Source organism: Wenzhouxiangella sp. YN9 (genome assembly GCF_056324165.1).
In genome coordinates this window covers 1-57,419 of record NZ_JBJNIP010000078.1, presented here as the reverse complement: position 1 = coordinate 57,419, position 57,419 = coordinate 1, and the positions used below count along the sequence as shown (strand labels likewise).

Below are 57,419 nucleotides of genomic sequence, written 5' to 3'. Positions count from 1 at the left end.
ACGTCCTGGTAGGTCTCGGACATCTCGGTTGCCGTTGGAAATATGAGTGAGTGCGAATGTTAGCGACGCCGCAACGGTAGCTTCTTGACCATAATCAAAATCAAGACCCACGGGCGGAAACGATAATCCTCCATGGCGTCATTCCACTGGCGCCGCCACCCGAAAAGACCCCGGCTCGGGAGCTGTGAAGAGGATGCCTCCGCGGCATGCGGCTCTACCTGCGCCGGGCTTCGATCAGGGCAAATGCTTCTTTCCGGGGCAGGCCGGTCAAACGCGCCAGCACCTTCGCCGCGCGCGACGGCGGAAGCTCGCGCGCCAACTCTGCGGCCAGCGCGTCGGGATCGATGGCCGGGGCCGCGCTGTCGCTGCCGGCAACTACCAGCACCGCTTCGCCGCGCTGCTGATTGGCATCGGCTGTCACCCAGTCAGACAGCGCCTCAAGCGCATCGCGCCGCACGGTTTCATGCAGCTTGGTCAGCTCCCGCGCCAGCGTGGCGCGGCGCTCGGCACCGAAGGCAACGGCCATGTCTGCGAGCACGGCCGGCAGATCGCGCGCCGGTGCATAGAACACCAGCGTGGCCGTCTGCCCGGCGAGCTCGCCCAGGCGCTTTCTGCGAGCCGCCGTGCGCGCCGGAAGAAAACCCTCGAACCAGAAGCGATCGGTGGCCAGGCCGGCGATCGACAGCGCCGCGGTGGCGGCACAGGGGCCCGGCACGCTGCGTACCGCAACGCCGGCATCATGGGCAGCGGCCACCAGGCGATAGCCGGGGTCGGAAATCAGCGGCGTGCCAGCGTCGCTGACCAGAGCCAGATCGGCACCGGCCTGCAGCTTCTCGATCAAACGCTCGACCACCCGCGCCTCGTTGTGCTCGTGCAGGCTGACCATCTCCGCATGCGCCTCGCGCTCCAGCGGCAGCCGCGCGGTCACCCGCGTATCTTCGGCGGCAATGATCGGAACCGACGCCAGCAGCCGCCTCGCGCGCGGCGAGAGATCGTCAAGATTCCCGATCGGCGTGGCGACCACCCAGAGGGTGCCGCGGTCACCGGGAGGCCGGTTTTCGACGCTGCCTTGTTTCGTGTTCATGGGCTGAATTTCCCCGTGGTCCCGAGTGTAAATAAATGCGGCGGCCTCACGCGCATCGGTTAACCTACCATCTCGCTCTCGACGCATGACAACAAGATCCATGGCGAACTCGGCCAAACCGTCCGCGCTTCCCGGTTTTCTGATCGCATTGGGCATCGCAGTGGGCGCCTGGGTGGTCGTTCGGCTGGTGGCAATGCTGCCGCCGCCGGTGGGCACTCTGCCGCTGAACATGATGCTGGTGGCCATCCTGACCGGGCTGGCGCTGGCCGGGCCCACACAACGACGACCGGCATGGCAGCCGGGGCTCGACCTCGCCCGCGGGCCGCTGCTCAAGATCGCCACGGCCCTGATCGGCCTGCGGCTGAGCCTGGCCGCCCTGGGCGAGCTGGGTGCACAGGCCCTGCCGCTGGTGGCGCTGGTGGTGCTGGTCGGCCTGGGCGCAAGCCTGCTGCTGGCCCGGTTCGCCGGCGCCAGTCCGCGGCTGGCCATCCTGCTGGCTGCAGGCACATCGATCTGCGGCGCTTCGGCCATCGCCGCCACCGCACCGGGGGTAAAAGCGAAAAGCGACGAAATCTGCTATGGCATCGCCTGCGTGGCCCTGATCGGCCTGACCGCCACCCTGGTCTATCCCTGGGCGCTGAGCCACCTGCTGGAAACGCCACAACAGATCGGCCTTGTCATGGGCGTGGCCATCCACGACACCGCCCAGGTCACCGCCGCCGCGGCACTGCACGAGCAGTCGTGGGAGGCGGAAGGGACACTGGTGGCGGCCACCGTGGCCAAACTGATGCGCAACGCCGGAATGGTGGTGGTAGTTCCGGGGCTGGTCTGGGCTTATTCCCGTCGCCACGAAGCCGGATCCGCGCGGGTCAAGCTGCCGCTGTTCATCATCGCCTTCATCCTGCTCTCGGGCGTGCGCAGCGGCGTCGATGCCCTGCTCGGCCCCGACAACGCGCTCTGGAACGGATTTCTGGCCGTGGTCTCGCAAATATCGGTATTTGCCTTCGCCATGGCCATGGCCGCGCTGGCCACCACCGTCCAGCCCTCCGAGCTGAAAGCCCACGGCTGGAAACCCGCCGCCGCCGCCATCGGCGCCCTGGCCCTGATGTTCGGCATCGGCGTGTGGTGGGTCGGGTAGAAGCCTGGTTAACTGGTTAGGCCGCCGAGAGGATTGGTGGGCGGCAGTACCCCGAAAGCTCGGGTGGCACACTGACGGTTAATAAGCACTACAGGTCTCGCGAGGTAGCCGCTCCGCAAATCCATAGAGAACCGAACCAGCCAACCGGCTAACCAGCGAACAAGCCTCCCCTCCCACCGCGGCGGCAGCGCGAGTACACTTGAATGCTGTCCTTAGCGAAGCTCCCGGGGCTGAAACGAATGCACTGGATTGCCCACAAGTTCGGCGGCTCTTCTCTGGCGGACGCCGAGCGCATCGACCGGGTCGCCAGCCTGCCCGAGAGCCGCGCTGACGAAGCACAGCTCGTCGTCTCAGCCATGGCGGGCGTCACTGACAAGCTGATTGCGCTGACCGACAACGTGGTCGCCTTCACCACCGAGCGCTACCGCGACAACCCGCTGATCGTGCAGGGCCCCGGCGCCGGTCCGGAAGTGACCGCCGCCGGGGTGTTCGCCGACCTGTTGCGGGTAGCCAGCGGCCTGGGAGCAAAGCTTTGAACGGCTCTCACAGCGCCAGCGCCTTCGCCCCGGCCAGCGTCGGCAACGTGGCTTCCGGCTTCGATCTGCTCGGCCATGCCGTCAACGGCCCCGGCGACACGGTCACGGCCACGCGCACCGAACAGCCTGGCGTCACCATCGAGGCGATCACCGGGCTGGCCAACGATCTGCCGCTGGATCCGGCCGCCAACACCGCCGCTGTGGCCGCACAGGCGCTGCTCGAGGCCACCGATCCCGGTTTCGGGCTCAGCCTGCGCATCCACAAGGGCATTGCGCTGTGCTCGGGCCTGGGCGGCTCGGCCGCCTCGGCGGTGGCCGGCGCGGTGGCCGCCAATGCGCTGCTGGACAATCCGCTGCCGACAAAGGCGCTCTATCCCTTCACCCTGGCCGGCGAAGCGGTGGCCAGCGGCGACCCGCACGGCGACAACCTGGGCTCGCAGCTGCTCGGCGGGCTGGTGCTGGCCACCCGCGACGGGCTGCTCAGGCTGCCGGTGCCGGCTTCGCTGCGCGCCGTGGTTGTCCATCCCGACTATCGCGTGGCTACCCGCAAGGCGCGCGAAGCCCTGCGCGAGCCTTTCGACCTGGCCACCGTGGTCGCCCAGCAAACCCATCTGGCCGAGCTGATCTGCGGCTGCTATGAAAACGACGTCCGGCGGCTCGCCCGCGGCCTGGTCGACGTGATGATCGAGCCGCGCCGGAGCGCGCTGATCCCCGGCCTGTCTCAGGTCAAGGCAGCCGCCCTGGAAGCGGGTGCGCTGGGCTCGGCGATCTCCGGCGCCGGGCCAACGGTGGTCGCCTGGTTCGACGGCGCCGAAGGCACGACGCAGGCAGCCGGTGCCATGCACGCGGCCTTCCGGCGCGCCGGTTTCGAATCACAGTCCTGGATCACGCCGGTGAACGCGCCCGGCGCGCGATTGATCAACGCGCCGCCGGCGGAGGCCGCGTGAAGTTCGTCAGCACCGCAGGCGATGCCCGGGCCGGCCTGGCCGAGGCGCTGACCAGCGGGCTTGCGCCCGACGGCGGCCTGTTTGTGCCCGAGCGCCTGCCGGCGCTTGATGCCAACGCGCTGGCCGGCTGCCAGACCCTGCCCGAGACCGCGGCACACATTCTGGCGCCGTTTTTTGCGCACAGCGCGCTGGCCGAAGCGCTGCCCGGGATCTGCCGCGAGGCGCTCGACCTGCCGCTGCCGATCACCGTCATTCCCAGGCGCGAAAAGAGCGAAGCGCCGGCCTGGCTGCTCGAACTCTTCCACGGCCCCACCGCCGCCTTCAAGGACTTCGCCGCCCGCTTCCTGGCCGCCAGCCTGTCGCGGCTGCGCGCCGATGGCGCGCCCGAGCGCACGGTGCTGGTCGCCACCTCCGGCGACACCGGCAGCGCGGTCGCCGCGGCGTTTCATCGCCGCGCGGGCTTTCGCGTGGTCGTGCTCTATCCCGACGGCAAGGTCTCGGCGCGCCAGGCGCATCAGCTCGGCGCCTTCGGCGACAACGTGCGCGCTTTTCGCGTGCAAGGCAACTTCGACGACTGCCAGCGCCTGGTCAAGCGCGCGCTGGGCGACCGCGAGCTGCTCGAGCAGGTACCGATGACCTCGGCCAACAGCATCTCCATCGGCCGCCTGCTGCCGCAGATCAGCTACTACGCTCATGCCGTAGGCCGGCTGTCGGCCCAAACGCGCGCGCCGATCGACCTCATCGTGCCCACCGGAAATCTCGGCAATGCCCTGGCCGCCATCATGGCCCGCGAAATGGGCCTGCCCATCGGCCAGGTCACCCTGGCCACCAACGCCAACCGCAGCCTGCCCGACTACTTCGCCGGCGGCAACTTCGACCCGCAAAAGGCCGTCGCCACCCTGGCCAACGCCATGGACGTGGGCGCGCCCAGCAACTTCGAGCGCCTGGCCTGGCTGTTTCGCGACCGCGACCTCCGGGATGCCGGCATCGACGCAGTCAGCATCGACGACGAGCGCATCCGCGAGACGATCGTCAAAACCGACCGCGAACGCGGCCTGGCCGTGTGCCCCCACACCGCCTGCGCCATGGCCGCGCTGGACGACCGCCGCCAGGCCGGCAACAACCGCCCCGCCCTGATCGCCGCCACCGCCCATCCCGCCAAATTCGAACAGGTCGTCGAGCCACTGCTCGGCCGCCAGATCCCACCACCCGAGGCACTCGCCGCATTGCTGCAGCAGCCGAGCCACGCCGAGAAGCTGACATCCGATTACAGCGCCTTGCAGGCCGCGCTACGTCGCCCGTCGCGGATGTAACCGCGACCAACTTCGGCGGTCAACGTCAAACCGCCAGCGAGCGACGTAGGTCGGCGTTACATCGCCGACGGACAACGCGGCGGACCGGAGCATGCGTGAGCAACGGGCGAACCGATCGGAAAGGTCATCTTCGGCGGTCAACGTCAAGCCGCCGTCGAACGAACGACGTAGGTCGGCGTTACATCGCCGACGGACAACGTAACGGACCGGATCATGCGTGAGCAACGGGCGAACCGATCGGAAAGGTCGTCTTCGGCGGTCAACGTCAAGCCGCCGTCGAACGAACGACGTAGGTCGGCGTTACATCGCCGACGGACAACGCGGCGAACCGGAGCACGCGTGAGCAACGGGCGAACCGATCGGAAAGGTCGTCTTCGGCGGTCAACGTCAAGCCGCCGTCGAACGAACGACGTAGGTCGGCGTTACATCGCCGACAGACAACGCGGCGAACCGGATCATGCGTGAGCAACGGGCGAACCGATCGGAAAGGTCGTCTTCGGCGGTCAACGTCAAGCCGCCGTCGAACGAACGACGTAGGTCGGCGTTACACCGCCGACAGACGATTTCGGTTACATGTTGGCGCGAACATTGACGCCGCTTTCCTCGGCCAGCTCTTCGTAGAGCTGACGTTCACGGGCGCTTTGCGGTCTGGGCACGGTGATTCTGAGGTTGACGATCTGGTCGCCGGCGGGTTTGCCGGGCAGGCCGCGGCCTTTCAGGCGCAGGCGCTGACCACCAGATGATCCGGCCGGGATGTTCATGGTGACCTTGCCGCCAAGCGTGGGCACGCGTACCTCTGCACCCAGCGCAGCCTCCCAGGGCGCAATCGGCAGGTCGATCAGTACGTTGCGCCCGTCAAGCTCAAACAGCCGGTGCGGCGCGATCTTGACCTCCATAAGCAGATCGCCGGCCGCGCCGCCGCCAATGCCCGGCTCACCCTGGCCGGCCAGCCGAATCCTGCGCCCGGGCGTGACGCCGGCGGGAATGTTGACCTCCAGGCTCTGGCGTTCGCCGCCGCGATCGAGGGTGATGCGGCGCTTGCCGCCCTCGTAGGCGGCCTGCAGATCGATCTCGATGGTGGCGCTGATATCCCGCCCCCGGCCACGCGCCGAACGCCGCCCGCGGCCGGCCCGGGCACCGCCCATTCCGCCGCCGAACAAGGTCTCGAAGAAATCGCTGAAGTCGCCAAAGCCACCGAAGCCCTGGCCGGCCTGCTGTGCTCCGCCGCCACCGCTCCACCCCGGCGGTGGCCTGAAGTCCTGACCACCGCGCCAGCCGCCGGCACGCAGCTGGTCATACTGCTTGCGCTTTTCGGGGTCCTTGAGCGCTTCGTAGGCCTCACCAATTTCCTTGAAGCGTTCTTCCGATCCGGTTTCCTGGTTGCGGTCGGGATGGTACTGGCGCGCAAGCTTGCGATACGCCCGCCGAATGTCATCGGCGGACGCCTCTGGCTTGACGCCCAGCGTCTTGTAATAGTCCTTGAATTGCATGTGTTGAGGGCCTTGAGTTCTCTTTCCATTGAATGAGGGTGGTGCGCGGAAACTCAAGTTGACGCCGACGGGCAAGCGCCACACTTCGCAGAAACGATCTCCGGATCCCGATGGCGCCGGGCTTGGAAAAAACCGCGGTCTGGAAACTGCTCCTGCGGGAGAGAGTCCGGGCAGCTTGTCCTGTAGGAGCGATCTCCAGATCGCGAAAGCGCCGGGCTTGGAAACAATCGCGGTCCGGAAACCGCTCCTGCGGTCAGGGTGCGGGGCCGTCGGGGTGCTTCAGCGTTCGAACCAGGTCACGGCGGGGTGTTCGGGGTTCATCTCGCGGGTCAGGCGGGTGATCAGGCGGCGGGTGGTCTCGCTTTCATGAGCACCCCCGGATTCAGCGGCGGCGATCAGGGCGCGGGCCTCGGTGATGCGCCAGCCGCCAAGGCCCAGCGCCACGCGCAGCTGCAGACACTGCTGCGCATGGCCAAGCGCGTCGGGTTGACGATTCTCCTCCAGCGCCCGCCGCGCGCGCTCGCAGGCAATCTCTGAAAGCACCGAGCGGGCAGCGTTGCCCACGGCTTCGGCATCATCGGCCAGCGCTTCCAGGGCGCCCGGCTCAAAACCCTCGCCGAGGCGCCGCTGCACCTGCACCACCGCCAGCCGCAGGCGCAGGCTGTAGGGGTGGCTCTCGCCGAGCAGGCGCAGCATGATCTCGCGCGAGCGCTGATAATGCGCCAGCGCCGTCGTCAAGTCGCCGCGGGCCTCGGCCAGCTCACCCTGCCCCAGCAGCGCGGCGGCAAAGTCGGGCGTGTCGCTGCCGATGTAGCGCGCAAACACCTCGGTGGCGCGCTCGAGCTGGGTTTCAGCCTCGTCGAGCGCGCCGCGCACGACCAGCAGGCGACCCAGGTTCAGGCGCGCGGCGGCCATGGCCCCCGACGGCCCGTACTGTTCTTCGCGCACAGCCACCACCCGCCGCAGCCGCTGCTCGGCTTCGTCGTTGCGGCCCAGGCGCTTGAAAACGGTTGCCAGATTGGCCGTTACCGACAGGGCGTCGCTGGACTCCCCGCGATCGAGCGCCAGCCACAGCGCTTCGGCCGCTTCCAGATGGCGAACGGCTGCTTTCAGCTCACCGCCAATCAGCAGCGTGGTCGCCAGGTTGTTTTCAGCACGGGCCATCAGCGGACGCGGGCCGGCGGAGACTTCCAGCGCCAGTTCGCGCGCGCGCTCGAGATCGGCCAGAGCCCCATCCCACTGCCCCAGATCGCGCCGGATACGCCCGCGAACCTGCAGCGCGTCGGACATGCGGGCCGGATGCGTTCCCGGAATCGATTCAAGAATCGCCAGGCCATGGTCGGCGTCCACCAGCGCTTCCTGCATCCGCCCGCGACGGTGATGCACCTGCGCCATGTCAAGCAGCGCGATGGAGCGCAGCAGGGGATTTTCAGCGCCCTCGTCGCTTTCGGCAAAGTCGGCCAGCAGCGGCTCGGCGGCGGCATAGTCGTTGAGCGCGATCATGATCTCGCCGAGCACGGCGTTGACCTGCTGGCGCAAGTCGGGATCCCCGGCCAGCCACTCGCCGGCGACCCCGGCGGTGCGGTCGAGCAGCTCGCGCGCAGTCATGCTTTCGGTGTCGGTGGACAGGCTGCCCACCTCGCGAAAAAGCAGCGTGAGATGCTCGCGCAGCGCGTTGGAACGGCGCGCCTCGGCCTGGGCCAGGTCGCGCTCCACCTGGGCCACGCGCGCCTGCCAGACTACTGCCGACACGCCCCCCACCAGCGAGACCAGCACCAGCAGGCCGAGCGTGGCGCCCACGGCATGGCGGCGCGTCCACAACGCCGCGCGCTCTAACATGCGCGGCCGGCGCGCATGAATGGGCAGCTCGTCTTCCAGCCGGCGAACATCCAGCGCCAGCGCGTTGACGGTAGCATAGCGAAGCGCCGGGTCAGCGTGCGTGGCGCGCGCGATGATGGCGTCCAGATCGCGTCGACGGCGGAACGTGCGCCAGCGCTGTCTGGGCTGTGGGCCGGCATCCGATCGCGACGATTGTGACGCTGGCGACGCATCTCCATAGACCAGCCAGCGCAGCAGTGCACCCAGGCCATGGATATCGGCCGCCGTCGACACCGGCTGGCCTTCAAGCACTTCCGGCGCGGCAAAGCCGGGCGTCATCGCCGCCGGCAGGTTGTAGTGCATGTCGCGGTCCAGCAGGCGGGCAACACCGAAGTCGAGCAGGCAAACGCGGCCGGGCGCGGTCAACATCAGGTTGGCCGGCTTGATGTCACCGTGCACGATCAGCTCGCGATGCGCTGCGGTCACCGCATCGCAGGCTTCGCGGAAAATGCGCAGTACCGTGGTCGGGTCCGGCCCGACCTTTGCGTACCAGGCATCAAGCGTGTCGCCGTCGACCCAGTCCATCACCAGATAGGGCCGGCCATCGTCGGTCACGCCGCCGTCAAGCAACCGGGCAATGCCGGGGTGATTGAGCCGCGCCAGCGTCTGGCGCTCGAAGGTGAGCAGGCGCGCCAGGTCGTCGCTGTGGCTGCGAATCAGTTTGACGGCCACCTGCATGTCGAAAGCCCCATCGGCGCGCTCGGCCCGATAGACATCCCCCATGCCGCCGGCACCCACCGGCTCGATCAACCGCCAGGGGCCCAGGCGCGTACCCGGCTCGAACTCCGGCTTTCCGGGACCGTCCAGGCGCGCGTCCAGGGCATCGCCAACCAGAGAATAAGCGGACTGATCGAGCAGCCCGCCGGGCTCGGTGCTGGCGGCCAGCAGGCGCTCCAGCCAGGCGCCCACGCGCGGGGCGCGCTGAACAATGCGGGCCAGTTCGGCGGCGCGCTGCTGGCGGGGACAGTCAAGCAGCTCGTCGAGCAGAGTATCCACCAGGCGGCGGCGCGCCGGGGTCAAGCGGCCAAACGGCTTGCGATCGGGCCTTGTGGTCACTGATTGTTCATTTCCACCAGCAGCCAGGCGCGGGCGCGCTCCCAGTCGCGCTGTACCGTGCGCACGGAAATATCGAGCATTTCGGCGATCTCATCGGCGGTATGCCCACCGAAAAACCGCGCAATGACCACCTCGGCCAGGCGCGGATTGGCCTCTTCAAGACGCGCCAGCGCCTCGTCGATCATGAGCACGGTTTCCTCACTGCCGGTCACGCCGCCGGCGAGCTCTTCGTTCAGGCTCAGCGGCGCTTGCCCGGCCCCGCGTTTGGCCGCCAGCTTGCTGCGGGCGTGGTCGACAATCAGCTGGCGAATGGCCAGCGACGACAGGCGCTTGAGATGCACCCGGTTGCGAATGTTCTGGCTGGCGCTGTTGCGCAGCTTCAGAAAGGCTTCATGAATCAGCTCGGTGGTCTGCAGCGTGGGCGTGGACCCGAAACGCGCCTGCTGACAGCGGGCCACCTCGCGCAGATCGTCGTAAATGAGCGGCAGAATGCGGTCGAGCGTCTCGGGCTGCTCACGCAGCTCGGAGAGCAGCCGGGTCACCTCCCCTTCAGAAATGACGTCCTGTGAAGTTGGCACAAAAGCCACCGGAATTCCGTTTAATCAGGGATGTCGAGTTTGCCACAGTCTGACTGAATGCAGGCTTAAAGAAAAATCAAACGGCGCTGCCGGCGTGTTTCATGGGAGCGATCTCCAGGTCGCGAAGACGCCGTCTCGGGCCAGAACATCGCGATCTGGAGATCGCTCCCACACCGAACGATGCGCATGAGCCTGTAGGCGCGATCTCCAGATCGCGATAAGCACAGGGCGATGCCGCGTGAGCCTGTAGGAGCGATCTCCAGATCGCGATAAGCACAGGGCGATGGCGCATGAGTCTGTAGGAGCGATCTCCAGATCGCGATAAGCACAGGGCGGTGTCGCATGAGCCTGTAGGAGCGATCTCCAGATCGCGAGAAGCGCGGGATGGTGGCGCATGAGTCTGTAGGAGCGACCTCCAGGTCGCGATAAGCCCGCCAACCGGCAGTGCAATTTACGACAAAGCACCACCAATTACATCAGCTGCCAGACCGGCCAACCCGGCTACAGCTTCTTCAACGCCTGTTCATCCAGCCGAAACATCGTCCAGCCTGTCATCGGCCTGGCACCCAGGCTGCGATAGAAATCAATCGCCGGCTGATTCCAGTCGAGCACTCTCCACTCCATGCGCCCGTAATTACGCTGGCGCGCAATGCCGGCCAGGTGCAGCAGCAAGGCCTTGCCAATACCCTTGCCGCGTTCGGACTCGCGCACGTAGATGTCTTCAAGATAAAGCCCGGGGCGCCCGACAAAAGTGGAAAAGTTGCGGAAGAAAAGCGCAAAGCCGGCAGCCTGACCATTCCACTCCGCAATGACCGCCTCGGCTACCGCGCCGTCGCCGAACAGTGATTCAGCCAGATCTTCGGCAGTTGCCTCGACCTCATGGGCCAGCTGTTCGTATTCGGCCAGCTCGCGAATAAGATCGAGCAGCAATGGCCCATCACCCGGACGAGCGGCGCGCAGTTCGAGAGGTTCGCACATGATCAGCGGTTTCCTGCATTTCCCGGCAAAGGATATTACGCGAAAAGAATCGCGATCTGGAGATCGCTCCCACACCGAACGATGGCGCATGAATCTGTAGGAGCGATCTCCAGATCGCGAGAAGCACGGGGCGGTGGCGCATGAGTCTGTAGGAGCGATCTCCAGATCGCGATAAGCACGGGGCGGTGGCGCATGAATTTGTAGGAGCGATCTCCAGATCGCGATGCGGGCCTCTCTCGAAACCCACGCGGCCTATCAGCCTTGCCTGATGGCGCCGCCTGTAGCCTCTTCACCAGCAGGCCAACCGCAGCCTCCGGCTCGGGAGTCGGGGCAACGAGACCGACGCGCTGCCCGGAAGCCGTCACTCAACCAGATCCGGCTTGCCGTAGTACCAGCCCTGCGCATAATCGCAGCCCACGGCGCGCACGAACTCTGCCTCGCCGGCAGTCTCGACGCCTTCGGCGGTGACTTCCATGCCCAGATCATGGGCCAGGTTGGTCACCGCGCGCACGATGGCGGCGCTGGCCTTGTCGTCTTCGACATGACGCACGAAAGTGCGGTCGATCTTGAGATGCTGTACCGGCAAACGACGCAGGTAGCCCAGCGATGAAAACCCGGTGCCGAAATCATCAATGGTCACGCTGATACCCGCCTCGCGCAGCCGGCTGATCTGCTTGAACGCCTCGGTGCTGTCGCGCATGAAGGCACGCTCGGTGATCTCGACTTCGATGCGCTCGGGCCCCAGGCCGGCATCCTGGCCCATGGCCAGCAAGCGCGCGCAGAAGTCGGGGTCCTGCAGCTGATCAGGGGCGACATTGAGCGCGACATTGATCCCCGCCCTGGCGGCAACCGCCTGCATGGCACGCCGGTACACCTGCTCGCCCAGGGCCGCTACCAGCCCGCGCTTTTCGGCCAGGGCCACAAAGCGGTCGGGCGCAAGCCAGCCGTCCTCCCAGTGATACCAGCGCGCCAGCGCCTCCACCGCCACGGGCCGGCCGTCGGCCAGGGCAACAATCGGCTGCAAAGACACCTGAATCTGCTCGCGCTCGATGGCGCTGCGCAGCTCGGTCTCCAGATAACGCCGGGCGCGGGCGGCTTCGGTCAGCTCGCGGGTGTAGCGTGCCCAGCGCCCCGGCCCCTGCGATTTGGCCTTGTACACAGCCGCGTCGGCGTGGCGCGTCATGTCCTCGGCAGAATCGGCATCGTCGGGATACAGGCTGATGCCGATGGAAATGGTCATCCGCACCTGGCGCTGGTCCAGCCGCATCGGTGCGGCCATCGTGCGGCAGATTTCCTCACTCAGGGCCTCGGCACGGCGGGCGGCGTCGCGCCCGCGCAGCACCACCATGAACTCATCGCCGCCAACGCGCCCGAGCAGGCCTTCGCCGGTCACCAGCGAATCGAGCCGCTGGGCCACCTCTTTCAACAGCCGGTCGCCGGCGGTGTGGCTCCAGGCGTCGTTGATGTCGTTGAAACTGTCCAGATCCAGATACAGCACCGCCAGACCCTCACGCGCCGAGCCGGCCAGCCTCAGCTCGTCACGCAGGGTCGACTGCAGATGGGCGCGGTTGGCCAGCCCGGTCAGATCGTCATAGTAGGCCAGCCGAGTCAGTTTGCGCTCGAGCTGACGACGATGCGTCACCAGGCGGGCAAAGCCGTGCCACATGACGCTGCCGTCGGCCAGCCGCTCGGGGCCGGAGTCCACCTCTACCCACTCCAGATTCTGATCATTGCGGGGTCGACCAATCGGATACATGCGGAAATGCTCGAAAAACGGCTCCAGCATCTCGGCGCTGTGCATGATCGACTGCATTACCCGATCGGCGTCGTCGTCATGAATGCGCTGAAACAGCGGCGCCGCGTCTTCCGCTACGGCGTCATAGTCAGTGCCGAACACCTGCTGGAACTTGCTGCTGGCATACGGCAGCCACAGCCGGCCGGTATCGGCGTCGAGCTGCAGCTGATAAACCGCGCCGGGCACGTGGCTGGCCAGCCGCTCCAACTGAATGCGCTGGCGCGCATGATCCGCCTCCACCGCCTTCAGCCGCGAGACATCCACCGCAACGCCGGCAATCATCTGCTCGCCCTCAAGCTCTATCCGACGGCTCTGGAAATGATGCGGCGGGCTGGCGCCGCGCGCGGTCAGCACCGACACATCGGTTGCGGAATAACCCTCGACCAGACACTTTTCCAGCGCCAGCTCCACCGTTTCCTGATCGGCTTGCGCAAAAAAGTCCAGCGCCGACATGCGCCGGATTCGCGCGGCGCTGTAGCCGGTCAGACTCTGCAGCCGAGGATTCCACAGCCGCAGGCGTCTGCAGGTGTCAACCAGATAAAAAATGCCCGGAATGACATCCAGCAGCAATGCCGACAGCTCGCGTTCATCCACAACCTCCCCGGCGGCCCGGTCCGGGCCGAACGGCTCCATGCCTGTTGTCATCCCCTGCTGGTTCCTGTGTTCCCTGTGCCGCTCGCCCCACGCGCAGCAGCCACAAAGCCACCTTGCGCCCTCGAATGCCACCCGGTCAACGCCGCCGACAATAGCAGATCGTGACAAGCATCACAAAACAAGCCATGCGCAGAGCCGGGACCTTGCACTCGAAGGTGCCGGTAGCGGGAAGACCCCGGATCGAGTCCGGGGATACGGGTGCTGGCAGCACAGCGCCAAGCCACCCCCGAAATCCCGGCCACAGAGCCGGGACCTCCCATCCGAAGGCGCCAGCAGCGAGAAGACCCCGGATCGAGTCCGGGGATGCGGGTGCTGGCGGCAAGGCCCTCACACACCCTCCGAAATCCCGGCCACAGCGCCGGGACCTCCCATCCGAAGGCGCCAGCATCGGGAAGACCCCGGATCGGAGTCCGGGGGTACGTGCGCTGGTGGCGACGCATTCAGCCCAACTCGTAATCCCGGCCAAGCGAAGCGCAGAGCCGGGATCTCCCAACTCAGACCGATCTTCGGACTGCAAAGGCCCCGGGTTATGTTCCGGGGAGCAATTTCGGATAAAATCCGGCTACAGGAGATGGCCATGAACACATCGACATTACTTGACCTGTCAGTGGAAGAGCGCCTCCAACTGGTTGAACAGCTCTGGGACAGTATCGCGGCTGACCAGAGCGCGCTGGCCCTTTCGGACGCCCAGCGGCAAGAGCTGGATCGTCGCCTGGACATTTACGAACTGGACCATGATCCGGGCCGCCGGGCAGAAGACGTTGTAGCAGGCATTCGCAAGCGTTTATGAGCCCCGGGCTTCATGTCCGCTTCGAAGCAGAGCAGGATCTTGAAGCTGCAGCAGCCTGGTACGCAGAGCAGAGGCTTGGGTTGGGGCAGGATTTCCTTGATGAAATCCTTCGGTCCTTTCAGAGCATCGCCGAGCAGCCAAAACGGTATCCAATCGTGCACCGCAAAACGCGCCGCGCACTAGTTCGACGCTTTCCCTTCGGCGTGTTCTACCGTATCGAACCAGATTGTATTGTTGTAGTGGCAGTCATGCACGGCAGCCGTGACCCCCATCACTGGAAACGTCGAACCTAGCAAAGGGCAAGAGACCGCGCCGAGATCTTACTGGCGACGGTGCCAACGACAGGAAGACCCCGGATCGAGTCCGGGGATGCGGGTGCTGGCGGCAAGGCCCTCACACACCCTCCGAAATCCCGGCCAAGCGAAGCGCAGAGCCGGGACCTCCCATCCGAAGGCGCCACCGCCGGGAAGACCCCGGATCAAGTCCGGGGATGCGGGCGGCAAGGCCCTCACACACCCTCCGAAATCCCGGCCAAGCGAAGCGCAGAGCCGGGATCTCCCATCCGAAGGCGCCACCGCCGGGAAGACCCCGGATCGAGTCCGGGGATGCGGGTGCTGGCGGCAAGGCCCTCACACACCCTCCGAAATCCCGGCCAAGCGAAGCGCAGAGCCGGGACCTCCCGTCCGAAGGCGCCACCGCCGGGAAGACCCCGGATCGAGTCCGGGGATGCGGGTGCTGGCGGCAAGGCCCTCACACACCCTCCGAAATCCCGGCCAAGCGAAGCGCAGAGCCGGGATCTCCCATCCGAAGGCGCCAGCAGCGAGAAGGCCCCGGATCGAGTCCGGGGATACAGGTGCCAGCGGCGAAGCGCTCACACCATCCCGAAATCCCGGCCGCAGAGCCGGGACCTCCCATCCGAAGGCGCCAGCAGCGAGAAGGCCCCGGATCGAGTCCGGGGATACCTCTGGCGCTCTCGGGGATACCTCTGGCGCTCTCGGGAATACCTCTGGCGCCTTCGGGAATACTTATGCCGCTTTCGGAGATATTTGTGGCGCGTCGAGGAGTGCGTGTGCCGATGCCGACAGCTACTCGGAAAACAGCCGCTCCACTCGATCAAGAAACATCTCGCGGCCCCACAATGGCAGGCTTTGCCTTTGCTGAACCGAAAGAAACGGCTCAACGTCTGCGGCAGCGGCGCCCCAATCGACATTCTCGATATGACGGTTCAACGCCGTCGTGAGCCAGCCTTCGTCCGCGTCCACACCGCAACCCGCCCAAGGGCCGTACTGATCCAGCGCGTGGCCCAGATGCGCCAGATTCGGCGCGACGCCGCGACGTACGTACCAGAGAAAATCGAACCAGTCGCGACCCTTCAGGTAGGGGCGGCAAAGAAGCGCATGAAGCTTCAAGGCAAAATTACTCGGCAAGTCCTGGCTGACAACCATGAAATCGGTCGGAAAATCCGGAAAATGCCGCTCCCACCCTGAACCTGCCGGTGGATTTGTATCGATCTCGAGCTTGACTCTCAGCTTGCGGCGCGGCGCGCCATCCCGAAACCCCAGCTGCAGCAATCCGGCAAGAGAGTCATCCTTGACCATGGTTCGGCGAACCGCGTCCTGCGTCTGCCGGGAATCGGCCAGCGCTCGATCCCGGCGGTCACTGCGCGCCAGGAAAAGCGCTCATCGGGTTCCATGAGAATAAAATCCATTTCCTCGGAAAAGCGCGGCAGCCCATAGAGAATCCTCAAACTGGTGCCGCCCTGAAATGCCGCCCTTTCAAAAAAATCATTGCGCCACAGCGCGTAGAGCACAAGCTCCTGCAGAATCTCCTTGAGCGCCTGCTCTTCGGCCAGCGCGTCCCCGGCCTGGTAAGCCGCCAGTCTTTGCTGCAACAACTCAATCATCCACCCACCTCTTCAGCCAGCTTCTCGACAACATCCCGCATCTTTTGAAACCGGTAAACCTCCTTGAAGCGATCAACATCGCGGGCGGTCACGCTCGCCCACCACTCCTGCTCCAGACGCAGGCCTTCGAGGAAGCCGGTCAGTCCCTCGATATCGACCTTCAGGTGGCAGCACAGATCAAGCAAGGCCCGCAGCGGCGTGGCGATCAACCCGATACCCGCGGCCAGCTCGTGCCGCTCGACGCCGGCCAGCAGATAACCTGGATTGACCGCGAGCGGAAAAAACCGGAACTGGCCGTAGCCCGGCACATTGAATTCGGCCTTGCGCCGCCCCGGCACCACGCTGCGCACCTGACGAACGGCCTCCGGAATGCAGCCGTGCCACGCCAGCGCGGATTCGAACGAAATGTACGAGCCCGAGCGCAAGGCCTGAGCCAGCACGAACGAATGCGGCTGCACGCCGGATACAGACGGCGCAAGCATATACACACCACGGCTCAATCGCTCCAATTCGCCGGCCTTGAGCGCCCGATTGACCAGGTTGTAACGCCGCTGTGCAGACCCCTCAACAACCCCGTCGAGCTGCCGATCCGAAAAGATCCGGCACCGTAAATCAGAGTCCGCAATCAACCTGGTCAACGTCTGCACAAATGCACGATACTTTCACTTAATGAAAGTTTCAAGTATTTTATTGTCTGAATGGAGCCGGGATCTCCCACCCGAAGGCGCCACCGCCGAAAAGACCCCGGATCAAGTCCGGGGATACGTGTGCTGGCGGCGAAGCGCTCACACCACCCCGAAATCCCGGCCAAGCGAAGCGCAGAGCCGGGATCTCCCGTCCGAAGGCGCCAAAAGCAAGAAGACCCCGGATCGAGTCCGGGGATACGGGTGCTACCAGCACAGCAACCTCCGAATTCCCGGCCGCAGAGCCGGGATCGCCCAGCCGAAGGCACCACCGCCGAAAAGACCCCGGATCAAGTCCGGGGTTACAGAGTGCACTCGCAGCGCCGCATACCGCGCATTCGGGGCTACATCACCCGCGCCCGTTTCTGTCATACTCCCCCATCATCTCGCTGACACCCATGCCCACTCCGCTGAATTCATGACCGAACGCAGTCTTTCGATCATCATCCCGGCCAAAAACGAGGAAGGTGCCATCGGCAAGGTGGTCAGCGGCATTGTCTCGCGCTATCCGCAAGCCGAAATGATCGTCGTTGACGACGGCTCGACCGACGATACCGCTGCGGTCGCCGAGCGCGCTGGCGCAAAGGTGGTGAGCCATCCGCACAGCCTGGGCAACGGCGCGGCCGTCAAGGCCGGGGCGCGCGCGGCCGGCGGCGACATCCTGGTCTTTCTCGACGGCGACGGCCAGCACGACCCGGCCGACATTCCGCGCCTGCTCGAGCGCCTGGATCAAGGCCACGACATGGTCATCGGCGCGCGCACCGCGCCCGGCTCGCACGCCAACGTCGGCCGGCTGATGGCCAACGGCGTCTACAACCTGATCGCCTCGATCGTCACCGGCCACCGCATTCCTGACCTCACCTCGGGCTTTCGAGCCGTTTGCGCGCAGAAATTCAGGCAGTTTCTCTACCTGCTGCCCAACGGCTTTTCCTACCCGACGACAATCACCATGGCGTTCATGCGCTCGGGCTTCCCGGTCGATTTCATCGACATCGAAGCCGCAAAACGCACCGGCAAGAGCCACATCCGGCCCGTTCGCGACGGGCTGAGATTTTTCGTAATCATCTTCAAGATCGCGACGCTGTATGCGCCGTTGAAGCTGTTCATTCCCACCAGCGCGGGCTTCTTCGTTCTCGGCTTGTTGTGGTATGTGTACACGTTCGTCACTCGGGGCCAGTTCACCAATATGAGTCTGCTGCTTTTCAGTGCGGCCGTCATCGTGTTCTTGATCGGGTTGATTTCCGAGCAGATCACGTCGTTGATGTATAGCAGCCGGGGAACTTGACGTGCATTGCCGCCGACTGCAAAAGGTAATCGACATAGTCAGACGCACGATTTTTTACCTGCAATGGCGGCTCGCTTCGACTTCACCCTGCAGGCAGACCATCTACTGCCTCACCACGGACTGAAAGCGCCCAGTGATGGTTCCCGATGCAATACGACTGGGGTTTCCAGTGAATTCAAGCTCAGTCGGAGAGCTGATCAGACTGTTTCGTGACAGGTTGGTGGGTGCTTCTGCAGGCAACATGACAACAGCCTGCATTGAGCAAGCAATTTATAAAGCTCTGAAACAGGTTCCTATATGCTCTCGCGAGAGCCAGACCGAGTTGGAAGAAGCACCTTCAATGGCCGACACTATCCCGCCAGAACTGGTAGCGCTCGCAAATACACGAGGAAGCACGTGAGCTCATCAGCCGGCAAACATTTGACGACCAAACGCGGAACGAGGAGCCACCGCTTTCTAGGGCTGCTTCCAGTGTTCGTCGTAGCGGTCACAGCGCTCGTCATTGCCTATCTGATCGCGACCACCTGGGAAGATATAAAGGAGGGATTGGCCAATGCATCAATTCCTTTGGTTCTCTCGGGATGGGTTATTGCAACTTTTTCGACCCTGATTGCGTTTCTTGCATTTGTGGAGGTCTTCAAAGGGATTTATAAGGAGACTCTTCCCCGTTCATCACTTGGGCATCTATTCTTTACTGCTCAGATGATGAAGCACCTACCAGGTCGGGTTTGGGGGGTGGCGTACCAAGGCCTGATGACCCGAGATAGAATTTCGTTAACTGACTGGGTTGCTATTAATCTTGGGCATATGCTGCTTTCAATATATTTCGCAGTGTTGGTGGCAGCAGCAGCACTCGCCTTCCGGGAAAGTTTTATCTTGGCACTGGGCTGTCTGACCGGTGGAGTGATACTGCTGACCATTGCATGGCGTCCAGCAGCAGGTAGGGTTTCGCTAGCGCTTCTGGGCTATTTTTCAAAATCAATCCGCGACTCACTTGCCAGTGTCGTTGATCCCTTTTCTTCCTTGCCACCCCGAACGAAGCTGAGTGTTGCGACGCTTTTTTTGCTTGGATGGCTAATCTATTTTCTCGCCTGGGCGCTGTACGGCCAGGCATATCCCGGCTTGGGCGCGTCGGAGGGTGTTTACCTGTCGGCGAGCTATACATTGGCATGGTTCGTTGGATATATCACTTTCATTACTCCATCAGGCATTGGTGTACGGGAGTTGGCTTTTGCAGGCTTAGCAGCCGGACATCCTCCGGATATCATCCTTTACGGGATGTTGATCGGCCGGACTGGGCTATTGGCCACTGACTTTGTGCTCGGGATTGCATTTTGGCCTTATCAGAATGAAGCTAGACGATAAACACTTGCAACTACCTGCGTATGATGATCAAGGCAGGAATCTTGTCGATCCCGCCGATCGCCTGGGGCGTAAGACAGCTTACATAACATTGCTCCAATCCATGGCGATCGAAAGGTACGTCGGGCAGGGGTTCGGGCGGGCACTGGATCTTGGATGTGGCTATGGGCGCATGAGTGGAGCCTTGCGCAAACTGGGGTGGGACGTTGTTGGTTTGGATCCTTCACTTCGTGTCATATCGACTGCCGCAGCGCTGGCGCCCGAGGGAAAGTGGTGCATCGGGGAGTTACCGGAACTTCCGTTCCCTGATGCAACGTTTGACCTTGTTCTAGCGCAGAACCTATTGCGTGTGCTTCATTTGAACGGGGCGCTACCCGTCGCTGAGGGTATCCCGCGCGTAGTCAAGGAAGGCGGGCGCTTAGTGATCGTCGACAACATGCGTGATGGCCATCAAGATTACGTGTCAGAGCAATGGATAGTCCGGAACTTTTCTAGACGCGGTTTTCGTCTACTCGAGCGCGTTGCGATTCGCGCAGCAAAGTGGTGGGGAATTTACCTTGTACGCTACGGCATGATTCCGCTTAATGCTCTTGATCGCTTGGCTTCTTACGAGCTAAACCGTATGGATTCAAAAGCACGCGCACCGCGTACTCAATACCACAACGTCCTCTTCATTTTTGAGAAATATCGTTGACCAGCCACACAAATACATCATCGGCTGTCATCCTGAGTGGCGGGCAGGAGATCGTCAGTCTGGCTATTGCCGAAGCATTGGCTAAGGCTGGCATTCGCTATCGCGTTGCATCTCTGGTCAGAAAAAGCCTACTTCGGGGCGCACCTGGCTGCATTGGTTTTGCCAATCTTTCAACAGCATACCGTAATCCAGACCGGCTAAGAGAAGCGCTTTTGAATTGCTTTGCTGACTGGAGGGACACTACGGGGACTAGACTTGTGGTCTTTGCGACCGAAGATGCTGGGCTAAGATGCTTGAACGAGTTTGCTGGCGATGTTGCCAAGTTCGCTGCGTTTCCGCGTGCGCGCGCGCTAAGATACGGTGGCCTCGACAAGGCTGAGCTTTTTACATTCCTCGCAAATAGTGGGGCGGCAGCGCACATCCCCAACACGAACGTCGTGCGGGATCTGGCTGAGATCGACGACGTGCTAGATCGTCTGGGCTGGGATGCCATTTTCAAGCCGGCACTCAAACCGTGGGACATGGATTTACAGAGTATGGGAGCGAAACTTATAACAGCTCAGAGCCATGATGAGTCGCGAGCGAGCTTGACCAAGCGGCTCAAAAAGGCATGGACGCTCTCAGACCGCTGGGTTGCGCAAGAAAGGCTCCGCCCCTACGAGGCTGGCGAAAAGGGAGTGTGGGCGGTCCGCAGCGGCGCTGAATTTCAATCGGTCGAGTTTGTCGAGCGATGGAAACACCCTGCCCAAGGAGGTACGGGATGTCTAGTCGAAACCATCGAAACGCGGGAACTAGTACCTGCGGCATCCAAAATCATGGAGGTTATTGACTACGTGGGACTCGCCGAAATTCCGTTTCTTAAGCAGAAGGATGGTTCGGGTAGAGCGCTCGAAGTAAATGCACGCGCCTGGTTGCAGGTGGGGCTCGCTGAGCGTAGCGGATTGCAGGTGGTTGCAAACACGTTTCATGCACTATCAACCAGCGGCATGCGCGAGAACGTTGATTTCTCCCCTTCTGTGTGGATCAACGTAGAACGCGCAGTGGTAGCCGCTGCACGCGGCAGCGCGGGTCCACGCACCCCCGCTGTCAGAGCGCTGGCTTCGGCGCTCTCCAGAAAACCGGTGCTCGCGGTCTATTCGTCGACTTTTCCAGGGGTGCGTTTGCGTTGGATAAAGCGGATGCTCTGCAGGGGGTTGCTATTTCTAGCGAACAGGTTTCTACGGTGAATAGGAGGCCTCTAATCGGGGTGTTCGACTCTGGCGTCGGGGGATTGACCGTCCTCAGGCGATTGATAGAGAGATTGCCGAACGCCGATTATCGCTATTTTGGCGACACAGCCAGGGTTCCTTACGGAATCAGGTCACCCGAGACAATCGAGGAGTATTCTAGGGCTGGGCTGCAATACCTTGCGGACCTTGGCTGCGATTTGCTGGTTGTGGCGTGCAACACATCTTCAACTATCGCACTGCCTCGTCTGCTTGGGGAGTTTCGCGTTCCTGTTCTTGGAGTTGTTGACGACGGGGTCGAGACCGCCGTAGATATGGCCAAGCAGGGGGTTCTTATACTAGGCACAAGGGCCACAATTCTTTCAGGCATCTACCAAACCAAGATAGCTGAACGCCGTGCCGATTTGGCAGTCCGTGGATTAGCGTGCCCCCTCCTGGTGCCGATTATCGAAGAGGGTTGGGCGGGAACGACAGTTGCAGCACTAATCGCCAAGGCCTATCTGGATGAGTGCCAAGATTTTGATTACGACTGCATCGTGCTCGGATGCACTCACTTTCCTATTGTTCACGAAACGCTTGAAAGCGTTGTTCCGACATCCGTTCGAGTGGAGGACCCCGGCTTCAGAGTTGCGCAACGGATCGCGCGCATGTTGCCATCGAGTGTCCGCTATGGAACGCCCGACGTGCACTTCCATGTGACCGATTCACCACACGGCTTTACCCGGGTTGCTCAGGCAATGGGGATCCGTATGACTAATCATGTTACGCATGTCAATGTTGGTGATCTTATTCTCCGCAAGAGCCTTGGTTAGCATGCTTCCGTTCAAACCATGAAGAAGAGAATCAAGTTTGGGGCGGTCTAAAACCGACAAACGCCAATCCTTTGGCAAAAACCGCCTTCAGTCAAACGTTTTCCATTTCTATCCCAGGGCCGTTCCCAACGATGCGCGCGAAACACGACTCTAGTTCGAAGTCAATGAGAGCTTGTCTTCGCCAACCTTCATCAAGATAGTTGCGACCTTCCTCTCAGGGTTAGAGCTGTGATTACTTGTCATGACTCATGTGGTTAAGGCGAACACTGAAAGCGCATCGATTACCCGGGATATGTCATTGTCTGAGAGACTGGCCGACAGTGGCAAGCTCACCGTCTGCCTCCCGATTTTCATCGCGTTAGGGTACTGATGCGGCCGCCAGCCGAATTCCTCCTGATAATAGGGATGCTCGGGGATAGACAGGTAGTGCACACCGGTACCGATGCCTGCTTCATTCATTTTCTGCAGAAACCCATCTCTGGTGACGCCGCTAGACGTTTCGTCAATCATCACGGTATATAAGTGGTAGGCGTGTCGGTCTCCTTCGCTCGGCTCAACGGGAAGCCCGATCGACAGGGGGGCAAGTTCTTGCTGATAATGATTCCAGATCTGCTGGCGCCGCTTCCAATTTGCCTCCACCCGCGCCAACTGATGGATGCCCAATGCGGCCTGGATGTCCATCATGTTGAACTTGAAGCCGCATTCGACCACTTGGTAGTGCTTGTATCCCTTGTCGCCAAAACGGTGCCACGCATCCTTGCTCATGCCATGCAGGGCAAGCGTCTTTGCCCTGGCAATGAGGTCAGGGCTCCGGCCAAGAATCATTCCCCCTTCCCCGGTGGCAACGTTTTTCGTGACGTAAAAGCTGAAGCAACCAAAATCCCCGAACGTGCCGACAGGCCTGCCCTGGTACTCTGTTTCGATCGCGTGTGCGCAATCCTCGATCACCAGCAGGTCGTGTTTTTCCGCTATTGCCATGATTCGATCCATGTCGCAGGGTCGCCCTGCGAAGTGAACAGGGAGGATTGCGCGGGTCCGTGATGTGACAGCATCCTCTATGGCCTCCGGCGAAATGCACTGCGTCAGCGGATCCACATCGGCTAGAACTGGCTTCAGGCCTGCGTGGATGATGGCATTCACGGTGGCGCAGAAGGTCAGCGGTGTAGTGATAACCTCGGCGCCTTTCTCAATATTGGCCGCGATCATGCTGACTTGAAGCGCCGCCGTACAGGAGTTGACCGCAGCAACCCTGGCAGCTTCCGCACTTTTGTAGTGAGCAAAATCCTGCTCGAATTGCGCAACCCTTGGCCCCGTCCCTAACCATCCTGACCTAAGGCAGGATTCGACTTCCGCAATCTCTTCCTCACCGATAAATGGGCTTCCAAAGACCAGGAACTCATTACTAGAAGTCGTCATCCTCAACCTCTCTCTGCTGTAAATGCTGCCAATTCGCTTCTATTCTCGCAAACAAAGGAGTTGGATCAAGATCGGCTTGCCTGGTCGTCAACTTCAGTGTAGAAGCAACGCAAAGGCGGTCCGGCAAACCCTGTAGGAGCGCCCAGGGTTCTCAGAACCGGGCTCCATTCCGGTGCGGAGGACGACTCGGGACTGTCGGGCGCGCGAGACTAGCCAGTCACCAGCCATCAGCACCCTCCTGCATACTCGTCAACCGCGCTACTATGCGACTGAGATCGAATCGCCTGGCGGCATTGGAAAGCGCATCCTGATAATTGCACGGAGAGCGCGACAACGCGTCACGAATCAAGGAGGAAATGGCATCCGCCGATACGGAATCGGCAAGCTGCCCCGTCGCGTCCTGCCGGATCAACCATTCCAGATCACCAACCGGCGTGGCGAGTACCGGCACTGAAAGCTTGAGTGCATCCGAGTAGATCAGCGGAATACTCTCGACTCTTGAGGGGATCAGCAGCCAATCCGTTTCTCCAATGACTCTTTCAGCCTGACGCTTGCTGAGGTAACCGCCGACCATAACCGGTCGGCCTGAGTCTGCGAGGCGCCGAGCCTTGGCAGTGACCTCGTGCTCCATCGCGCCCCCACCGTATATCGAGACGCTTTCGATCCGCGCCCAGTCGTTTTCGGCCAAAAGCTCCAGTGCGGCCATCAGCAGGTCAATGCCCTTGTTGGGATGCCAGCGCCCGATGAATGTCATTCGGTATGGCGGCTTGCCTCGTAGCTTACTTGCATAGTCGGCGTCTATCCTGCGGGTGCTCGGCAAAAACTCCACTTTCCGGCCACAGATCGCCCTGGTGTCTTCGGCGAGCCGGATACCGTCAGAATACACGGTTGTAGCGCCTCTGAGAACACGCCTTATCGTACCGCGCACCAGCGGAATTCGGCCCAGTGACCAGATATCGCTGCCTAGGGTCCAGACAGCGTAGGGCAATCGCTTGAGTCTTGCCGCTCGACGGGCCCAATAGCCACCGGGCAGCGCCCAGAGGGCCAACATCAGTCGGGTGGGGCCTGCCTCGACGGCAGCCAGAGTTGCCGTGTGCCCGGCGCGCATGACTTTGGCGACCTGAATCAGGTCACGCGGCGACTGCAGCTTGAGCGTGGATAGCGCTTGCCTTGGGGCCTTGTACCTGAAGATGTTTAGATTCTCGCTCCACTCCTCCACTCCACTGGCGGCACCCGGCGCAACAACACGGCAGGGGCCATGCCGAGCCAACTCGTGTGCCAGATCGAGCACAAAAGAGCCGGCAGCCTCGCTGCCGTCTCCCGAGGTCGGGAAAGAGCTGGTTACAAGGACTATCGCAGCGTCTTGTTGATGGGAAAGATCGTATCCTCGAGTTGGCATGTTCCCTTCCGGTGAGCCGTTCCATGGTTGGCGGTAAAGCTTGAACTGTCGCGCAATTTGGCGTACGCCTTGAAGCCTGGCTGCTCTACCAGTGCCCGACACCTTACAGCCGCAGTCGCCCATTGGCCCACGCCGATTCATCTGTGTGACGCCTACCCGCCCGGCCGGCGTGCGGCGGGACAGACCACCGTCACCTCGAAATCCCCGGCAAGCCGCCGGCTGAGCTCGTGCACGAAGCTCGGCTCGGCGTCGTCGGCCCAGCGGGGGTAGGTGGAGGAGATTACCAGCAGGCGCGTTTTCTTGTTCAAATCTTGTTGATCTCCGGGCTGAAGGACCGCCGCCCAGGCTTATTCCTGCCGTGCTGTCGACAGATCCCAGCTCGGCAAACCGTCTCGACGAATGGCAGTCTAGCGCAATAATTCAGCCATGCGGCAGCATCTCGTGGGTGTTTCGGTAGTGTATGTGCAGTCTCAAGCCGTGATTGCAATCACAAGTCTGCGCTTGTCAGACGCATGCCATTGAAGGACAATTTCGTCCTTTCACCCAGGCATCGGCCAGCAAATGACCACTTCGGTTCAATCGCGTCGCACGGAAGGTCTATTGGGCTACCCGGCAACACCGATCACCATTTTCCTGATCGTGCTTCTTTTCACGTTCTGGGCCTACAGCCTGGCATTTTCAGGCACCTGGTATTTTGACGATCAGTGGAATCTCGGCGGACTCGCCACGGTCGGGGATCTGCAATCGGGGCTGGCATTCATTCTCAGCGGCCGTGCGGGTCCAAGCGGTCGTCCGCTGGCCCTGCTGACCTTTCTGCCCCAGGCAGCCAGCTGGCCGGGCGACATCGAGGCATTCCTTCTGGTCAATACGCTGATTCACCTGCTCAACGGCATTCTGGTTTTTGTCGTTGCCCACCAGCTTGGTAAAATGCTCGGCCACGGCGGCAGCTGCAATCTGTGGTTTTCTGTGGCGGTTGCTTCCGCGTGGGTTATCAGCCCTTTCCTGGCCAGCACCAACCTGATGGTCGTTCAGCGCATGACCTCGCTGTCGGCCACCTTTCTTTTCGGCGGCATGGCCGTTTATCTTTTTGGCCGCGGGCAAGTCAATCGGTATCCGGGCAAAGGTGCAGCAGTCATGACGCTCGGAGCGGGTCTCGGCACCGTGCTGGCCACGCTTGCCAAGGAAAATGGCGCCCTGCTCCCGATTTTACTGCTGGTGACTGAACTGACCCTGCTGGCCAGATATGCCCCGATAGAGAATCGCCGCGCGCGCCGCTGGGTTTGGCTGATGCTGGGCCTGCCCACGCTGGCCATCGTGGCCTATCTGGGCTTGCGTGCACTGAATCCAGCCGGATTCCTGAGCCGCGATTTCACCATGGGCGAACGGCTTCTGACCCAGTGTCGAATTCTTTGGGACTATATTTCCAATCTGTTCGCCCCGCGCCAGTCAGCAGTTTCTCCGTTTGCCGATGACTATGCCGCTTCGCGCGGGTTGTTCTCACCACTGAGCACCGCGCTGGGTTTGCTCGGGCTGGTTGCGGTCACGGCTCTTGCCTGGCTGGCGAGAAACCGCTGGCCGGTGCTGCTGTTTGGCTGGGTTTTCTTTCTGGCCGGGCATTTGCTGGAATCCACCGTGATTCCGCTCGAACTCTACTTTGCCCATCGCAATTACGTACCGGCCTTCGGGCTGTTTTTTGCCGCAGTGGGTCTTCTGGTCCTGGGCCCGGCCAGCGGTGGCACCCGCAAGCTGGCCGGCACCGCGCTGGGCGGTTGGGTTCTGCTTGCAGCGGTAATTCTTGCAGACACGACAAGCGTATGGGGCCGGCCGCATCTGGCGGCTGAACTGTGGTATCGCGACCATCCCGGCTCGGCCCGTGCCGCGCAGTTCATCGGCGCGCAGTATCTCTCGGAAGGGGACCGCCCCGGCGCGGCCAAGGTCTTCGACCAGGCGCTCGAGCTCAACCCCGACTCGTCCTGGCTGGAGCTTCAGAGTTTGCAGGTTTGCATGGGCAGTCCCGAACAATTGGCCGCACGCTGGCAACGAGCGCGCACAAAGGTGATGGCCGAGCCGTTGCTGGACTTTTCCACAGCGAACATTCTGGGCGAATTGGCAAGCGCCAACATCAGAGGCGATTGCCGATTTGCCCGCCAGGAAGAGCTGTTGGAATTTCTCGACCAGCTTTACCACCAGCGTGGTCGCTTGCTCAACGACTACGTCCGCCACCATCTGGCCTACACCCTGGCCGAACTCGCCCACGCGCTTGGCCGGCATGAATACGCGATCAACCGGCTGGAAGAGGCCTTTGCCATCAACCCCAGCGCAGAAAATGCCATCATGATCGCTTGGCAGCAGCTTGAAAAAGGCGATCGCGAGGCCGCGCTGGAGCGGCTGGACAAGGCTCTGGCCAACCCGCCGGAAAAGCTGGAGCTGCGGCTGGGTTACCAGGACAAGCTGTGGCGCTATCGCCAGCAGATTGTTGACGGCAGCACGCCGACTGGCCCTTTCCGTGATGAAGACAAGCCTTTTCAGGAAGCGGCCAATGAATAAATGCCAGCCAAACCCGCCGAATGCATGCCAGGACTGAAAAACCACGGTTTGCGTGGCAGGCCGGTCTGGCGCACGTGGCGGCACTGGCCATGGTGCTGGCCCTGGCTTGGTGGGCCTACAGCCCGGGCTTTTCCGGAGGCTGGCACTTTGATGACTACGCCAGCCTCAACGGGCTGGAGCAGGTAGACAACCTGACGACCGGGCTGGTCTTTTCCACCAGCGGAATTGCCGGGCCGCTCAAGCGACCGGTGGCGCTGGCCACCTTTGCGCTTCAGGCGGAAGACTGGCCGGACAACCCTCCCGCTTTTCTCAAGGCCAACACCTGTATTCACGTGCTGAACGGCGCGCTCGTTTATTGGCTGGCGCTCAGCCTGGCCGGCTTTCTTGCCCCCGAACCTGGCTCAGGCAAGTCCGGTTTCAGCAGGCGTCACTGGTTTGCGCTGTCGGTTGCATCGGCCTGGGTCTTTTCGCCGTTTCTCGCCAGCGCCAGCCTGATGGCCGTGCAGCGCATGACCACGCTTGCCGCGTGTTTCATGTTTGTCGGCCTGATCGGCTACCTGGCCGGGCGCCGTTGGATGCTCACGCGTCGTGATGCTGGCCTGCTGCTTGCGCTTTTCAGCCTGGGTGCCGGCACCCTGCTGGCAGCGCTGGCCAAGGAAAACGGCTTGCTCTTGCCGCTGCTGGCGCTGCTGTGCGAGGTGTTGATCATCCGTCGCGCAATCACGCCGCCGCGCCGCCTGCCCAGGGCCTGGTTTCACCTGGCGCTGAGCCTGCCGAGCGGCCTGGTGATTGGTTATCTGGCCTGGCGCGGCATCAAAGGGGCCATGGGTGCGGGCTACGGCGGCCGCAGTTTTGATCTGTTCGAGCGCCTGCTGACCCAGGCACGGGCGCTGTGGGATTACATGTTCAATCTGGCATTTCCACAGGCCGGCTCGGTCACCCCCTACAGCGATGCTTATCCGCTATCGCATTCGCTGCTGGATCCGGCAACCACTCTGCTCTCGGTCGCCGGCCTGGTCGCGCTGTTGGTACTGGCGCTGATTCTCAAGCGCCGCTGGCCGGCGGTTGTTTTTGGCCTGGCCTGGTTTTTTGGCGCACACCTGATCGAATCAACCACCGTTGCGCTGGAGCTGTATTTTGCCCATCGAAATTACGCGCCGGCCTTCGGGCTGTTTTTTGCGCTGGCCTGGCCACTGTTTTTTGCCCGGCCGCTGCGAAACGCCGCCTGGATCGGCCCGATTGTTGCTGCCGCCTTTGTTGCCGCTTCTGCCGCGGTGCTGGTTTACGCAACGTGGATCTGGGGCCGGCCCGAGATCGCCGCGCAGAGCTGGCATGAGCGCAGCCCGACGTCCGTGCGCGCCAGCCTCACCCTGTCTTCGGTTTACGCAAGCCGCGGCAGCAATGCCCTTGCCGACAGGATTCTTGCCCGCGGGATCAAACATCACCCGGAAAATCAAATCATCCGGCTTCAGCGGCTGCAGTACTGCCCGACAGGTGAGATTGACCTCCAACGTCGGCTGGTGCAGGCCAAGGCTGCCTTGGCCGCGCCCAACACCTTCAGGCTGGGCAGCGCCATCGGCCTGCACCGCTTTGTACTCGCTGCCGACGACCTGCCCTGCCCACTGCTGACGCGCAAACAGCTTTCTGAACTGGCCCGGATTGCCCTGGCGGACACGAGTCGCCACCAGAGCAAAAGGACAACCGAATACATTCACTACTCGCTGGCTCATCTGGCGCAAGACCGTGGCGCATGGCCAGCCATGCGCAATCACTTGGAGCAGGCCTTGAAGCTCGAGCCCGACCCACAAACGGCAATCTTGATTGCCTGGTCGTGGACACTGCAGGGTGATCTGGGTGCCGCCCGGGAATACCTGCGCCGCCAGCTAGCCTCACCGCCGGAAATGAGCCGACTTGAACGCCTGGCCTGGAACCAGAAGCTGCGCGAATATCTTGACAATCTGGCGAACTGAGCCACAAACGCACCGTGAAGCACGCCTCACTGGCTGGCCTCTGGCACGATATCTGAAAGGCTTTAGGGCGCGAGCAAACTCAGCGCACCAAAACGCAAATTCGCATCAAGGGAGGCCCTACATGCTTTCGCCGATACCAGACTCCAGCTTCCAGCGGAGTGCAGCCGCCGGCCAGCGCGGCTTTACGCTTATCGAACTGATGATCGTGGTGGCCATTCTGGCCATTATCATGGCCATAGCCATTCCCGCTTATCAGGACTACACCATCAGATCCCAGGTGACCGAAGGCATGAACCTGGCCGGTGGCGCCAAGGCCGCGGTCTGGGACTACTGGTCCAGCCATGGTGCCTTCCCCAACAATAATGAGGACGCCGGGCTGGCCGACCCGGCCAGCATCGGCGGCGAATACGTCAGCGCGGTGGCAATAGACAGCAACGGCGAAATTACGGTTACCTTTGGCGCTGCCGGCGCAAACAGCGCCATTGCCGGCAAAACCCTCGTTCTGAAGGCCCTGGGAGCGGCAGAAGACGCCTCCATGACATGGGGTTGTGATCAGGGCGATGTGCCGCATAGGTACAGACCGGCACGCTGCCGCAACTGACAGAGCGTGACAAAACTTGTCAAAACTGACAAAAATTGTCACCCACGCCGATTTCAGGCAAACCTGCACTGGAAGAACAAAGCATGATCAGCGGCCTGCCGCACTGCAAAAGCGAGGCATTCGCTCCAGGGGCCATCAATGGCATGATTACTGCATTAACTTCTACGCAAGGGGAAATGACGTCATGCCCTCGAGGGCAAGTTGAAGCAAATCAAACAAGGAGCAACTCATGAACACCATGCGCAAGCAATCCGGCTTTACCCTGATCGAACTGATGATCGTGGTCGCCATTCTAGCCATTCTGATGGCCATAGCCATTCCGGCCTACCAGGACTACACCATCCGCGCCCAGGTATCTGAAGGGATGAACCTGTCGGGCGGTGCGCGGACCGCAGTCGCCGAGTACTGGACCGACAAGGGTGACTGGCCCGGCAGCAACGCCTCAGCAGGCCTTGCCGACGCAGCATCAATTACGGGTGAGTACGTGTCGGAAGTGGAAGTCTCAGACGGTGTGATCACTGCCACGTTCGACACCGGCAACGAAAACGCAGCGATTTCAGGCGAGACTCTGGTGCTGTCGCCGAGCAGCCAGGGCGGAAGCGTCGCATGGTCGTGTAATGGTAGCGGCGTTGATAGCAAGTACCTGCCGGCGCGCTGCCGCTAGTTTTTTCAGGTCTTGAGTGACCGTAAGAACACACGCAGCAAAAATGCCCCGCTCATACTGCGGGGCATTTTTTTGCCTGGCGCAAATGCCGGCCGCCCGCCGCCTGTGAAATAGCCGGGCACTCCCGGCTCAAGCCGCGCCTGCGGGCGCTGCGACACCAGCATGCGCATCCCCGGATTCCGCATCACACGCCCCCGGGGCCCCTACACGCATTTCCCCCGAACTCCCTACACGCATTCCCCCCGGACACCCTGCACGCATCCCTGGACCTGAGCCCGGGCCTTTTTACGCCCGCGCATCCCCGGACTTGATCCGGGGTCTTGCTGCTATTGGTGCCTGCGGATGGGAGATCCCGGCTCTGCGCTGCGCTTGGCCGGGAATTCGGGGTTGTGAGCTTGGCCGGGAATTCGGGTGTTGAGTGAGCTTGGCCGGGAACGCGTGATGAACCTCGGCGGCGCAGGTACCGGCGAAGCTCTCTGGACGCCGCCCAACCTCACTTGTACAATTGTCAAATGGATATTGTCGTCGACACCAACATTTTTCTGGCCGTTGCCCTGCAGGAGGCGGAGAGGGCGCGCGTCGTCGAGCTTACGGCCAACGCAGCGGTGCTGGCGCCCGAGTTCTTGCCGTATGAGATCGGCAACGCTTTGTCGGCTATGGTCAAGCGTCGGAGGCTCACCGGATCGCAGGCCCTGAAAGCTGAAAAGGCAGTCCGCCAAATCCCGGTTCGGCTGGTTTCAACGAATATAGCCGAGGCACTGCAACTTGCTGCCGAACACGATATTTATGCCTATGACGCCTATTTTCTGCGTTGTGCGCAGGCACTCTCATGCCCCTTGCTCACACTCGATCGCGGCATGAAACGGGTGGCCACTCGCCTTGGAATTGAAGTGCTGGAGTAATCCCATGAAGGTATTTACCTACTCTGAAGCTCGTCAGAATCTCTCGAAACTCCTGGTCCTGGCCCAGGACCAGGAGGTGGAAATTCGCAGAAAAGACGGCAGCCGGTTTTCTCTGCGCGCAAAGCGTACAGAGCCCGCCTCGCCCTTTGATGTGCCGGGTATCGATAGCGCGGTCAGCACTACAGACATTCTCGAAGCGGTTCGGGAGTCGCGCGAGGGGTGATGCGTTGCGCTTCGCGCACGGCCAGAACTCCCTACACGCATCCCCGGACCTGATCCGGGGTCTTCTTCACGCCCGCGTATCCCCGGACTTGATCCAGGGTCTTTTCTGCGTTTGGTGCCTGCGGATGGGAGATCCCGGCTCTGCGGCCGGGAATTCGGGGTTGTGAGCTTGGCCGGGAATTCGGGTGGTTAGGCGCCGCGCGCTGAGCACCTGTATCCCCGGACTCGCTCCGGGGTCTTGTTGCTAATGGTGCCTGCGGATGGGAGATCCCGGCTCTGCGCTGCGCTTGGCCGGGAATTCGGGAGTTAAGTGAGTTTGGCCGGGAATTCGGGAGTTAAGTGAGTTTGGCCGGGAATTCGGGGGTTAAATGAGCTTGGCCGGGAATTCAGGAGGTAGGCAGGGCGTGGCCGGGAAATTCTTTGCAAAATCAGCGCCCGAGCGCTAGGATTTGATCAGCTTTCAACGGATTTGACCCATGCCTGCCCAACCCGCCGCCGTGATGCGCCTGCCCTCGCTTGGCCGCAAGCTGGTCGATGCCGGCTTGGTGACCGAGGACAAGGCGCTTCAGATTGCCAGCGAAGCCACCAAGAAGGGACGCACCTTTACCAGTCACATTGTCCGGGAAAAAGCAGTGGACGCCATCGGATTCGCGCACGTGGCGGCCGCGGATTTCGGCATGCCGCTGGTGGATCTGGCCGCGGTGGATCTCAAGCACGCACCGATGGACTCGGTCAGCGAAGAGCTGATTCGCAAGCACCTGATTCTGCCCATTCTCAAGCGCGGCAAGCGCTTGTACGTTGTTGCCGCCGACCCGGGCAACAAGGCGGGAATCGACGAGCTGGCATTTTCCACCGGGCTGTCGGTGGAGGCTATTCTGGCGCCCTATTCGGCCATCGAGCCGGCGCTGGATCGTGCACTGGCCGGCTCGTCGCAGGCATTCAGCGAGCTGACCGAAGAAGAAGACGATCTCGACAGCCTGCAATTCGACGCCGGCGAGGAAGCCCAGGAAGAGGCCAGCGACACCGACGGTGCCGACGACGCGCCGGTGGTGCGCTTTGTCAACAAGGTGCTGGTCGACGCCATCCGTCGCGGGGCGTCCGACATTCATTTCGAGCCTTATGAAGACGAATACCGCGTTCGTTTTCGTATCGACGGCGTGCTGGTTACCCAGGTGCGCCCGCCACGACGCATGGCGCCGCGGCTGTCGGCGCGGCTGAAGGTGATGGCCAATCTGGATATCGCCGAGCGGCGGGTTCCGCAAGACGGGCGTATCAAGCTGAATGTATCCAAGGGTACGGCCTACGACTTTCGTGTCTCGACCTGCCCGACGCTGTGGGGCGAGAAGATCGTGCTGCGTATCCTCGATTCCTCCGGCGCCTATCTGGGGCCGGAAAAACTGGGCTTCGAACCCGAGCAGCAGGAAAACTACCTCTCGGCCATTTCCAAGCCCTACGGCATGGTGCTGGTTACCGGGCCAACGGGCTCGGGTAAGACGGTTACGCTCTACACGGCGCTGGGCATTCTCAACGACGAGGGGCGCAATATCTCCACCGTTGAAGACCCGGTGGAAATCCGCATGAAGGGCGTCAACCAGGTGCAGCAGAATGCCAAGCAGGGCCTGACCTTTGCCGCCGCGCTGCGATCGTTTCTGCGCCAGGACCCTGACATCATCATGGTTGGCGAGATCCGCGACCTGGAAACGGCCGAGATTGCCATCAAGGCCGCCCAGACCGGTCACCTGGTGCTCTCGACCCTGCATACCAACGACGCCCCGGCCTCGGTGGCGCGCCTGATGAACATGGGCGTGCCCAGCTACAACATCGTATCCACCGTGCACCTGGTGGTGGCACAGCGCCTGGCGCGCACGCTGCACTCGTGCAAGAAGCGCGAAGACGTGCCCGACGACGCGCTGCTGAAAATCGGCTTCAGCGAAGAAGAGGTGGCCGAGGGCATCAAGGTGTTCCAGGGCGGCGGCTGCGACCAGTGCACGGGTGGTTACAAGGGCCGCGCGGGCGTGTTCCAGGTAATGCCGGTGTCGGAAGAAATGGAAAAGATCATTCTCGAGGGCGGCGGCGCGCTGGAGCTGGAAAGGCAGTCGGCCAGAGACGGCGTGATCGACCTGCGCCGCGCGGCCTTGAACAAGGTAAAAGATGGCCGAATCAGCCTGGCAGAAATGAACCGGGTGACGAAGGATTGAGGTTGGGGTTGGCTGGTTGGCTGGTTGGCTGGTTCGGCATCCGCAAGGATCGGTGGGCGGCTGCGCCGCGAGCGGTGGGTGAGCCGATTAGGTGGTCAGCCGGTTCGGCGCGTCAGGCCGTGTTGCTGTTGAGGTAGCGTTGGAAGGCGCTGATCCTGCGGGCCGTGCCAATTGCTTGTCTTTGCAGGAATTGGAATTGATCGTGCCTGATCTGGCCCGTGTCCAGCGCAGCGTACAGGTGGGATTGCACTTCGGCGCACGAGCCGCGAGCGATGCGCAGAAAATGCCTGAATTCATTCGGATTCTTTCGCTCGAACCCCTCGGCGATATTAGCCATCACCGAAACTGCCGAGCGCTGCAGTTGATTCCGAAGGCCGAAATCCCGGCTCAGGGCAGTGTTACGGCAGCACCGGTAGACCTGCTGCACCAAAATCCGGGCCTCCTTCCAAGCCTCGATGTCCTCAAACCGAGAAATTGTCCCCATACCAAACGCTTAGAGCCAACTTGCCCATCAGTTTAGCAGCAGCAGTCAATTAATCGCCAATCCCCGAAGCTGCCGAACCAGCTAACTAGCCAACCAGCAAACCAGCCAACTTCGGCGCTACCGGTGCCCACCCCTTGGCCAGCACCCCCCGCCTGAAGTCCCACCTTGCATTTATCCCGGTTTCTGCGCAAAATCACCACATTAGGGACAACTGTGCAGGCCGGACACGAGCGCTGGCCAACACCAGTCAGGATGCAGGAGCGGGAATAGATGTCGACCACCCAGGAGCAGATGGAAACCTTCCTTTGGGAAGGGATGGACCGGCGCGGCAAGCGGTTGAAGGGCGAGCGAATTGGCCGGAACGAGCTGATCGTCAAGGCTGAACTGCGCCAGCAAGGAATTGTACCCGGCCGGGTCAAGAAAAAGCCCAAGCCACTGTTTGGCACGACGGGCAAAAGAATCAAGCCCAAGGATATTGCCGTATTCACCCGGCAATTGGCCACGATGCTGTATTCCGGCATTCCGCTGGTTCAAGCGTTCGGCATCATCTCCCAGGCGTCTGAGAACCCGCGCATGAAGACGCTGATCAATACAATCCGAACAGATGTCGAATCAGGTGACACCCTGGCCGAAGCCCTGGGCAAGCATAGAAATTATTTTGACGACCTCTACGTCAACCTGGTGACCTCTGGAGAGGCCGCTGGTGTTCTGGACCAGGTTCTGGACTCGATTGCCAGCTACAAGGAGCGTATCGAGTCGATCAAGGGCAAGATCAAGAAAGCGATGTTTTATCCGGCGGCCGTTATTGCGGTAGCCATAGCCGTTACCGCCCTGCTTTTGATCGTTGTCATTCCCCAGTTCGAGGAAATGTTTCAAAACTTTGGCGCCGACCTGCCCGCATTCACGCGGATGGTCGTGAACATGTCCGAGTTCATGCAATCAAAGGGCTGGCTCCTGCTGATTCTGGGCGTTGCGGCCATCGTTGGACTGATACAGCTGCGGAAGCGCAGCGCAAAATTTGGCCACTTCATCGACCGACTGTCCCTCAGGCTTCCGATTGTTGGGCCGGTGCTGGAGAAATCAGCGCTTTCGCGTTTCGCCAGCACGCTGTCGACAACCTTTGCCGCTGGGGTGCCCCTTGTCGAGGCACTGAAAACGGTGGCCGGCGCAACCGGCAATATCGTATACGAAGACGCCACGCTTCAGATCCGGGACGATGTCGCCACCGGCCACTCACTTCAGCTGGCGATGCAGCAGACCAAGCTGTTTCCCCCGATGATGGTTCAAATGACCGCAATCGGTGAAGAGGCCGGCTCGCTGGATGACATGCTCGACAAGGTATCGAGCTTCTACGAAGAAGAGGTCAACAACACCGTCGACGCGCTCTCAAGCCTGCTCGAGCCGATCATCATCGTGTTCATCGGCGTGGTCGTTGGCGGCATGGTCGTGGCCATGTACCTGCCGATCTTCCAGATGGCAGCGGTGATGTGACGGGTATTGGGATGTGTGAAGTGTGAAGTGTGAAGTGTGAAGTGTGAAGTGTGAAGTGTGAAGCTGGGTGTTGGCTGGTTCGCCGCCGTACTCCCGGCCTTGAGCCGAGATCTTCCATCCAAAGGCGCCGTGGTTAGAGAAGGCCCCGGATCGGGTCCGGGGATGCGGCGGCTCTGCGCCAACTACGGTATTCCCGGCCTTTAGTCGGGATCTTCTGACCGGCAGCGCCTGCGTTCAGGAAGGCCCCGGATCGTGGTCCGGGGATACGGGGTACTGGGTTGGCTGGCTAGTTGCCGTATTCCCGGCCTTGAGCCGGGATCTCTCTGGCTGAAGGCGCCTGCGTAAAGGCGGCCCCGGATCGTGGTCCGGGGGGACGGAGGCATCATTTTTGACACAAGGGAATCTGGCTTGGAATTTTTCGACACTTTGAACGCACTGCCGCCGGCGGTTCTCGGGACCGCCGTTTTTGTTCTCGGGCTGCTGGTGGGCAGTTTTCTCAACGTGGTGATTCTGCGGCTGCCGGCGCGTTTGTTTCACGACTGGCGCTGTCAGTGCCGGGAACTGCTGGAGATCGACGAACCGGAAGCGGCGCCGCCGGGGCTGGTAGCCAGGCGCTCGCACTGCCCGCGTTGCAAGGCAACGATTGCCTGGTACGACAATATTCCGGTGGTGAGCTGGCTGGTGCTGGGGCGAAAGTGCCGAAGCTGCCGCGAGCCGATTTCTTTTCGTTACCCCTTGGTCGAGCTGGTCACAGCGGCTCTGTCGGCGGCCGTAATCATTCATTTTGGCGCCACGCCCGAGGGCGCGGCCGCGCTGGTGTTGACCTGGGCGCTGATCGCGGCCACGGGAATCGATTTCGACCACCAGCTGCTGCCCGACCAGATCACCCTGCCCCTGCTGTGGCTGGGCCTGGCGCTGAACCTGTGGCTGGGGCTGTTTGCCAGCGTCGAGGGTGCGCTGATCGGCGCCATTGCCGGCTACCTGGCGCTGTGGTCGGTGTTCCACCTGTTCAAGCTCGTCACCGGCAAGGAGGGCATGGGCTACGGCGACTTCAAGCTGCTCGCCGCGCTGGGCGCCTGGATGGGCTGGCAGGTGCTGCCGGTGGTGATTCTGCTGGCCTCTTTGGTGGGCGCGGTCTCGGGCATTGCCATCATGATCGCCACCCGCCGCGGCAAGGAAGTGCCAATCGCCTTCGGCCCGTATCTCGCCGCCGCCGGGTGGATTGCGCTGATCTGGGGGGAGCGGATGGTGGATTACTGGTTGTATCTGTGACCAGTTGGCGGGTTGGCCGTGCCTGGCTGAAACCTCGTCCGTCGCGGATGTAACCGCGACCTGCGCAGGCTGCCGACCCCCCCACGCATCGCGCAATGCCGTAGGTCGGCGTTACATCGCCGACGGACAACCCGGACGATCGCGACACACATGGCTCACGTGTGCGCGGAAACGACGAATGTCGTCCGTCGCGGATGTAACCGCGACCTACGCGGCGCCTATCCGGCGCCGTCCGGGCAACGACATGGGTAGGTCGGGGCTACGTCCCCGACGGACGACGTGGCGGGACTGGACACACGTCGCTGACCCCGGTACCGATCCGGAGCCTCGTCCGTCGCGGGTGTAACCGCAACCTACGCGGCGCCTATCCGGCGCCGTCCGGGCAGCGACATGAGTAGGTCGGCGTTACATCGCCGACGGTCGAGGTGGCAATCAGACGTTGAAGCGGAAGTGCATGACGTCGCCTTCATTGACGATGTAGTCCTTGCCTTCGAGCCGCAATTTGCCGGCGGCCTTGGCGCCGGCTTCACCCTTGCAGGCAATGAAATCGTCGTAGGCGGTGACCTCAGCGCGGATAAAGCCCTTTTCGAAGTCGGTGTGGATGCGTCCGGCTGCTTGCGGGGCGGTGGAGCCCTTGCGCACGGTCCAGGCACGCACTTCCTTCGGCCCGACGGTGAAGAAGGTAAGCAGATCCAGCAGTGCATAGCCGGCGCGGATGAGGCGGTGCAGGCCGGGTTCGTCTTCGCCCAGGTCGGCGAGGAACTCGGCCTGTTCTTCGTCGTCGAGCTCGGCCAGCTCGGCCTCCATGGCGGCGCACAGCACCACGACTTCGGCCTGTTCGCCGGCCGCGTAGTCACGCACGGCACGCACGTGGGCATTGTCGTGCGCGCCGCTGTCGTCAACGTTGGCTACGTAGAGCACCGGCTTGCGGGTGATGAACTGCCAGGTTCTGAGGGCGACGCGCTCTTCGTCGTCCATTTCGAGGGTGCGCAACGGCTGGCCCTCGCCCAGGTGGGCAACGACGCGCTCGAGCAACGCAGCCTGGCGGATGGCTTCCTTGTCGCCGGATTTGGCCTGGCGGCTGATCTTGTCGAGCGCGCGTTCGGCCACTTCCAGGTCGGCCAGGCACAGCTCGGTATCGATGGTTTCGATGTCGGAGACCGGGTCAACGCGGCCCGAGACGTGGGTGACGTCGTCATCTTCGAAGCAGCGCACGATGTGAGCGATGGCGTCGGTTTCGCGGATGTGGGCCAGGAACTTGTTGCCCAGACCTTCTCCACGCGAGGCCCCGGAGACCAGGCCGGCAATGTCGACAAATTGCATCATCGTCGGCAGCGTGCGCTCGGGCCGGGCCGCCGCCGCCAGTTCATCCAGGCGTGGATCGGGCACGGGCACCATGCCGACGTTGGGCTCGATGGTGCAGAACGGGTAGTTCTCGGCTTGAATGCCGGCCTTGGTCAGGCAGTTGAAAAGCGTCGACTTGCCCACGTTGGGCAGGCCGACGATGCCGCATTTGAAACCCATGGGTTGTTCTCGCTTCTCTCGGTTGGTTGGTTTGTTGATACGTTACGGCTTCGCCTTCACGCATGCTACGGGTGTTTTCCTCGATTGCCCGAGCTTGTTGGCTATGGTCTTCCCGGCCTCGGAGCCGGGATCCTCCTGGCTATGGTGCCGGCGCCAGAGAGGCTCCCGATCAAATCCGGTGCTGCAGGGTGCTTATGGCTTGGTGTGCAGCCTCTTCATCGCCTCGCCGGAATCACCTTCGAGCAGGTGCGGCAAAGCGTCCACGGCGCGTTGAACGGCGTCGAGGATGGCCTTTTCATCTTCGGCCCCGGCCCGGCTGAGCACCCACGGCGTCACCGCCTCCTTGAAGCCGGGGTGGCCGATGCCGATGCGCACGCGCCAGAAATTCTGGCTGCCCAGGTGGCTGAAGGTGCTTCTTAGCCCGTTGTGCCCGCCGTGTCCGCCGCCAAGCTTGAGCTTGACGGTACCCGGCGGCAGGTCGAGGTCGTCATATGCCACCACCACCTGCTCGGGTGCCACGTTGAAATAGTCGCTCGCCGCGCGTATGGCCTGCCCGGACTCGTTCATGAAGGTGGCGGGCCGAAGAAACACGCAGTCAGCGCCGGCAAACGGTGCCTTGGCGACTTCGCCGTGCAGCTTGCGGTTGGGTTTGAGGCCCGGCGATTCGCGCCGGTCAAGCTCATCGATAAACCAGAACCCGGCGTTATGCCGGGTTCGTTCGTACTTGCTGCCCGGATTACCCAGGCCGACGATCAGCCAGCGATCGGTCACTAGTGGTCCTTCAGCCCGATCATTGCGGATTCAGTTGGTCTGTCAGCCTTCCCGGCAAGACGCGGCTTGCAGGGAATGGCAATGGTCCTTTACCACAGCCTTTTGCTGGAGTCGCAATGCCGTCATGGATGCTGACAGGCCAACCCTTCGCACGCTCCTCTGGCGTCTCGCTGCAGCGCAGGCGGAGCCGCATGGCAGCTTTCGCGCAGCGAACAAAGCCTTGCGAGCGCAGCCGTCGACCGTGCTGCCGCGCTTGCCAAGGGTGGCGGCCATCGCCAGCGCACGGCGCCTTGCAGCGAAAGGCCATAGAAACGCTGAATTCGCAATCATCGGGCTGAGGGGCCACAGCTCAGTCCTGCTGGCCCTCTTCGCCTTCGTCTTCGCCTTCGGCGTCTTCGTCAGCGGCGGCTTCTTCGCCCACGGTTTCGACTTCAGCGCCTTCGTCAAGGGCGGCATCGGCTTCAGCAGCCATTTCGCCCGTGCCCTGGCTGGCGCGGATGTAGAGCGCGGTAACGATGGAGTAGTCGTGCTCCTCACCTTCATAGTGGAGCATCGGCAGTATCACGCCTTCAGGCAGCTCGATGTCGCTGAGCATGATGCTCTCGCCGGGCTCGAGCTTGGCCAGATCAACCTCCAGATACTCCGGCAGGTCGCCAGGCAGCGATTCGACTTCCACATCCATGACCTGATAGGAAATGACCACACCGGCCTCCTTTTCGGCCGGCGAAATTTCCTCGTTGATGAAGTGCAGTGGCACCTGCATGCGAATTTCCTGATCGTCAGAGATGCGCAGGAAATCGGCGTGGATCAGTACGGGCTTGAACGGATGACGCTGCAGATCACGAAGAACGACCTTTTGCCTTTTCTCGCCCACTCGCAGCTCGAGCACGGAGGAATGAAAGGCCTGCTCATCGGATTCATGCATCAGGTAGTTGTGGTCGATGGTGATGCTGACCGCGTCGCGATCACCGCCGTAAACCACGGCCGGCACCCGACCCGCGCGGCGCAGGCGGCGGCTCGCACCTTTCCCCACGTCCGTACGCATTTCTGCCGGAATCTTGTATTGTTTCGCCATGACGATTCGTCTCTTTCCAAGGGTTGAATGACCGACCGCCCGCGACCAGGCAGTCGGAACAAGCCCGCCATTATAGCGCCCTTCGAGCCCGCGCAAAAGCCCGCTGTCGCGTTGTGCGGGTTGTGGGGCCCGGTTACAGCCGCCACGCGTGACCAGGCACGCCACGTCGTCCGTCGGCGATGTAACGCCGACCCACGGCGTTGCCCGGTGCGTGGGCGGTTCGTCGGCGGCCTGCGTAGGTTGCGGTTACACCCGCAACGGACGAGGTACCGGAGCGCCCCGACGTCAGCCACGCGTGGCCAGGCACGCCGCGTTGTCCGTCGGCGATGTAACGCCGACCTACGTTGCCCGGTGCGTGGGCGGTTTGTCGGCGGCCTGCGTAGGTTGCGGTTACATCCGCGACGGACGAGGTACCGGAGCGCCCCGACGTCAGCCACGCGTGATCAGGCCCGCCACGTCGTCCGTCGGCGATGTAACGCCGACCTACGTTGCCCGGTGCGTGGGCGGTTCGTCGTCGGCCTGCGTAGGTTGCGGTTACATCCGCAACGGACGACTTTCACGGCTCCTCCCACTGCCCGCTTTCGGCCCAGCGCTCCAGCGCCGCCAGCCAGGGATCGATGTCGAGGCCCTCGGCGGCGAGCCATTCGTCGTTGAAGTAGGTGTCGGCGTAGCGGTTGCCGCCGTCGCACAGGAGCGTGACCACGCTGCCCTTCTCGCCGCGCTGGCGCATTTCGGAAAGCAGGCGCACCACGCCGATCAGGTTGGTTCCGGTCGAGCCGCCGCAGCGCCGGCCCAGCCAGTCTTCAAGGAAGCGGACGGCCGCCATGGAGGCGGCGTCGGGTATGCGCTCCATGCGGTCGACCAGCGACGGGATGAAACTCGGCTCGACTCTTGGGCGGCCGATGCCCTCGATACGCGAGGCCTTGTGGGTGGTCAGGCCGCAGTCGCGGGTTTCGTAGTAGTCGGCAAACACCGAGTTTTCCGGGTCGACCACGCACATTTGTGTGGGGCAGCCGGCAAAACAGCGGTAGCGCATGTAGCGGCCGATGGTGGCCGCGGTGCCGCCGGTACCTGCCGAGACTACAACCCAGCGTGGATAGGGCTGCGGCTCGAGCGCCATCTGAGCAAACAGGGACTCGGCGATGTTGTTGTTGCCGCGCCAGTCGGTGGCTCTTTCGGCATATGTGAACTGGTCCATGTAGTGCCCGCCCAGCTCGCGTGCCAGGCGTTCGGATTCGGCGTAGATTTCGCCCGGCTCGACCAGATGCGACTCACCGCCATAGAAGGCAATCTTGGCGATCTTCTTGCGCGAGGTGTCTTTGGGCATCACCGCGATGAAGCGCAGGCCGAGCAGGCGGGCAAAGTAAGCCTCTGACACCGCCGTGGAGCCGCTGCTGGCCTCGATGATGGGCGTGTCGGGCCCGATCCAGCCGTTGGACAGACCGTAGAGAAACAGCGAGCGCGCCAGGCGGTGCTTGAGGCTGCCGGTCGGGTGAATCGACTCGTCTTTCAGATAGATCTGCCAGCCCCGCCAGGCGACCGGCATGTCCGCGCGGATCAGGTGCGTGTCGGCGGAGCGGTTGAAGTCGGCATCAATGGCCCGGATCGCCTCGGCGACCCAGCGGCAGCGATTGGAGGTCATGCAAAGGGCCCGGTGATTGGTCTGCCGGCATGATACCGCGGGCGGGTCGCATCAAGGCGGGCATGAAACCTTCCTGCTAGAATTGCGGTCTTATCCTGCAGACTCATTCACCTGTCAACTCAAGGATCAACGCCGACAATGAGCGAGAACCTTCGTGCACATACCATCAGCCGCGGTCGCTCGACCGCGATGGACGACAATGCGCGCCGCGTGCTGCGCAACACCTGGAACCTGCTGTCACTGACGCTGCTGTTCAGTGCCGGCGTGGCCTGGCTTTCGATGGCCAATAACTGGCCGCACCCGGGGCTGGTGATCACGCTGGTGGGCTATTTCGGCCTGCTGTTCGCCACCCAGGCGCTGCGCAACTCGGCCTGGGGCATTCTGACCACTTTTGCGCTGACCGGCTTCATGGGCCTGACCATCGGCCCGATCATCAGCGCCTACACGACCATGTTCAGCAACGGCGACCAGCTGGTCATTGCCGCCATGGGCGCCACCGGCGTGGCCTTTGTCGGCCTGTCGGGCTTTGCGATGGTGACCAAGAAGGACTTCGGGTTCATCGGGCCGATGCTGTTTGCCGGCATTCTGGTGGCCTTCGTGGCCAGCCTGATTGCCGTGTTCTTCAATATGCCGGCGCTGAGCCTGGCCGTGAGCGGCATGTTTGCGCTCCTGATGTGCGGCCTGATTCTCTACCAGACCCAGCAGATCGTCAGAGGCGGCGAGACCAACTACATCATGGCGACGGTCACGCTGTTCGTGTCGCTCTACAACCTGTTTCTGAGCCTGCTGCAGCTGTTCGGCTTTTTCTTCGGCGAAGAGTAAGGCGCTGGAGACAGTCCCCACCCCTTCGAAACCCCGGCCGCCGTGCCGGGGTTTTTTATCGTGGACGCGCGCGCAACCCCGGCGCATATCTCATCGCCCACAGCATCGCATTCCCGGCCTCCGAGCCGGAATCTTCCTGCCGAGGGTGCGTGCGTTCAGAGAGGCCCCGGATCGAGTCCGGGGCTACCGGTTTTCTGGTTCGGGGGCTACCAGTTTTCTGGTTCGGGGCTGCGGGCGTGTCGTCACGGAATGTGTGAGCGGGCGTGCCGTCGCGGGGGGTGTGGGCGCCCGAGCCGGCGCTGATGCGTTGGGCTTCGCTGCACGCATCCTGCGAAGCCATTGCAACCTCCGGCACAAGCCAGGCTCACGCGTGGTGGTGTTGAACGCGACTTGGAAGAAGGCTGTCCAGCAGCAGCAGGATGACGCCGACGACGATGGCGGAGTCGGCGAGGTTGAAGGCGGGCCAGTGCCAGTCGGCGTAGTAGACGTCGATGAAGTCGACGACGTAGCCAAAGCGGATGCGGTCGATCAGGTTGCCGATGGCCCCACCGATGATCAAAGCCAGCGCCGCAGGCAGCAGGCGGGCGCGATGCGGCAGGCGCCATAGCCAGACCAGCAGCACACCAACGATCACGACGGCCACGCCGGACAAAAACCAGCGCTGCCAGCCGCTGCCGCCGGCCAGGAAAGAAAACGCCGCGCCGGTGTTGTGGGCCAGCGTCAGGTTTAGCCACGGCAACACCGCGTTCGGGCGATAGAGCTCGAGATGATGCATGGCGAGCTGCTTGGTGTATAGATCGAGCAGCACGATCAGCGCGGCCATGCCCAGCCACAGCCCGTAGCGAACGGGGCGCATCGGCAGCATCAGCCCCAATGCCGGGTTTCGCCCGGCCCCTCGACATTTTCCACGCAGCGTTCGCAGATTTCCGGATGATCCGGGTTGCTGCCCACCGAATCACGATGGTGCCAGCAGCGCACGCACTTGGCGTGCTCGGTTGGCTTGACCGCCAGCTTGAGGCTGTCGCCGTCGATGTCGGCGGTTTCCATCGGCTCGGCCACCGGCGCGAGGTGGACGTCCGACGAGATGAAGAAAAAGCGCAGTTCGTCGCCGATGGAGTCGAGCGCTTCGGCCAGCTTGCCGGAGGCTTCCAGCGTGATTTCGGCCGCCAGCGAAGCGCCGATGGTCTTGTCGCGCCGAAGCTGCTCGAGCCACGGGCCAACGACCTCGCGCACTTTGCGCAGGCGCTGGATGGTGTTGCGGTTGCGCTCGTCGCTGGTCGTCAGACCTTCGTACCAGGTGGCCAGCATCACCGAGTCGTCGCGCCCGCCGGGCATTTCCTTCCAGATTTCCTCGGCGGTAAAGCAGCACACCGGTGCCAGCCAGCGCACCAGGGCCTCGAGGATGTGGTGCATGGCCGTCTGCGCCGAGCGCCGCGCGGGGTGGTCGGCGGGCAGGGTGTAGAGGCGATCCTTGATGATGTCGAGATAGAAGGCGCCCATGTCGACCGAGCAGAAGTGATGCACGCCCTGGTAGATGTTGAGATAGCGGTAGTTGCGATAGGCGTCGGTGACCTCGTCCTGCAGCCGCGCGGCCATGTCGATAGCGTAGCGATCGAGCGGCAGCAGCTCGTCGAGTGCCCGGGCGTCGGTGGTCGGGTCAAAATCGTGCAGGTTGCCCAGCAAAAAGCGGGCAGTGTTGCGGATACGCCGGTAGGCGTCGGCCACGCGCTTGAGGATCTCGTCGGAGACGCTCATTTCCTGGCGGTAATCGGCCGCGGCCACCCACAGGCGCAGGATGTCGGCGCCGAGCGTTTTCATGACCTGCTGCGGGGCGACCACATTGCCCTGCGACTTCGACATCTTCCGGCCTTCGGCGTCGACGGTGAAGCCGTGGGTGAGCACCTGTTTGTATGGCGCGACACCGTGCATGGCCACCGAGGTCAAAAGCGAGGACTGGAACCAGCCGCGATGCTGATCGGAGCCTTCCAGGTAGATGTCGGCCGGGCGCGTGAGCTCGGCGCGCTTGTCGAGCACGCAGTGATGGGTCACGCCCGAGTCGAACCACACGTCGAGGATGTCGGGCACCGGCTCGTACTGCTCGCCGTCGACGCCCAGGCGCTCGGCAATGTCGTCGGCGTACCAGGCGTCGACGCCGTCTTTTTCAACGACCTCGGCGAACTTGCGCAGCAGCTCGGGGGTGTCGGGGTGCGGCTCCTGGCTGTCGCGGTCGATGAACAAGCCCAGAGGCACGCCCCAGGTGCGTTGGCGCGAGATGCACCAGTCCGGGCGGGTTTCGATCATGCCGCGGATGCGCGCCTGACCCCAGTCGGGCACCCAGCGCACCTGGTCGACTTCACGCAGGGCCTGTTCACGCAGGCCGGCCTGGTCCATGGCAATGAACCACTGCGGTGTGGTGCGGAAAGCCGTCGGCGTCTTGTGGCGCCAGCAGTGCGGGTAGCTGTGGTCGAAATCCTCGGCCGAGAGCAGCGTGCCGTTGCTGCGCATGTGTTCGACCAGCACGGCGTTGGCCTTCCACACGTGCTGGCCGCCAACCACCGGAGTTTCGTCGACGAACACGCCGCGTCCGTCGATGGGATTGACCACAGGCAGGCCGTATTCCTGGCCGACCTCGAAGTCTTCCTGACCGTGGCCGGGGGCGGTGTGAACCGCGCCGGTACCGGTTTCGGTAGTGACGTGCTCGCCGAGGATGGCCGGCACCTCGTAGTCGTTGAAGGGGTGGCGCAGGCGCAGATGCTCGAGCTGGTCGCCGCGAATGGTGCCCAGCACCTCGACCTTGTCCAGGCCGATGCGCTCGCACACCGCCTCGCGCAGCTCGCTGGCGACCACCAGATCGCGTTTGACGCCGTCGCGCATGCCGCGCACCAGGTCGTAGTCGAGCTCGGCGTTCAGACAGACCGCCTGGTTGGCGGGAATGGTCCAGGGCGTGGTCGTCCAGATGGCGATACCGGCATCGTCGGCCAGGCCGGTGACACCGAACAGGCTGGCGAGCTTTTCCGGATCAACCGCAGGAAACAGCACGTCGATGGCAATCGAGGTCTTGTCCTGGTATTCGATCTCGGCCTCGGCCAGGGCCGAGCCGCAGTCGAAGCACCAGTGCACCGGCTTGACGCCGCGCTTGAGATGGCCGCGCTCGACGATCTTCGCCAGCGCGCGCAGCATGTCGGCTTCGTAGCTGAAGTCGCGGCTGGCGTAGGGGTTGGCCCAGTCACCCAGCCCACCCAGGCGCTTGAAGTCCTCGCGCTGGTTGGCGATCTGCTTATCGGCATATTCGCGGCACTTCTGGCGAAAGGTGGCAGCATCGACCTTCTGACCGACCTTGCCGACCTTCTTTTCGACCTGCACCTCGATCGGCAGGCCGTGGCAGTCCCAGCCCGGCACGTAGGGCGCGCGGTAGCCGGCAAGCAGCGCCGAGCGCACCACGAAATCCTTGAGAATCTTGTTGACCGCATGCCCGATGTGAATGTCGCCGTTGGCATACGGCGGGCCGTCGTGCAGCACGAAGGTCTCACGGTCTGCGGTGGCCTCCTGCAGACGCGCGTAGAGCTCGTCGGCATACCACTGCTCGAGCATGCCGGGCTCGCGCTGGGCAAGCGAAGCCTTCATCGGAAAGGCGGTCTTGGGGAGGTTGATGGTTTTTTTGTAGTCCACGGGCGTTTTCAAGGGCTCTGGGTTCAGTTTCAGGAAATTTTCGATTACCAAATTCCAATTTACCAACAAACCTCAATGCTCAACTCCCAATGATCGAAACCCCTCAGCTTGGCCGGGGTTGTCTTGATCATTGGAAGCTCGGTCATCAGGTCCTTGTTTGAAAATTGGCGTTTGGTGCTTGTTCATTCATGCAGCAGCACTTCTCGCGCTTTGTCAGCATCCTTCTCCATCTGCTTGGTCAGCGCCTCGAGGTCGTCAAAATGCTCTTCGGTGCGAATGAACTCGACGAACTCGACTTCAAGGTGCTTGCCGTACAGATCGCCATCGTAATCGAACAGGTGCACTTCGAGCACCCAGTCAGTGCCGCCGAGCACCGGGCGGCGGCCCAGGCTGGCGACACCGGGATGCGCAACCAGGCCGGCGCCCGAAACGCGGGCGGCCAGGATGCCCGATAGCGCCGGCGGGTTCGGCGGCCGGATATTGACCGTTGGGAACCCCAGGCTACGGCCCAGACGGCGGCCGCGCAGCACCCGGCCGGATATGCGACAGGGCCGGCCCAGCAGGCGCTCGGCTTCGCCGAGCTTGCCCTCGAACAACGCGGTGCGGATGCGCGTCGATGAAATACGCTCTTGGCCGTCGACAACCGCCTCGACCTGTTCGACCTCGAAGCCGTAGCGCCGACCCAGCTTTCTGAGCATGGCAACGTCACCGGCCGCCCGCGAGCCAAAATTGAAGTCCGCGCCGACAACGACACGTTCGGCACGCGCACCGCGCACCAGCACATCGCGCACGAAACGCTCCGGGCTCTGACGGGCAAAGCCCGCGTTGAAGCGCAGCATGAACATCAGATCCAGCCCGTAATCGCGCGTGAGACGAATCTTGTCGCGCACGTTGAGCAGGCGCGGCTGCGGCGAGTCCGGCTTGAAGAAGGTGGCCGGCAGCGGCTCGAAACACATCAGCGCCGGCGTCAGTTTGCCGGCGCCGCTGCGGGCAGCCTCGATCAGCGCCTGATGGCCGCGGTGGAGACCGTCGAAATTGCCCACGGCCACCGAGGTGGCGGGCCATCTGTCGCGGTCGGGATTGAAGTGTCTGACGAGTCGCATGGCAAGCCATGGATTGTACCCGTTTTGAGCCTGTCGCTCTGCAAGTGCCGCAGCGTGTCCGGCCGGCGGTGCGCAGGCGATCAGCTCGGGGTGCTTTTGCCATGAGCCGGGCGGGCAAGGTGGCGCGGGCGCAGGCCGGTGGCGATAAGCACCAGTGCATAGGCTGCCGCGCCCGCGCCAATCACCAGCGCGATCATGCCGGCGCGCCACGCCGTTGTGGCCGCAAGCCAGCGCCCGACGTCGGGCTGGAGGGCCAGCAGCACCGCCGCCATGACCAGGCAGCCGGCAACCGCCTGCCCTACCCGGCGCCATGGCAGCCGCGGCGTGAGCGACTGGTGGCGCAGACCACGCCACAGCAGCGTGGCGTTGATCCAGCCCGACGCGCTGGAAGCCAGCGCCAGCCCGGCGTGCGCCCCGGGATGATTGGCCAGCATGACCCAGAAGCCGCCCGCATCGCTGCCACCGGCCAGCCACCAGGCAATCGCGATCACGAACAACACGTTCAGCCCCATGTTGGCGATCAGGGCGATGACGGCGATCTTGACCGGCGTTCTGGTGTCCTGACGCGAAAAGTAGGCCGGCGCCAGAACCTTGACGCCGATGAAGGCCGGCAGGCCCAGGCTGTAGGCCAGCAGCGCGCGCGCCGCCATCAACGCGTCCTGATCGGTGAAGGCGCCGTGGTGAAAGAGCGTGATGATCAGGGGCTCGGCCACCATCGCCAGGCCCACCGCCGCCGGCAGCGCGATGATCAGCCCCAGAGTGACGGCCCAGTCGAGCACGGCGCGATATTCCGCGCGCCCGTTGCGCGCGTGCAGCGACGAGAGCGTGGGCAGGATCACCACCGACAGCGCCACGCCGAACATGCCCAGCGGAAACTCCATCAGCCGATCGCCGTAGTACAGCCAGGCCAGCGAGCCCGAGGCCAGCAGCGAGGCGAAGAACACGTCGAACAGCAGGCTGACCTGCGCCACGGAAGAGCCGAACAGGGTCGGCACCATCAGCTTCATGATGCGCCTGACTCCCGGATGGCGAAAGTCGGGCCTTGGCAGCGGCAGCACATCGTGACGGGCCAGCAGCGGAAGCTGCACGGCCAGCTGGAGTACGCCGGCGGCGAGCACGCCCCAGGCGAGCGCCTTGATGGGCTGCTCGAACAGCGGGCTGAAGGCCACCGCCGCGGTAATCAGCGCCACATTGAGCAGCGCCGGCGTGAGCGCCGGCAGCGCAAAACGACCCAGGGTGTTGAGAATGCCGCCGGCCAGCGCCGTGAGCGCGATGAACAGCAGATAGGGGAAGGTCACCCGCAGCAGGTCGGTGGCCAACCGGAACTTTTCGGGGTCGTCGAGAAAGCCGGGCGCGAACAGCGTGACCACCCCGCCGGCCGCGAACACGCCCAGCGCGGTGACTACCAGCAGTACCGCCATCAGGCTGCCGGCCGTGGCGTCGATCAGCGACTTGAGGCGGGCGTGGTCGTGTTTTTCGCGGTATTCGTTGAGCACCGGCACGAAGGCCAGCGAAAACGAGCCCTCGGCAAACAGCCGGCGCAGGAAGTTGGGAATCTTGAAGGCAAAGACGAAAGCGTCCATCGCCGGCCCGGCCCCGAACCAGCGCGCGAACACGACGTCACGGGCAAAGCCCAGAATCCGCGAGATCAGCGTCATCGAGCTGAACGAGAAGATGCTCTTGAGAAGGCTCATCGCGCTCAGTCACCCACTGCTGCCAGCGCGTCGCATGGCCCGACGCGGCAGCCTGCATATGCATCGCACATGGCTTCTTGACTCCTGACCCCATTCATCCGATAATTGCCTGCTTGTTTTCCAATGACCGATTTTTTCAGGAGACTCCAACGTGGCCAATAGCGTATCTGCCCGCAAGCGCGCCCGCCAGGCCGAGAAGCATCGCCAGCTCAATGCCTCGCAGAAATCGCACGTGCGCACCCAGATCAAGAAGGTGCTGCGCGCCATCGAGTCGGGCGACAAGGCCGCGGCCGAGCAGGCCTACAAGGCCGCCGTGCCGGCCATCGACCGCTCCGTTTCGAAAGGCGTCATGCACGCCAACAAGGCCGCCCGCCACAAGTCGCGGCTCAATCAGCACGTTCGCGACATGGCCTGAGCCTTTCGGGCACAAGCCGAACACGAAAAAGCCGCGCCTGACAGCGCGGCTTTTTCTTTGCCTGCACTTGCTTTTTTCCCCGCAATTGCTCTTTGCCCACACTGGGGTGATCACTTGAAGGGATTGGCCAGATCCAGCCCGCACCCCTCGAAATCCCGTATATTGCGGGTTGCCAACTCAAGGTTTCGGCTCAGCGCAATTGACGCAATCTGGCCGTCCGCCGTGCTCATTGGCCGACCGCTCGCTCTCCGATGGGCCATTATTTCGCCGTAAATCGTTGCCGCAGAATAGTCGAACTTCAGCACTCACCCGGTGAATACAGCCTTTACGAATCTCTCGAATCGGTATCTCAGCATCCGACCACGAGCGCCCTTCGGCAAGGCACAAATCCCATACTCGATCTCGGCTATCGTGATGGTGCTCAGCCACAGTCGTGTGGATTCCGACTCATTGAGCCAAGCGACCACACCGACATTCGGTCGGGGCTTCATGAGCTCTGACAGGACGTTGGTGTCGAGCAGAATCACGAATCCAGATCGATCGGCTCATGGGGAGCGCGATCGGGCAACTCGATCGTCGCGCCGTGCGACTCGCCAAAGAACTCGAGCGCCAGATCGCCCAGACGCCGGGGCGGAGCCACGGCATGGCGAATGATCCGCCGAACCTCCTCCTCCATCGAAACACCATTGCGAGCTGCTCGCATCCGGAGCAGCTCCAGTGTTTCCCGATCCAATCGTCTGACGCTCAAGCTGCCCATTTGGGCACCATCCATTCATCACCACTGATAGCACATGATATCACTCCGGACTCGCGTCACCCGGCTATCACCACCCCTGTATACCCGGCAGGTCTTCCGGGAAGCTGAGACGATAGCCGACGGTGAGCTTCAATTCCTCTCCGCCCGCCAGTTCGCGGTCCCAGGCGAGTACGCCGGGGCGGTCGTCGACCTTGCGGCGGTCGGGTTGTGTGCTCGAGTCGGTAAGGGAAACTTCGATGCGATCGTCGCGCGAGACCGGCATGGCGTCGAAGACGGTCAGCTCGATCGGGCGTGAATGGCCGTTGCTCACTGAAATCTCGTGTGCGCGGGTGAGCACGGTCGACTTGCGCAGCATGCCCTCGGTTGAACGATCGTCGCGTACCAGTTCGTATTCGACCGTGATGCGGTCGTCGACGCCGAAGCTCGAGGCCAGCTCTCCGCCGGGCGCCACGCCCTCGAAGCGTGTCTGACCGACCAGGGTGTCGTCCTGGTAGAGCGTGACCGAGCCGGGCGGCAGCGCGAGCTCGCCTTCCCAGTCACCTTCGGCGTAGAGCCAGGCGGTGGGCTGGTAGCGCGGCACCGTGCGCGCGCTCAGGGCCACGTCAACGGCGTGCTCGTCCAGGCGGAAGCGATGCGGCTGGTTGTCGGAGGTCACGCTGGCGCGGCCGGGCACGCGATAGGCCTGGGTGTATTCGTTGCCGACCAGCGCGGCGGTATCCCAGCCGGCCGCGGACTTTGCCGGCGCGGCTTCTGCTGCCACCATCGCGCTGCGCTGCAGGGTATCGCCGGCAAACCCCGCTGAATCACGGGCCTGCTCTTCGAGCGGCTGTTCCACATCGACCCACCACGGCGAGACCTCGGGCAGGCGCCCGCCGGCCGACGGGCGCGACAGCGACAGCCGAAGCTCGGCGTCGGACCAGTCTTCGCCGGTGCGCTGGCGCACCTCGGCAAGCTGGATGAGCTGCAGCTTGTGGCCTTCAGTGTCCAGGCGCCACTCGTAAACCGGCCGCCAATAGGCACCGCCGACGGTGTACTCGACGGTGAATTCGGCCGTGCCGGATGCAGTAGCCTCCCAGGCCAGGCTGAGTGCGAGGGTATCGCGCTGGCGCTGGCCGAGATCGGCGAGCTCCTGTTCCAGACGCTTGATTTGTGCATTCAGATCACGCCGCTGGTGCTGCAGCTTGCGGCGCGCCGAAAACACGGCCTCGGCGCCGCTGCCCACCGTCTCCAGCGCCTTGCTCCAGCCGTCGAGCGAGAGCTTGCCGTCGCCCTGCCCCGCCCCGTTGGCCAGCGAGCGCAGCAGGCTGAGCTGCATTTCGCGCGCCTGGATGTCGTCGTCGACCGCGTGCATTTCCTCGCGCAGCTTCTCGAGGCGCTGCTCGAGCTCGCGGGCGCGCTCGCTGACGCGCTCGCTGCCGCGCACCGTCTCGAGCTGGTAGGCACCCAGGCGCAGGCCTTCCGGCCCCGTGGCGGATATTCGCAGGCTGTCGCGCGACAGGCCGGTGGGCAGGTCGGAGCGGGTCAGCTCGCCGCTGCCGGCCCTGACCTCGACTTCGAAGACACGCGTGACCGTCGCGCGGTCGGGAAAGACGGTGACCGATTCGACCGCGGCGCCCGCCGGGAAGAGCCAGAAAAGGGTGAGAACTGCCGTTGGAATCCTTAGCATTACGCTTCTCCGGTTGATTAAGACGCTGCAGGCGGAAAGACCGCGGCCGAGCGGAGCGAGCCCAGCGGCGCCAACAGGATTGTGGGCTCAGTCGGCCGGGTTTTCTGCAGCAGCCTGCCAGGTGGTCCCGCCGCCTTGCTCAAGGTAGTTCATCACGTCGCCGGTCAGTTTGTCCAGCCCCTTGTGAGCCACCGCCGAGATCGCATACCAGGGTGCGCGCCAATCGAGCTGCTCGATGATCTCAGCAGCGGCATCGCGTGCCAGCTCGTCGTCGAGCTGATCGATCTTGGTCAATACCAGCCAGCGCTCGCGCCCGGCCAGGTGTTGATTGAACTGCTCGAGCTCGCGTTCGAGCGCGCGTACCTGATCGGCGGGGTTACTGCCATCGGCCGGGGCAATCTCGACCAGATGCAGCAACAGGCCGGTGCGCTGCAGATGCTTCAGGAATTGAATCCCCAGGCCAGCGCCTTCGGCGGCACCTTCGATCAGGCCGGGGATGTCGGCGATGACAAACGAGCGCCCCGCTTCGAGGCGGACCACGCCCAGATTGGGGTGCAGCGTGGTGAAGGGATAGTCGGCTACCCTGGGCCGAGCCGCGGACACCGCGCTGACCAGCGTTGACTTGCCGGCATTGGGAAAACCGAGCAGACCGACGTCGGCGAGCACCTTGAGCTCCAGATGCAGCTCGCGCGTTTCGCCCGGCGTGCCGGGCGTCGACTGCCGCGGCGCGCGATTGGTGGAAGACTTGAAGTTGATGTTGCCGCGACCGCCGCTGCCGCCGCGTGCAACGAGCATGCGCTGACCGTGCTCAAGTATCTCGCCGATCAGCTCGCCGGTCTCGGTAGCGGTGACAATGGTGCCCAGCGGCACGTGCACAACGATGTCGTCAGCCGACTTGCCGGTACGCTGGCGACCGGCGCCGGGTCGGCCGTTGTCTGCCTTGAACTGGCGGGCGTGACGGAAGTCGGCCAGAGTGTTGAGCCCGGAATCGCCGGCCAGCCAGACCTGGCCACCATCGCCGCCATCGCCGCCGTCGGGCCCGCCTCTGGGAATGAATTTCTCGCGCCGAAAACTGACACAACCATTGCCGCCGTTACCGGCGGCGACGCGAATCGTAGCTTCATCAACAAATTTCATGACTGCATTTTACCCGCTTGGTGCCGGCTTGCCGGGAATAGCCGCGGGGAGAATGAAACCTTTACGACGCAAAGACGCGGAGTAAGAGAAAACAATGGAACCACGGAAAGCATCAAACCAGAATCATCAGCCCGGCACGCATTCCTCCGCCTCGCCTTGTTTCACTTTCCGTGTCTTCCATGCTTTCCGTGGTGACCAGGTTTTGTCTCTTGAGCTGTTTCGCGTCTTTGCGTTCCAGGAATTTTGAATAGCGCCCCCGAATACGAAAAAGCCCCGCTCGAAGGCGGGGCTTTTTCGGCATCCGGCTGGGGCAGAATGCAGGTATTGTCGTTGCCTGTGGCGCCTACTCGATCGGTTCGATCGAGACGTGCCGGCGCACGGGCTTGCCGCGGCGTTCGAACTTGACCTTGCCGTCGGTCAGGGCGAACAGGGTGTGGTCGCGGCCCACGCCGACGTTGGCGCCGGCATGAAAAGCGGTACCGCGCTGGCGGACCAGAATGTTGCCGGCCAGAACGGCTTCGCCGCCGTAGCGCTTGACGCCCAGATATTGCGGATTTGAATCGCGGCCGTTGCGTGTCGAGCCGCCTGCCTTTTTATGAGCCATTGCTTAGCCCTCGATTCCTGTGATCTTGATTTCGGTGTAGTGCTGACGGTGACCCATCTGCTTCATGTGATGCTTGCGGCGCTTGAACTTGATGATGCGAACCTTGTCGCCGCGGCCGTGGTTCACCACCTCGGCGGTGACCTTGCCGCCCTCGACAGTGGGGCTGCCGATGCGCACATCGTCGCCTTCGCCAACCATCAGAACCTGGTCGATCTCGACGCTGGCGCCCTGCTCGGCGTCCAGTTTTTCGACGCGCAGCACGTCGCCTTCAGTGGCCCGGTACTGCTTGCCGCCGGTTGAAAATACCGCGTACATGGATGAATCTCCGCAAAAGCTCGCCAGTAAAGAGCGGGAATTCTACCCAACGACGCCGTGCGAGTCAATGCCGGCGGGCGATGACCGCCCGCCGGCTGGTGGCGCTTCTACAGCTACAGATCTGCCGGGCGGCCTGCGTCGGGCAGACTGTAGTCGCACACGCCCTGCGGATGGATCTGCTCGAGGCGGGCGATCTGGTCAGAATCAAACTGCCGCTCGCCGTAGGTGCCGTCGTTGAGCGCCCGGCTGACGGGCTTTAGCTGGCATTTGAATACCGCGCCGGTGATCGGGGCGCCGGCCTCGATGCGCGAGGTCGTGTAGGTCGGAAACGCCTGCGCGCAGGCGCCCCTGGCGCCGCTGTCGAGGATGCCATTCCAGACATCTTCCCCGGCGGCGATCACCTCACCGTCGTAGCGGAAGCAGGCGTCGACGGCCTCTTCGGGGCGATTGTCGACAACGGAGCTGCCCGGGTTGGCGCGGATGTTGGCCATCCAGGCATCCATCACTTCCAGCGCGGTGCGCTCGAGATCGAACTGCCCGATCTGATAGGGCGGCTCGTCGCCGATGCCGGCAAACCAGATGACCTGGTGGTTGGCGTTGCCCATGTGGTTGATGATGCGCTGGCGGGTGGCGAAGCTCTGGTTGGAGTTGTGCATGTCCAGCACCGGCTCGAGCCAGTCGCGGATGTCGAGCACGGGAATGTCGATCTGGCCATGGAAGACCTCGCCGGACTCATACAGCGCCGCAATCGCCTCCCGGTCACCGCTGTGGCGCGGCGCTGGCGCGCTGCCGTCGCCGAGCATGATGTTGCGGCGGCTCCAGGGGTCGAAGTTTTCCGGGGTGGCATCACCGAGGAAGGGAAAGCCCTCCTGCACCATGTCTTCGGCGGGCTTCCAGCCGCCGATGCGAGCATTGAGGTGCAGGAACTGCTCGGCGTCGATGTCACCCGCGACGAAGGCGCGCAGGCCGTACTGCACGCCGACGTTATCGACGGCGCGGCGGGCGTAGCCATTCTCGTCGACGCCGTAGATGTTGCGCAGGTCGTCCATGTGCGTCCATTCGATGTCCATGATGGCCGACAGCGGCTCGTAGTGCTCAGCGTTGTCGACGGCGCCGTAATGCGGGTTCAGAGCCAGCGGCGAGAGCCCGCGCCAGGCCGGCACGCATTCGGTCATGCCGGGCGCGGCGCTGAAGCCCATGGCCAGCTGGGCCTCCTCGAACGGGTTGCCCATCCAGTCAACGGCGTTGAAGCCGACCAGCAGACTGCGATTCTTCGTGGTTTGCCAGAAGGGGTTGTCGCCATCGGTGGCGTCCATGTAGTGCTCGAGCAGCTCGCAGTCACCGACGTGGATGGTCTGAGTGACCATGTCGGGGTAGGAACGCTCGGGGATGGCCGCATCGATCAGGTCGGGGTGATTCTGGCCGTAGACATACTGCTGGATGGCGCCGCCGGAGGCGCCCAGGCCGACGGTATAGGTCGGCACGCCGTAGCGCTTGATGAAGCCTTCCTTGGTCATCAGCGCGGTTTCACCGCCGACCTGCAAATTGTAGTGCTCGCCGGTGCGCGTGCCGGTCGAGTAGGCAATGGCGTGGCCTAGGCCGAGCACCTTGGCCTTCATGGCGCGACTGGATGACCAGCGGCCCTGAGTGTGCCCGATGCCGACGCCGCCCTGGAAGTGATAGAGCAGGCGCCCGTTCCAGCGGCTGGTGTCGTGGTCGGCCGCGCCGGTGCCGATGAGATCCGGGTCGGCCAGCATCGCGTAGCTGTAGATGAAGCGGTTGATGGTGCCGCGTTCGACGCGAATGACGAAATCCACTTCTTCGCCGTCAATGGTCACAGTGGTGGCCAGGTCGTCGGGACGACTGCCGTCAGCCGGCCAGTCCGCCCACTTGTCACCGGTGGTGCGGTAGTGCCAGGTGATGAACGAATCGATGGAGCAGTTGCGGCTGTAGCCTATGACCGATCCGTCATCGCCGTAAACGCGGAATCCGGGCGGACTGCCGCTGTCGACCTTCGGCTGGATGCCGAACTGGTCAGCCACGGAGCATACGAAGGGGTGCTGCTGCGGACCGGACAACAGCGGGCCGGTGATCGGGTGGTTGACCAGCTCGATCTGACCTCCAGGCTGCAGGAAAAAGCCGCCTTCGTGAAAACGAAAATGCCAGGCCTGCAGGGTATTGCTGCCCTCGGCAAGCCCCTCGATCCGGTATTCCAGGCGCCCGTCCTGACGAAATGCCGTGGACGCAACCAGCTGACCGTTGGCCATGAACAGGCTGCTGAGGTGGCCGGCGGGCCTTTCGAGCGCGATGCGCACATCGCCACCGGTCACCTGATCGGGCGGGCTGGAGAGAATCTTGATTTCACCACCCTGCCCGCCGGCAAGCTGGACAGGAACCGGGGGCAACGCCCAGGCGACGCTGCAGGCAATCAGCGCTGCCGTCAGGACAAGGCCTTTGACGAGTCGTTGCCGGGATCGCCGGCACAGGATTGAATGCATGTTTCCTCCCTCATGACAGACGCAGGAGCCGCTCTCTGACGCGCCTGCCGGGCGCATGCTTTCGCGGATCGCTGGTAAGGCTGTGCAAGCTGGCCGGAACAACCGGCTCTGCCCCTTTCTGCCGGAATCATATTGGCATCGAAGGGGACTTTGCCTCAATCACGGTCGGCGCGCTATATTAGCGGGCTTGTCCCGCATTTACGTGTTCTGCAATGAAATCGATCAGCGTCCGCGGCGCGCGTACTCACAACCTGGCCAATGTCGATGTCGAGCTGCCTCGTGACCAGTTGATCGTGTTCACGGGTCTGTCAGGCTCGGGCAAGTCGTCGCTGGCCTTCGACACCATCTATGCCGAGGGC

The 57,419-nt window shown here is 63.0% G+C and carries 51 protein-coding genes and 1 pseudogene (1 of these 52 running past the window's edge); 22 read left to right on the top strand and 30 right to left on the bottom strand.

The features are described 5' to 3' along the window. Nucleotides 1–23 carry the beginning of a globin gene (locus ACEWQ0_RS04925; RefSeq protein ID WP_476484694.1) on the bottom strand. The gene continues 382 nt to the left of window position 1, outside the view, so only the first 23 of its 405 coding nucleotides appear in the window; the start codon lies at nt 21–23; its stop codon lies beyond the left edge, outside the window. A 191-nt stretch (nt 24–214) separates the two neighbouring features. Next, nucleotides 215–1,084: a 16S rRNA (cytidine(1402)-2'-O)-methyltransferase gene (gene rsmI / locus ACEWQ0_RS04920; RefSeq protein ID WP_476484693.1), complete on the bottom strand. Its 870-nt coding sequence runs from the start codon at nt 1,082–1,084 to the stop codon at nt 215–217. A 100-nt stretch (nt 1,085–1,184) separates the two neighbouring features. Between rsmI and ACEWQ0_RS04915 the strand changes: the two genes are divergently transcribed. The 4 genes from ACEWQ0_RS04915 to thrC all read left to right on the top strand — a co-directional run bounded on the left by ACEWQ0_RS04915 (nt 1,185) and on the right by thrC (nt 5,018). Further along, nucleotides 1,185–2,222 carry a YeiH family protein gene (locus tag ACEWQ0_RS04915; RefSeq protein WP_476482119.1) on the top strand — a complete coding sequence of 346 codons (1,038 nt, stop codon included), beginning with the start codon at nt 1,185–1,187 and terminating at the stop codon, nt 2,220–2,222. A gap of 239 nt (nt 2,223–2,461) precedes the next feature. Further along, a complete protein-coding gene (locus tag ACEWQ0_RS04910) occupies nt 2,462–2,758 on the top strand; it encodes a hypothetical protein (RefSeq protein WP_476482120.1) in 297 nt (98 codons plus the stop codon). Continuing rightward, nucleotides 2,755–3,705: a homoserine kinase gene (locus tag ACEWQ0_RS04905; RefSeq protein ID WP_476484692.1), complete on the top strand. Its 951-nt coding sequence runs from the start codon at nt 2,755–2,757 to the stop codon at nt 3,703–3,705. Before ACEWQ0_RS04910 ends, ACEWQ0_RS04905 begins: the two co-directional genes overlap by 4 nt. Further along, nucleotides 3,702–5,018 (top strand): threonine synthase, encoded by a 1,317-nt coding sequence (gene thrC, locus ACEWQ0_RS04900; protein WP_476484691.1) that lies wholly within the window; start codon nt 3,702–3,704, stop codon nt 5,016–5,018. Before ACEWQ0_RS04905 ends, thrC begins: the two co-directional genes overlap by 4 nt. A gap of 569 nt (nt 5,019–5,587) precedes the next feature. Here the strand turns inward: thrC and ACEWQ0_RS04895 are convergent. The 5 genes from ACEWQ0_RS04895 to ACEWQ0_RS04875 form a co-directional block, all read right to left on the bottom strand. Further along, nucleotides 5,588–6,508, bottom strand: a complete 921-nt coding sequence (locus ACEWQ0_RS04895) for a DnaJ C-terminal domain-containing protein (RefSeq protein WP_476484690.1) — start codon at nt 6,506–6,508, stop codon at nt 5,588–5,590. A gap of 279 nt (nt 6,509–6,787) precedes the next feature. Next, a complete protein-coding gene (locus tag ACEWQ0_RS04890; protein ID WP_476484689.1) occupies nt 6,788–9,442 on the bottom strand; it encodes a serine/threonine-protein kinase in 2,655 nt (884 codons plus the stop codon). Further along, nucleotides 9,439–10,029, bottom strand: a complete 591-nt coding sequence (locus ACEWQ0_RS04885; RefSeq protein WP_476484688.1) for an ECF-type sigma factor — start codon at nt 10,027–10,029, stop codon at nt 9,439–9,441. The genes ACEWQ0_RS04890 and ACEWQ0_RS04885 overlap by 4 nt, the downstream gene beginning before the upstream one ends. A gap of 492 nt (nt 10,030–10,521) precedes the next feature. Continuing rightward, nucleotides 10,522–10,998, bottom strand: coding sequence for an N-acetyltransferase family protein (locus ACEWQ0_RS04880; RefSeq protein ID WP_476484687.1), 477 nt, complete (start codon nt 10,996–10,998; stop codon nt 10,522–10,524). Between the two features lie 361 nt (nt 10,999–11,359). Further along, nucleotides 11,360–13,438, bottom strand: coding sequence for a putative bifunctional diguanylate cyclase/phosphodiesterase (locus ACEWQ0_RS04875; RefSeq protein ID WP_476484686.1), 2,079 nt, complete (start codon nt 13,436–13,438; stop codon nt 11,360–11,362). Nucleotides 13,439–14,024: 586 nt separating this feature from the next. Between ACEWQ0_RS04875 and ACEWQ0_RS04870 the strand changes: the two genes are divergently transcribed. Both ACEWQ0_RS04870 and ACEWQ0_RS04865 read left to right on the top strand, forming a co-directional pair. After that, a complete protein-coding gene (locus tag ACEWQ0_RS04870) occupies nt 14,025–14,237 on the top strand; it encodes an addiction module protein (protein ID WP_476482128.1) in 213 nt (70 codons plus the stop codon). Next, a complete protein-coding gene (locus ACEWQ0_RS04865; protein WP_476484685.1) occupies nt 14,234–14,530 on the top strand; it encodes a type II toxin-antitoxin system RelE/ParE family toxin in 297 nt (98 codons plus the stop codon). The genes ACEWQ0_RS04870 and ACEWQ0_RS04865 overlap by 4 nt, the downstream gene beginning before the upstream one ends. A gap of 792 nt (nt 14,531–15,322) precedes the next feature. Here ACEWQ0_RS04865 and ACEWQ0_RS04860 read toward each other — a convergent pair. From ACEWQ0_RS04860 to ACEWQ0_RS04845, 4 genes and pseudogenes are all read right to left on the bottom strand, one after another. Continuing rightward, nucleotides 15,323–15,835 carry a nucleotidyl transferase AbiEii/AbiGii toxin family protein gene (locus ACEWQ0_RS04860; protein ID WP_476484684.1) on the bottom strand — a complete coding sequence of 171 codons (513 nt, stop codon included), beginning with the start codon at nt 15,833–15,835 and terminating at the stop codon, nt 15,323–15,325. Next, nucleotides 15,763–16,140, bottom strand: coding sequence for a nucleotidyl transferase AbiEii/AbiGii toxin family protein (locus tag ACEWQ0_RS04855; RefSeq protein ID WP_476484683.1), 378 nt, complete (start codon nt 16,138–16,140; stop codon nt 15,763–15,765). Before ACEWQ0_RS04855 ends, ACEWQ0_RS04860 begins: the two co-directional genes overlap by 73 nt. Next, entirely contained in the window at nt 16,137–16,622 is a 486-nt protein-coding gene (locus ACEWQ0_RS04850) for a type IV toxin-antitoxin system AbiEi family antitoxin domain-containing protein (RefSeq protein ID WP_476484703.1), read from the bottom strand. Before ACEWQ0_RS04850 ends, ACEWQ0_RS04855 begins: the two co-directional genes overlap by 4 nt. Before the next feature lie 21 nt (nt 16,623–16,643). After that, nucleotides 16,644–16,787, bottom strand: a pseudogene (locus ACEWQ0_RS04845) (hypothetical protein); the annotation flags it as partial. A gap of 454 nt (nt 16,788–17,241) precedes the next feature. Here ACEWQ0_RS04845 and ACEWQ0_RS04840 point away from each other — a divergent pair. The 5 genes from ACEWQ0_RS04840 (at nt 17,242) to murI (ending at nt 22,202) form a co-directional block, all read left to right on the top strand. After that, nucleotides 17,242–18,108, top strand: a complete 867-nt coding sequence (locus ACEWQ0_RS04840) for a glycosyltransferase family 2 protein (protein ID WP_476484702.1) — start codon at nt 17,242–17,244, stop codon at nt 18,106–18,108. 396 nt (nt 18,109–18,504) lie between these two features. Then, nucleotides 18,505–19,473, top strand: coding sequence for a hypothetical protein (locus ACEWQ0_RS04835; protein ID WP_476484682.1), 969 nt, complete (start codon nt 18,505–18,507; stop codon nt 19,471–19,473). Continuing rightward, the gene (locus ACEWQ0_RS04830; protein WP_476481112.1) at nt 19,457–20,164 is read left to right on the top strand and encodes a class I SAM-dependent DNA methyltransferase; all 708 of its coding nucleotides are present in this window, start codon (nt 19,457–19,459) and stop codon (nt 20,162–20,164) included. The genes ACEWQ0_RS04835 and ACEWQ0_RS04830 overlap by 17 nt, the downstream gene beginning before the upstream one ends. Further along, entirely contained in the window at nt 20,161–21,390 is a 1,230-nt protein-coding gene (locus ACEWQ0_RS04825; RefSeq protein ID WP_476481111.1) for a hypothetical protein, read from the top strand. The genes ACEWQ0_RS04830 and ACEWQ0_RS04825 overlap by 4 nt, the downstream gene beginning before the upstream one ends. Beyond that, nucleotides 21,387–22,202, top strand: coding sequence for a glutamate racemase (murI, locus tag ACEWQ0_RS04820; protein WP_476481128.1), 816 nt, complete (start codon nt 21,387–21,389; stop codon nt 22,200–22,202). The genes ACEWQ0_RS04825 and murI overlap by 4 nt, the downstream gene beginning before the upstream one ends. 246 nt (nt 22,203–22,448) lie before the next feature. Here murI and ACEWQ0_RS04815 read toward each other — a convergent pair whose 3' ends face one another. The 3 genes from ACEWQ0_RS04815 to ACEWQ0_RS04805 form a co-directional block, all read right to left on the bottom strand. Further along, the gene (locus ACEWQ0_RS04815) at nt 22,449–23,618 is read right to left on the bottom strand and encodes a DegT/DnrJ/EryC1/StrS family aminotransferase (protein WP_476484681.1); all 1,170 of its coding nucleotides are present in this window, start codon (nt 23,616–23,618) and stop codon (nt 22,449–22,451) included. A gap of 217 nt (nt 23,619–23,835) precedes the next feature. Beyond that, the gene (locus tag ACEWQ0_RS04810) at nt 23,836–25,017 is read right to left on the bottom strand and encodes a glycosyltransferase (RefSeq protein WP_476484680.1); all 1,182 of its coding nucleotides are present in this window, start codon (nt 25,015–25,017) and stop codon (nt 23,836–23,838) included. 152 nt (nt 25,018–25,169) lie between these two features. Beyond that, complete coding sequence (locus ACEWQ0_RS04805) at nt 25,170–25,325, bottom strand: hypothetical protein (protein ID WP_476484679.1); 156 nt, start codon at nt 25,323–25,325, stop codon at nt 25,170–25,172. Between the two features lie 253 nt (nt 25,326–25,578). Here ACEWQ0_RS04805 and ACEWQ0_RS04800 point away from each other — a divergent pair, with 253 nt between their 5' ends. The 7 genes from ACEWQ0_RS04800 to pilB all read left to right on the top strand — a co-directional run bounded on the left by ACEWQ0_RS04800 (nt 25,579) and on the right by pilB (nt 34,121). Beyond that, a complete protein-coding gene (locus ACEWQ0_RS04800) occupies nt 25,579–27,564 on the top strand; it encodes a tetratricopeptide repeat protein (protein ID WP_476484678.1) in 1,986 nt (661 codons plus the stop codon). A 20-nt stretch (nt 27,565–27,584) separates the two neighbouring features. Next, nucleotides 27,585–29,534, top strand: a complete 1,950-nt coding sequence (locus ACEWQ0_RS04795; RefSeq protein WP_476484677.1) for a tetratricopeptide repeat protein — start codon at nt 27,585–27,587, stop codon at nt 29,532–29,534. A gap of 121 nt (nt 29,535–29,655) precedes the next feature. Then, nucleotides 29,656–30,135, top strand: coding sequence for a pilin (locus ACEWQ0_RS04790; RefSeq protein WP_476484676.1), 480 nt, complete (start codon nt 29,656–29,658; stop codon nt 30,133–30,135). 238 nt (nt 30,136–30,373) lie between these two features. Next, on the top strand, nt 30,374–30,799 hold the full coding sequence (locus tag ACEWQ0_RS04785) for a pilin (RefSeq protein ID WP_476484701.1): 426 nt from the start codon (nt 30,374–30,376) through the stop codon (nt 30,797–30,799). 512 nt (nt 30,800–31,311) lie between these two features. After that, complete coding sequence (locus tag ACEWQ0_RS04780; RefSeq protein WP_476481105.1) at nt 31,312–31,701, top strand: type II toxin-antitoxin system VapC family toxin; 390 nt, start codon at nt 31,312–31,314, stop codon at nt 31,699–31,701. A gap of 4 nt (nt 31,702–31,705) precedes the next feature. Next, nucleotides 31,706–31,924 carry a prevent-host-death protein gene (locus tag ACEWQ0_RS04775; protein WP_476481104.1) on the top strand — a complete coding sequence of 73 codons (219 nt, stop codon included), beginning with the start codon at nt 31,706–31,708 and terminating at the stop codon, nt 31,922–31,924. A 475-nt stretch (nt 31,925–32,399) separates the two neighbouring features. Continuing rightward, nucleotides 32,400–34,121 (top strand): type IV-A pilus assembly ATPase PilB, encoded by a 1,722-nt coding sequence (pilB, locus tag ACEWQ0_RS04770; RefSeq protein ID WP_476484675.1) that lies wholly within the window; start codon nt 32,400–32,402, stop codon nt 34,119–34,121. Between the two features lie 112 nt (nt 34,122–34,233). On the opposite strand, the gene ACEWQ0_RS04765 is transcribed toward pilB, so the two are convergent. After that, a complete protein-coding gene (locus ACEWQ0_RS04765; protein ID WP_476484674.1) occupies nt 34,234–34,605 on the bottom strand; it encodes a four helix bundle protein in 372 nt (123 codons plus the stop codon). 270 nt (nt 34,606–34,875) lie between these two features. On the opposite strand from ACEWQ0_RS04765, the gene ACEWQ0_RS04760 reads away from it, so the two are divergent. Then, a complete protein-coding gene (locus ACEWQ0_RS04760) occupies nt 34,876–36,096 on the top strand; it encodes a type II secretion system F family protein (RefSeq protein ID WP_476484673.1) in 1,221 nt (406 codons plus the stop codon). 408 nt (nt 36,097–36,504) lie between these two features. Beyond that, nucleotides 36,505–37,368 (top strand): prepilin peptidase, encoded by an 864-nt coding sequence (locus ACEWQ0_RS04755; RefSeq protein WP_476484672.1) that lies wholly within the window; start codon nt 36,505–36,507, stop codon nt 37,366–37,368. 432 nt (nt 37,369–37,800) lie between these two features. On the opposite strand, the gene ychF is transcribed toward ACEWQ0_RS04755, so the two are convergent. From ychF to ACEWQ0_RS04735, 4 genes are all read right to left on the bottom strand, one after another. Further along, nucleotides 37,801–38,892 (bottom strand): redox-regulated ATPase YchF, encoded by a 1,092-nt coding sequence (ychF, locus tag ACEWQ0_RS04750; RefSeq protein WP_476481099.1) that lies wholly within the window; start codon nt 38,890–38,892, stop codon nt 37,801–37,803. A 192-nt stretch (nt 38,893–39,084) separates the two neighbouring features. Continuing rightward, the gene (gene pth / locus ACEWQ0_RS04745) at nt 39,085–39,663 is read right to left on the bottom strand and encodes an aminoacyl-tRNA hydrolase (protein WP_476484671.1); all 579 of its coding nucleotides are present in this window, start codon (nt 39,661–39,663) and stop codon (nt 39,085–39,087) included. 349 nt (nt 39,664–40,012) lie between these two features. Then, nucleotides 40,013–40,738 (bottom strand): 50S ribosomal protein L25/general stress protein Ctc, encoded by a 726-nt coding sequence (locus ACEWQ0_RS04740; protein WP_476484670.1) that lies wholly within the window; start codon nt 40,736–40,738, stop codon nt 40,013–40,015. Between the two features lie 556 nt (nt 40,739–41,294). Continuing rightward, on the bottom strand, nt 41,295–42,380 hold the full coding sequence (locus ACEWQ0_RS04735) for a PLP-dependent cysteine synthase family protein (RefSeq protein WP_476484669.1): 1,086 nt from the start codon (nt 42,378–42,380) through the stop codon (nt 41,295–41,297). 138 nt (nt 42,381–42,518) lie between these two features. Between ACEWQ0_RS04735 and ACEWQ0_RS04730 the strand changes: the two genes are divergently transcribed. Continuing rightward, nucleotides 42,519–43,202, top strand: coding sequence for a Bax inhibitor-1/YccA family protein (locus tag ACEWQ0_RS04730; protein WP_476481095.1), 684 nt, complete (start codon nt 42,519–42,521; stop codon nt 43,200–43,202). Between the two features lie 364 nt (nt 43,203–43,566). On the opposite strand, the gene lspA is transcribed toward ACEWQ0_RS04730, so the two are convergent. The 4 genes from lspA to murJ form a co-directional block, all read right to left on the bottom strand. Further along, nucleotides 43,567–44,058, bottom strand: a complete 492-nt coding sequence (lspA, locus tag ACEWQ0_RS04725; RefSeq protein WP_476484700.1) for a signal peptidase II — start codon at nt 44,056–44,058, stop codon at nt 43,567–43,569. A gap of 8 nt (nt 44,059–44,066) precedes the next feature. Beyond that, nucleotides 44,067–46,826: an isoleucine--tRNA ligase gene (ileS, locus tag ACEWQ0_RS04720; RefSeq protein ID WP_476484699.1), complete on the bottom strand. Its 2,760-nt coding sequence runs from the start codon at nt 46,824–46,826 to the stop codon at nt 44,067–44,069. Between the two features lie 227 nt (nt 46,827–47,053). Continuing rightward, nucleotides 47,054–47,974, bottom strand: coding sequence for a bifunctional riboflavin kinase/FAD synthetase (locus ACEWQ0_RS04715; RefSeq protein ID WP_476481094.1), 921 nt, complete (start codon nt 47,972–47,974; stop codon nt 47,054–47,056). Nucleotides 47,975–48,054: 80 nt separating this feature from the next. Further along, nucleotides 48,055–49,668, bottom strand: a complete 1,614-nt coding sequence (gene murJ, locus ACEWQ0_RS04710; RefSeq protein ID WP_476481093.1) for a murein biosynthesis integral membrane protein MurJ — start codon at nt 49,666–49,668, stop codon at nt 48,055–48,057. 151 nt (nt 49,669–49,819) lie between these two features. Between murJ and rpsT the strand changes: the two genes are divergently transcribed. Then, on the top strand, nt 49,820–50,083 hold the full coding sequence (rpsT, locus tag ACEWQ0_RS04705) for a 30S ribosomal protein S20 (RefSeq protein ID WP_476481092.1): 264 nt from the start codon (nt 49,820–49,822) through the stop codon (nt 50,081–50,083). Between the two features lie 305 nt (nt 50,084–50,388). Here the strand turns inward: rpsT and ACEWQ0_RS04700 are convergent, their stop codons facing one another. From ACEWQ0_RS04700 to ACEWQ0_RS04670, 7 genes are all read right to left on the bottom strand, one after another. Continuing rightward, nucleotides 50,389–50,610 carry a PIN domain-containing protein gene (locus tag ACEWQ0_RS04700; RefSeq protein ID WP_476481091.1) on the bottom strand — a complete coding sequence of 74 codons (222 nt, stop codon included), beginning with the start codon at nt 50,608–50,610 and terminating at the stop codon, nt 50,389–50,391. Then, nucleotides 50,607–50,840 (bottom strand): FitA-like ribbon-helix-helix domain-containing protein, encoded by a 234-nt coding sequence (locus ACEWQ0_RS04695; RefSeq protein ID WP_476481124.1) that lies wholly within the window; start codon nt 50,838–50,840, stop codon nt 50,607–50,609. Before ACEWQ0_RS04695 ends, ACEWQ0_RS04700 begins: the two co-directional genes overlap by 4 nt. Before the next feature lie 67 nt (nt 50,841–50,907). Further along, the gene (locus tag ACEWQ0_RS04690; protein WP_476484668.1) at nt 50,908–52,506 is read right to left on the bottom strand and encodes a mucoidy inhibitor MuiA family protein; all 1,599 of its coding nucleotides are present in this window, start codon (nt 52,504–52,506) and stop codon (nt 50,908–50,910) included. An 87-nt stretch (nt 52,507–52,593) separates the two neighbouring features. After that, a complete protein-coding gene (gene cgtA, locus ACEWQ0_RS04685) occupies nt 52,594–53,643 on the bottom strand; it encodes an Obg family GTPase CgtA (RefSeq protein ID WP_476484667.1) in 1,050 nt (349 codons plus the stop codon). Nucleotides 53,644–53,986: 343 nt separating this feature from the next. Continuing rightward, nucleotides 53,987–54,247, bottom strand: a complete 261-nt coding sequence (gene rpmA, locus ACEWQ0_RS04680) for a 50S ribosomal protein L27 (RefSeq protein ID WP_476481088.1) — start codon at nt 54,245–54,247, stop codon at nt 53,987–53,989. Between the two features lie 3 nt (nt 54,248–54,250). Then, a complete protein-coding gene (rplU, locus tag ACEWQ0_RS04675; RefSeq protein ID WP_476481087.1) occupies nt 54,251–54,562 on the bottom strand; it encodes a 50S ribosomal protein L21 in 312 nt (103 codons plus the stop codon). Nucleotides 54,563–54,675: 113 nt separating this feature from the next. Then, nucleotides 54,676–57,060, bottom strand: a complete 2,385-nt coding sequence (locus ACEWQ0_RS04670; protein WP_476484666.1) for a DUF6351 family protein — start codon at nt 57,058–57,060, stop codon at nt 54,676–54,678. Nucleotides 57,061–57,419 lie beyond the last annotated feature (359 nt).

Coding starts and splice junctions, on each gene's coding strand:
- ACEWQ0_RS04715 (WP_476481094.1), bottom strand. CDS start 47,974: ATGCGACTCGTCAGACACTTCAATCCCGACCGCGACAGATGGCCCGCC.
- ACEWQ0_RS04735 (WP_476484669.1), bottom strand. CDS start 42,380: ATGACCTCCAATCGCTGCCGCTGGGTCGCCGAGGCGATCCGGGCCATT.
- ACEWQ0_RS04690 (WP_476484668.1), bottom strand. CDS start 52,506: ATGCTAAGGATTCCAACGGCAGTTCTCACCCTTTTCTGGCTCTTCCCG.
- ACEWQ0_RS04695 (WP_476481124.1), bottom strand. CDS start 50,840: ATGGGCAGCTTGAGCGTCAGACGATTGGATCGGGAAACACTGGAGCTG.
- ychF (WP_476481099.1), bottom strand. CDS start 38,892: ATGGGTTTCAAATGCGGCATCGTCGGCCTGCCCAACGTGGGCAAGTCG.
- ACEWQ0_RS04670 (WP_476484666.1), bottom strand. CDS start 57,060: ATGCATTCAATCCTGTGCCGGCGATCCCGGCAACGACTCGTCAAAGGC.
- lspA (WP_476484700.1), bottom strand. CDS start 44,058: ATGCGCCCCGTTCGCTACGGGCTGTGGCTGGGCATGGCCGCGCTGATC.
- ACEWQ0_RS04785 (WP_476484701.1), top strand. CDS start 30,374: ATGCGCAAGCAATCCGGCTTTACCCTGATCGAACTGATGATCGTGGTC.
- ACEWQ0_RS04760 (WP_476484673.1), top strand. CDS start 34,876: ATGTCGACCACCCAGGAGCAGATGGAAACCTTCCTTTGGGAAGGGATG.
- ACEWQ0_RS04810 (WP_476484680.1), bottom strand. CDS start 25,017: ATGCCAACTCGAGGATACGATCTTTCCCATCAACAAGACGCTGCGATA.
- ACEWQ0_RS04915 (WP_476482119.1), top strand. CDS start 1,185: ATGGCGAACTCGGCCAAACCGTCCGCGCTTCCCGGTTTTCTGATCGCA.
- ACEWQ0_RS04855 (WP_476484683.1), bottom strand. CDS start 16,140: ATGATTGAGTTGTTGCAGCAAAGACTGGCGGCTTACCAGGCCGGGGAC.
- ACEWQ0_RS04895 (WP_476484690.1), bottom strand. CDS start 6,508: ATGCAATTCAAGGACTATTACAAGACGCTGGGCGTCAAGCCAGAGGCG.
- ACEWQ0_RS04730 (WP_476481095.1), top strand. CDS start 42,519: ATGAGCGAGAACCTTCGTGCACATACCATCAGCCGCGGTCGCTCGACC.
- ACEWQ0_RS04875 (WP_476484686.1), bottom strand. CDS start 13,438: ATGACAACAGGCATGGAGCCGTTCGGCCCGGACCGGGCCGCCGGGGAG.
- ACEWQ0_RS04830 (WP_476481112.1), top strand. CDS start 19,457: ATGAAGCTAGACGATAAACACTTGCAACTACCTGCGTATGATGATCAA.
- rpmA (WP_476481088.1), bottom strand. CDS start 54,247: ATGGCTCATAAAAAGGCAGGCGGCTCGACACGCAACGGCCGCGATTCA.
- cgtA (WP_476484667.1), bottom strand. CDS start 53,643: ATGAAATTTGTTGATGAAGCTACGATTCGCGTCGCCGCCGGTAACGGC.
- ACEWQ0_RS04880 (WP_476484687.1), bottom strand. CDS start 10,998: ATGTGCGAACCTCTCGAACTGCGCGCCGCTCGTCCGGGTGATGGGCCA.
- ACEWQ0_RS04840 (WP_476484702.1), top strand. CDS start 17,242: ATGACCGAACGCAGTCTTTCGATCATCATCCCGGCCAAAAACGAGGAA.
- ACEWQ0_RS04850 (WP_476484703.1), bottom strand. CDS start 16,622: ATGCTTGCGCCGTCTGTATCCGGCGTGCAGCCGCATTCGTTCGTGCTG.
- murJ (WP_476481093.1), bottom strand. CDS start 49,668: ATGAGCCTTCTCAAGAGCATCTTCTCGTTCAGCTCGATGACGCTGATC.
- ACEWQ0_RS04740 (WP_476484670.1), bottom strand. CDS start 40,738: ATGGCGAAACAATACAAGATTCCGGCAGAAATGCGTACGGACGTGGGG.
- pilB (WP_476484675.1), top strand. CDS start 32,400: ATGCCTGCCCAACCCGCCGCCGTGATGCGCCTGCCCTCGCTTGGCCGC.
- ACEWQ0_RS04790 (WP_476484676.1), top strand. CDS start 29,656: ATGCTTTCGCCGATACCAGACTCCAGCTTCCAGCGGAGTGCAGCCGCC.
- ACEWQ0_RS04865 (WP_476484685.1), top strand. CDS start 14,234: ATGAGCCCCGGGCTTCATGTCCGCTTCGAAGCAGAGCAGGATCTTGAA.
- ACEWQ0_RS04870 (WP_476482128.1), top strand. CDS start 14,025: ATGAACACATCGACATTACTTGACCTGTCAGTGGAAGAGCGCCTCCAA.
- ACEWQ0_RS04775 (WP_476481104.1), top strand. CDS start 31,706: ATGAAGGTATTTACCTACTCTGAAGCTCGTCAGAATCTCTCGAAACTC.
- ACEWQ0_RS04800 (WP_476484678.1), top strand. CDS start 25,579: ATGACCACTTCGGTTCAATCGCGTCGCACGGAAGGTCTATTGGGCTAC.
- ACEWQ0_RS04765 (WP_476484674.1), bottom strand. CDS start 34,605: ATGGGGACAATTTCTCGGTTTGAGGACATCGAGGCTTGGAAGGAGGCC.
- ileS (WP_476484699.1), bottom strand. CDS start 46,826: ATGAAGGCTTCGCTTGCCCAGCGCGAGCCCGGCATGCTCGAGCAGTGG.
- rplU (WP_476481087.1), bottom strand. CDS start 54,562: ATGTACGCGGTATTTTCAACCGGCGGCAAGCAGTACCGGGCCACTGAA.
- ACEWQ0_RS04910 (WP_476482120.1), top strand. CDS start 2,462: ATGCACTGGATTGCCCACAAGTTCGGCGGCTCTTCTCTGGCGGACGCC.
- ACEWQ0_RS04780 (WP_476481105.1), top strand. CDS start 31,312: ATGGATATTGTCGTCGACACCAACATTTTTCTGGCCGTTGCCCTGCAG.
- ACEWQ0_RS04795 (WP_476484677.1), top strand. CDS start 27,585: ATGCATGCCAGGACTGAAAAACCACGGTTTGCGTGGCAGGCCGGTCTG.
- ACEWQ0_RS04815 (WP_476484681.1), bottom strand. CDS start 23,618: ATGACGACTTCTAGTAATGAGTTCCTGGTCTTTGGAAGCCCATTTATC.
- ACEWQ0_RS04860 (WP_476484684.1), bottom strand. CDS start 15,835: ATGGTCAAGGATGACTCTCTTGCCGGATTGCTGCAGCTGGGGTTTCGG.
- rsmI (WP_476484693.1), bottom strand. CDS start 1,084: ATGAACACGAAACAAGGCAGCGTCGAAAACCGGCCTCCCGGTGACCGC.